The 57,671-nt window shown below is 45.4% G+C and carries 49 protein-coding genes (1 of these 49 running past the window's edge); 31 read left to right on the plus strand and 18 right to left on the minus strand.

Going from position 1 to position 57,671, the window contains the following annotated elements; genetic code table 11:
- Nucleotides 1–228: 228 nt before the first annotated feature.
- The 4 genes from trpB to QZY95_RS14405 all read right to left on the minus strand — a co-directional run bounded on the left by trpB (nt 229) and on the right by QZY95_RS14405 (nt 4,637).
- Complete coding sequence (trpB, locus tag QZY95_RS14390) at nt 229–1,452, minus strand: tryptophan synthase subunit beta (protein ID WP_290924769.1); 1,224 nt, start codon at nt 1,450–1,452, stop codon at nt 229–231.
- 250 nt (nt 1,453–1,702) lie between these two features.
- Entirely contained in the window at nt 1,703–2,983 is a 1,281-nt protein-coding gene (locus QZY95_RS14395) for a glycosyltransferase N-terminal domain-containing protein (RefSeq protein WP_290924771.1), read from the minus strand.
- 138 nt (nt 2,984–3,121) lie between these two features.
- Nucleotides 3,122–4,033 (minus strand): D-alanine--D-alanine ligase, encoded by a 912-nt coding sequence (locus tag QZY95_RS14400; RefSeq protein WP_290924773.1) that lies wholly within the window; start codon nt 4,031–4,033, stop codon nt 3,122–3,124.
- Nucleotides 3,999–4,637 carry an HD domain-containing protein gene (locus tag QZY95_RS14405; protein ID WP_290924775.1) on the minus strand — a complete coding sequence of 213 codons (639 nt, stop codon included), beginning with the start codon at nt 4,635–4,637 and terminating at the stop codon, nt 3,999–4,001. The genes QZY95_RS14400 and QZY95_RS14405 overlap by 35 nt, the downstream gene beginning before the upstream one ends.
- Nucleotides 4,638–4,847: 210 nt before the next feature.
- On the opposite strand from QZY95_RS14405, the gene hypD reads away from it, so the two are divergent.
- A complete protein-coding gene (hypD, locus tag QZY95_RS14410; protein ID WP_290924777.1) occupies nt 4,848–5,939 on the plus strand; it encodes a hydrogenase formation protein HypD in 1,092 nt (363 codons plus the stop codon).
- 2 nt (nt 5,940–5,941) lie between these two features.
- Nucleotides 5,942–6,964, plus strand: coding sequence for a hydrogenase expression/formation protein HypE (hypE, locus tag QZY95_RS14415; protein WP_290924779.1), 1,023 nt, complete (start codon nt 5,942–5,944; stop codon nt 6,962–6,964).
- A gap of 279 nt (nt 6,965–7,243) precedes the next feature.
- Here the strand turns inward: hypE and QZY95_RS14420 are convergent, their stop codons facing one another.
- The 3 genes from QZY95_RS14420 to ftsY all read right to left on the minus strand — a co-directional run bounded on the left by QZY95_RS14420 (nt 7,244) and on the right by ftsY (nt 11,859).
- A complete protein-coding gene (locus QZY95_RS14420; RefSeq protein ID WP_290924781.1) occupies nt 7,244–8,815 on the minus strand; it encodes a phosphoethanolamine transferase in 1,572 nt (523 codons plus the stop codon).
- Between the two features lie 449 nt (nt 8,816–9,264).
- Complete coding sequence (gene ung, locus QZY95_RS14425; protein WP_290924783.1) at nt 9,265–9,921, minus strand: uracil-DNA glycosylase; 657 nt, start codon at nt 9,919–9,921, stop codon at nt 9,265–9,267.
- A 195-nt stretch (nt 9,922–10,116) separates the two neighbouring features.
- The gene (gene ftsY, locus QZY95_RS14430; protein WP_290924785.1) at nt 10,117–11,859 is read right to left on the minus strand and encodes a signal recognition particle-docking protein FtsY; all 1,743 of its coding nucleotides are present in this window, start codon (nt 11,857–11,859) and stop codon (nt 10,117–10,119) included.
- A gap of 279 nt (nt 11,860–12,138) precedes the next feature.
- Here ftsY and QZY95_RS14435 point away from each other — a divergent pair, with 279 nt between their 5' ends.
- Nucleotides 12,139–14,430: a PAS domain-containing sensor histidine kinase gene (locus QZY95_RS14435; RefSeq protein ID WP_290924787.1), complete on the plus strand. Its 2,292-nt coding sequence runs from the start codon at nt 12,139–12,141 to the stop codon at nt 14,428–14,430.
- A gap of 1,278 nt (nt 14,431–15,708) precedes the next feature.
- Here QZY95_RS14435 and hflX read toward each other — a convergent pair.
- The gene (gene hflX / locus QZY95_RS14440; protein WP_290924877.1) at nt 15,709–17,166 is read right to left on the minus strand and encodes a GTPase HflX; all 1,458 of its coding nucleotides are present in this window, start codon (nt 17,164–17,166) and stop codon (nt 15,709–15,711) included.
- Between the two features lie 469 nt (nt 17,167–17,635).
- On the minus strand, nt 17,636–18,235 hold the full coding sequence (locus QZY95_RS14445; RefSeq protein WP_290924789.1) for an IMP cyclohydrolase: 600 nt from the start codon (nt 18,233–18,235) through the stop codon (nt 17,636–17,638).
- 444 nt (nt 18,236–18,679) lie between these two features.
- On the opposite strand from QZY95_RS14445, the gene fliR reads away from it, so the two are divergent.
- The 16 genes from fliR to QZY95_RS14525 all read left to right on the plus strand — a co-directional run bounded on the left by fliR (nt 18,680) and on the right by QZY95_RS14525 (nt 33,077).
- Nucleotides 18,680–19,450 (plus strand): flagellar biosynthetic protein FliR, encoded by a 771-nt coding sequence (gene fliR, locus QZY95_RS14450; protein ID WP_365971455.1) that lies wholly within the window; start codon nt 18,680–18,682, stop codon nt 19,448–19,450.
- A gap of 15 nt (nt 19,451–19,465) precedes the next feature.
- Nucleotides 19,466–20,530: a flagellar biosynthesis protein FlhB gene (gene flhB, locus QZY95_RS14455; protein WP_290924793.1), complete on the plus strand. Its 1,065-nt coding sequence runs from the start codon at nt 19,466–19,468 to the stop codon at nt 20,528–20,530.
- Between the two features lie 63 nt (nt 20,531–20,593).
- Nucleotides 20,594–22,708 (plus strand): flagellar biosynthesis protein FlhA, encoded by a 2,115-nt coding sequence (gene flhA / locus QZY95_RS14460; RefSeq protein ID WP_290924795.1) that lies wholly within the window; start codon nt 20,594–20,596, stop codon nt 22,706–22,708.
- Between the two features lie 2 nt (nt 22,709–22,710).
- Entirely contained in the window at nt 22,711–23,784 is a 1,074-nt protein-coding gene (locus tag QZY95_RS14465; RefSeq protein ID WP_290924797.1) for a flagellar biosynthesis protein FlhF, read from the plus strand.
- A 24-nt stretch (nt 23,785–23,808) separates the two neighbouring features.
- Nucleotides 23,809–24,624, plus strand: coding sequence for a MinD/ParA family protein (locus tag QZY95_RS14470; protein WP_290924799.1), 816 nt, complete (start codon nt 23,809–23,811; stop codon nt 24,622–24,624).
- Nucleotides 24,578–25,375 (plus strand): FliA/WhiG family RNA polymerase sigma factor, encoded by a 798-nt coding sequence (locus QZY95_RS14475; RefSeq protein ID WP_290924801.1) that lies wholly within the window; start codon nt 24,578–24,580, stop codon nt 25,373–25,375. The genes QZY95_RS14470 and QZY95_RS14475 overlap by 47 nt, the downstream gene beginning before the upstream one ends.
- Before the next feature lie 18 nt (nt 25,376–25,393).
- On the plus strand, nt 25,394–25,774 hold the full coding sequence (locus QZY95_RS14480) for a chemotaxis response regulator CheY (RefSeq protein WP_074217813.1): 381 nt from the start codon (nt 25,394–25,396) through the stop codon (nt 25,772–25,774).
- A 136-nt stretch (nt 25,775–25,910) separates the two neighbouring features.
- Nucleotides 25,911–26,633, plus strand: coding sequence for a flagellar basal body-associated FliL family protein (locus tag QZY95_RS14485; RefSeq protein ID WP_290924804.1), 723 nt, complete (start codon nt 25,911–25,913; stop codon nt 26,631–26,633).
- 2 nt (nt 26,634–26,635) lie between these two features.
- A complete protein-coding gene (locus QZY95_RS14490; RefSeq protein WP_290924806.1) occupies nt 26,636–26,965 on the plus strand; it encodes a hypothetical protein in 330 nt (109 codons plus the stop codon).
- A gap of 2 nt (nt 26,966–26,967) precedes the next feature.
- Entirely contained in the window at nt 26,968–27,384 is a 417-nt protein-coding gene (locus QZY95_RS14495) for a hypothetical protein (RefSeq protein WP_290924808.1), read from the plus strand.
- An 80-nt stretch (nt 27,385–27,464) separates the two neighbouring features.
- Nucleotides 27,465–28,337, plus strand: a complete 873-nt coding sequence (locus tag QZY95_RS14500; protein WP_290924810.1) for a hypothetical protein — start codon at nt 27,465–27,467, stop codon at nt 28,335–28,337.
- A gap of 70 nt (nt 28,338–28,407) precedes the next feature.
- Complete coding sequence (locus QZY95_RS14505; protein ID WP_290924811.1) at nt 28,408–29,439, plus strand: tRNA-dihydrouridine synthase family protein; 1,032 nt, start codon at nt 28,408–28,410, stop codon at nt 29,437–29,439.
- A gap of 2 nt (nt 29,440–29,441) precedes the next feature.
- Nucleotides 29,442–30,287, plus strand: coding sequence for a 4-hydroxy-3-methylbut-2-enyl diphosphate reductase (ispH, locus tag QZY95_RS14510; RefSeq protein WP_290924813.1), 846 nt, complete (start codon nt 29,442–29,444; stop codon nt 30,285–30,287).
- Nucleotides 30,288–30,342: 55 nt separating this feature from the next.
- Nucleotides 30,343–31,296, plus strand: a complete 954-nt coding sequence (locus tag QZY95_RS14515; RefSeq protein WP_290924815.1) for a chemotaxis protein — start codon at nt 30,343–30,345, stop codon at nt 31,294–31,296.
- Nucleotides 31,297–31,596: 300 nt separating this feature from the next.
- On the plus strand, nt 31,597–32,424 hold the full coding sequence (locus tag QZY95_RS14520) for a TatD family hydrolase (protein WP_290924817.1): 828 nt from the start codon (nt 31,597–31,599) through the stop codon (nt 32,422–32,424).
- Nucleotides 32,425–32,678: 254 nt separating this feature from the next.
- Nucleotides 32,679–33,077: a hypothetical protein gene (locus QZY95_RS14525; protein ID WP_290924819.1), complete on the plus strand. Its 399-nt coding sequence runs from the start codon at nt 32,679–32,681 to the stop codon at nt 33,075–33,077.
- 345 nt (nt 33,078–33,422) lie between these two features.
- Here QZY95_RS14525 and QZY95_RS14530 read toward each other — a convergent pair whose 3' ends face one another.
- Both QZY95_RS14530 and QZY95_RS14535 read right to left on the minus strand, forming a co-directional pair.
- Nucleotides 33,423–33,860, minus strand: a complete 438-nt coding sequence (locus QZY95_RS14530) for a GNAT family N-acetyltransferase (RefSeq protein WP_290924821.1) — start codon at nt 33,858–33,860, stop codon at nt 33,423–33,425.
- Nucleotides 33,861–34,267: 407 nt separating this feature from the next.
- On the minus strand, nt 34,268–34,600 hold the full coding sequence (locus QZY95_RS14535) for a TraR/DksA family transcriptional regulator (RefSeq protein ID WP_290924823.1): 333 nt from the start codon (nt 34,598–34,600) through the stop codon (nt 34,268–34,270).
- A 194-nt stretch (nt 34,601–34,794) separates the two neighbouring features.
- On the opposite strand from QZY95_RS14535, the gene QZY95_RS14540 reads away from it, so the two are divergent.
- Together QZY95_RS14540 and QZY95_RS14545 are read left to right on the plus strand one after the other, a co-directional pair.
- Entirely contained in the window at nt 34,795–35,811 is a 1,017-nt protein-coding gene (locus QZY95_RS14540) for a phosphotransferase (RefSeq protein ID WP_290924825.1), read from the plus strand.
- The gene (locus tag QZY95_RS14545) at nt 35,796–36,758 is read left to right on the plus strand and encodes an ABC transporter ATP-binding protein (protein ID WP_290924827.1); all 963 of its coding nucleotides are present in this window, start codon (nt 35,796–35,798) and stop codon (nt 36,756–36,758) included. The genes QZY95_RS14540 and QZY95_RS14545 overlap by 16 nt, the downstream gene beginning before the upstream one ends.
- Here QZY95_RS14545 and sfsA read toward each other — a convergent pair.
- Nucleotides 36,755–37,495 (minus strand): DNA/RNA nuclease SfsA, encoded by a 741-nt coding sequence (sfsA, locus tag QZY95_RS14550; RefSeq protein ID WP_290924829.1) that lies wholly within the window; start codon nt 37,493–37,495, stop codon nt 36,755–36,757. The genes QZY95_RS14545 and sfsA overlap by 4 nt on opposite strands.
- Nucleotides 37,496–37,778: 283 nt before the next feature.
- Here sfsA and QZY95_RS14555 point away from each other — a divergent pair, with 283 nt between their 5' ends.
- The 7 genes from QZY95_RS14555 (at nt 37,779) to QZY95_RS14585 (ending at nt 47,173) form a co-directional block, all read left to right on the plus strand.
- Nucleotides 37,779–38,951: a pyridoxal phosphate-dependent aminotransferase gene (locus QZY95_RS14555; RefSeq protein ID WP_290924831.1), complete on the plus strand. Its 1,173-nt coding sequence runs from the start codon at nt 37,779–37,781 to the stop codon at nt 38,949–38,951.
- 105 nt (nt 38,952–39,056) lie between these two features.
- Nucleotides 39,057–40,409 (plus strand): glucose-6-phosphate isomerase, encoded by a 1,353-nt coding sequence (locus QZY95_RS14560; protein WP_290924833.1) that lies wholly within the window; start codon nt 39,057–39,059, stop codon nt 40,407–40,409.
- Nucleotides 40,410–40,413: 4 nt separating this feature from the next.
- Nucleotides 40,414–41,844 carry an ATP-binding protein gene (locus QZY95_RS14565; protein ID WP_290924836.1) on the plus strand — a complete coding sequence of 477 codons (1,431 nt, stop codon included), beginning with the start codon at nt 40,414–40,416 and terminating at the stop codon, nt 41,842–41,844.
- Nucleotides 41,845–41,850: 6 nt separating this feature from the next.
- Entirely contained in the window at nt 41,851–43,230 is a 1,380-nt protein-coding gene (locus QZY95_RS14570) for a sigma-54 dependent transcriptional regulator (RefSeq protein WP_290924838.1), read from the plus strand.
- A 150-nt stretch (nt 43,231–43,380) separates the two neighbouring features.
- Nucleotides 43,381–43,851 (plus strand): ATPase P, encoded by a 471-nt coding sequence (locus tag QZY95_RS14575; RefSeq protein ID WP_290924840.1) that lies wholly within the window; start codon nt 43,381–43,383, stop codon nt 43,849–43,851.
- Between the two features lie 354 nt (nt 43,852–44,205).
- Nucleotides 44,206–45,003 (plus strand): C-GCAxxG-C-C family protein, encoded by a 798-nt coding sequence (locus tag QZY95_RS14580; protein ID WP_290924842.1) that lies wholly within the window; start codon nt 44,206–44,208, stop codon nt 45,001–45,003.
- Nucleotides 45,004–45,199: 196 nt separating this feature from the next.
- Nucleotides 45,200–47,173 (plus strand): mechanosensitive ion channel family protein, encoded by a 1,974-nt coding sequence (locus QZY95_RS14585; protein ID WP_290924843.1) that lies wholly within the window; start codon nt 45,200–45,202, stop codon nt 47,171–47,173.
- A 12-nt stretch (nt 47,174–47,185) separates the two neighbouring features.
- Here the strand turns inward: QZY95_RS14585 and mutM are convergent, their stop codons facing one another.
- The 4 genes from mutM to QZY95_RS14605 all read right to left on the minus strand — a co-directional run bounded on the left by mutM (nt 47,186) and on the right by QZY95_RS14605 (nt 51,713).
- Complete coding sequence (gene mutM / locus QZY95_RS14590) at nt 47,186–48,046, minus strand: bifunctional DNA-formamidopyrimidine glycosylase/DNA-(apurinic or apyrimidinic site) lyase (protein ID WP_290924845.1); 861 nt, start codon at nt 48,044–48,046, stop codon at nt 47,186–47,188.
- Nucleotides 48,046–49,290, minus strand: coding sequence for a ChaN family lipoprotein (locus QZY95_RS14595; protein WP_290924847.1), 1,245 nt, complete (start codon nt 49,288–49,290; stop codon nt 48,046–48,048). Before QZY95_RS14595 ends, mutM begins: the two co-directional genes overlap by 1 nt.
- A complete protein-coding gene (locus tag QZY95_RS14600) occupies nt 49,281–50,546 on the minus strand; it encodes an AMP-binding protein (protein WP_074217836.1) in 1,266 nt (421 codons plus the stop codon). The genes QZY95_RS14595 and QZY95_RS14600 overlap by 10 nt, the downstream gene beginning before the upstream one ends.
- A gap of 300 nt (nt 50,547–50,846) precedes the next feature.
- A complete protein-coding gene (locus QZY95_RS14605) occupies nt 50,847–51,713 on the minus strand; it encodes a tRNA (adenine-N1)-methyltransferase (RefSeq protein ID WP_290924850.1) in 867 nt (288 codons plus the stop codon).
- A 201-nt stretch (nt 51,714–51,914) separates the two neighbouring features.
- On the opposite strand from QZY95_RS14605, the gene QZY95_RS14610 reads away from it, so the two are divergent.
- Genes QZY95_RS14610 through QZY95_RS14620 form a run of 3 tightly spaced genes read left to right on the plus strand, consistent with a single transcriptional unit; the run spans nt 51,915 to nt 55,029 of the window.
- Entirely contained in the window at nt 51,915–52,946 is a 1,032-nt protein-coding gene (locus QZY95_RS14610; protein ID WP_290924852.1) for a radical SAM protein, read from the plus strand.
- Nucleotides 52,947–52,993: 47 nt separating this feature from the next.
- Nucleotides 52,994–54,463 (plus strand): Rne/Rng family ribonuclease, encoded by a 1,470-nt coding sequence (locus QZY95_RS14615; RefSeq protein WP_290924854.1) that lies wholly within the window; start codon nt 52,994–52,996, stop codon nt 54,461–54,463.
- A gap of 2 nt (nt 54,464–54,465) precedes the next feature.
- The gene (locus QZY95_RS14620; protein WP_290924855.1) at nt 54,466–55,029 is read left to right on the plus strand and encodes an epoxyqueuosine reductase QueH; all 564 of its coding nucleotides are present in this window, start codon (nt 54,466–54,468) and stop codon (nt 55,027–55,029) included.
- Nucleotides 55,030–55,327: 298 nt separating this feature from the next.
- Here the strand turns inward: QZY95_RS14620 and QZY95_RS14625 are convergent, their stop codons facing one another.
- Together QZY95_RS14625 and QZY95_RS14630 are read right to left on the minus strand one after the other, a co-directional pair.
- Complete coding sequence (locus QZY95_RS14625) at nt 55,328–56,788, minus strand: carbon starvation protein A (RefSeq protein ID WP_290924858.1); 1,461 nt, start codon at nt 56,786–56,788, stop codon at nt 55,328–55,330.
- 231 nt (nt 56,789–57,019) lie between these two features.
- Nucleotides 57,020–57,671, minus strand: partial view of a LysR family transcriptional regulator gene (locus tag QZY95_RS14630; RefSeq protein ID WP_290924860.1) — the 3' portion only. 260 nt of this gene lie beyond the right edge of the window; 652 of the gene's 912 nt are visible here — the last part of the coding sequence; its start codon lies beyond the right edge, outside the window; its stop codon occupies nt 57,020–57,022.

A 57,671-nucleotide genomic window follows, 5' to 3' on the forward strand; every position in this document is an offset into this window, starting at 1 on the left:
TGGGCTGCTCCGTTGCAGCGAGAGACGTTCTATGCAAACCAGCCCTCTCCGTCAACAAGTTTTTAAAACTTTTTTGATTCTTTCTTCAAAAAAACTGACAGAAGAAGCCTAACACACTGTTTTACAATGATATAATTTGCATTTATTTTTTACGTTTTTCTGCTCTCTTTATTCAAAAAGCGGTGCACCTTAGTCGGCACTCCGCTTTTTGAACAAAATATCTGCAACTTACAGCTCAGGAATAACGATTTCACCCTTGGAAACCATATCTTCAATTTGAGCCACGTCTTTATCACCACGACCGGAGAGGCAGACGATGATGATCTGATCTTTTGTCATCTCTGGTGCAATCTTCATTGCATGAGCCAAAGCGTGGGAAGATTCGATTGCCGGAATGATGCCTTCTGTTCTGGAAAGTGCGAAAAATGCATCCATGGCTTCTTTATCACTGATGTATGCATATTCAGCACGACCGGCATCTTTCAAAAATGCATGTTCCGGCCCTACACTCGGGTAATCAAGACCTGCGGAAATGGAGTACACCTCTGCGGCTTCGCCGTTTTCATCTTTAAGCATGTAGGAATTAAAGCCATGCATGATGCCCGGCTCACCAAGACTCAATGATGCTGCGTGCTGACCATACGCCAATCCGCGACCTGCCGGCTCTACACCGATAAGACGCACGCCTTCTTCTTCAATAAAGTCTGCAAACATGCCGATTGCGTTTGAACCACCGCCTACACATGCAAGACATGCATCTGGAAGACGACCTTCCTTCTCAAGAATCTGACGTTTTGCTTCTTTACTGATTACATGCTGGAATTCGCGAACGATTGTCGGGTATGGATGAGGGCCTACTGCTGAGCCAAGAAGGTAGAATGTATCTTCTGAAGACTGAACAAGCTCTGCGAGTGCTTCGTCTACTGCTTCCTTAAGTGTGCGCTGGCCGCTTGTTGCTGCCACAACCTTAGCACCCATCATCTGCATGCGGAATACGTTGAGTTTCTGGCGCTCAATATCTACTTCGCCCATGTAGATAGTACATTCCATACCCATAAGGGCTGCTGTTGCGGCAGTTGCAACGCCGTGCTGACCTGCACCGGTTTCAGCGATGATACGCTTTTTACCCATACGCTTTGCAAGCAGGATCTGGCCGATTGTATTGTTTACTTTATGCGCACCAAGGTGGTTCAAATCTTCACGCTTGAGGTAAATCTTTGCGCCGCCGAGCTTTTCGGTAAGGTTGGAACAGAGATAGAGAGGGGTCTGACGACCGGAGAACTGTGTTAAGTAGTAGTTGTACTCTTTAACAAACTCAGGATCATTGCGGTACTGTTCGAAGGCTGCTTCGAGTTCTGCAAGAACAGGCTTTAATGGTTCAGGAACGTACTGTCCGCCGTATTCGCCAAAAAAACCCGCCGCTGTAACTTCGCTGTTCACTGCTGTAGACATAATGAGTCTCCTTAATATGTTACGGCAGTGCTTCGACCATTAAAAAACCGCGGTCAGTTTGCACTACCGCGGTTTTAGTAAGTTCTACGTATTTTTTTACGCAGGCAATAACAATCCACGGCGCTTATTACCAGCGCCACCACCAATTACGAAGAGAAAGAATTGAGGAATTGTTTATTTTCTGCATGAAGAAACTCTAAAGCTTTACACTCTGTTGTGTCAACAATTTTTGTTTCTAAAAGGTCTAGTGCTAGATAACACGCTTCAATAACAATAAAAGCGCATTCACAACCTGCTTTGTGCCGCCCTGTCTATCTTTCAGCCATGCTGCAAACCGTTTGTGCACAGCTTCAGGCTTGGCAGGACGTTTTAAAACCCGCATCATCTGCTCAAAAACATCATCCACAGATTCCATTGAATACACCAGCTTCTCGGCTATAAGACCTTCTGCCCATTGGAAGTTATGATAGCTGGTTCCTATCACAGGATTTTTACCGGCAGCCAGTGGCTCCAGAAAATTCTGACCACCCAGCGGCGCAAGGCTTCCGCCTACAAAAACAGCACGGGCAAGCTGGTAAGCATGACCGAGTTCACCGAAGGTATCCCACAGGATAACTGTTCCCGGTGCCGGCGGTTCTGTAATTTTCGAACGCAAAACAATCGGAAGATTTGCTCCGTTCAGCATCATCTCCCACAAGCCTACGCGTTCCATATGTCTAGGGAAAAGGGCAATGCTTGTTTTTGGACGTGCCTCTTTAAGACGCACAATCAAATCAAGAATGCTTTCCTCTTCTTCCTCTCTGACAGAGCCAAGTACAACCAGCGGAGTATTCTTTTTGAAGACTTTACCGAGCAGCGGGTTCTTTCCTTTTGCTCCGGCAGCAGAAACACTGTCGAACTTAATGTTGTTCATTCTATAGATGCCCTGCTCTCCGAACAGTGCCGCGTATCTGCGAGCATCCTGATCAGAAATAGCATGCACCATTGCAGGACGGATGCGACGCCAGAAGTTTACTGTTGCAAGATATCCTGCAAGCGAGCGTGGATTCATCCTTCCATTGAACACTGTGACCGGAACATTCTGAACAGCACAGGCAGTCATAAGCCCCGGCCAAAGCTCTGTCTCCAGAAGAACAACAGCTTTCGGCGCAACCATTTCCACAGCCCGAGCCATCAGGTGCGGCTGGTCATAAGGGAAATAGTTTACAATAACATCAAGGTAGCCTTTTTCTGCGGCAGCCCACTCTCTGGCTTTTTCCAAAACTTCAATGCCCTGCTTTGTGCAGGAGGTGAGCAGAATAGTCATCTGCTGATCATCCGGCATTTCGCGAAGCATCTGCCAAGCAAGATACGCTTCACCGCCGGAAGCAGCCTGAATCCACACATGAGCCCGTTTCGACCATCCGGACGGCACAAGCCGCTGGGACAGCCCGTATTTCAAGCGTTTATTGCGATCAAGAACAGGTCGGGCGATACGCCATGCAGTTCCATAGACTGCAAGCATCATGTTGTGAGAGAATCCAAGGCTCATAACAGCATCCTAAGTTTTGAGAGTGAGTCTGCTAACTAATCCTTCAAGCAAATACAGTAATCAGATGCACAACATGCCCCGAGACCATGTCTCCATTCAGAAAACACGGTCATCGGAGCAATTTGTACATATTGTTTGCTAGTTATCTTCGGCTAAACCGAGTTCAATCAACCTTGCGATAAGGTCATCAAAAGAAAGCCCGATTGCAGCGGCTTCCTGAGGAAGCAGGCTGGTGGAAGTCATACCCGGAAGAGTATTTACTTCCAGCAGATGCAAACTGCCGTCTGGTGAGTAGATAAAGTCGGCACGGCTGTAGCCGCTGAGTCCAAGTACTTTGTGAGCCTTAAGGGCAAAGTGCTTAACCTGCGCTGTAATGGTCTCCGGCAATGGTGCCGGACAAATTTCGCGCGCTCCCCCCGGACGGTACTTTGCCTCGTAATCAAAGAAAATTGAACCATCTGCCGGTTCAATCAAAATAGGAGGCAAGGCTACATCGCCCAGGACACCACAGGTTACTTCTACACCTTCAATTAACGGCTCAACAATCACCTGACTTTCAGTTGAAAACAGTGATTCCAAAGATCCGGAAAGCTCTTCTTCGCTTACGACTCTGGAAAGCCCTAAACTGGAACCGCCTGTGTTTGACTTGATAAAGATAGGGTAGGAGAATTTAGGGCGCCAATCTTTTGAAGGACGCTTGGCCAAAAACTCCCATTCCGGAGTAGGAAGGCCGTTATCAAGAAAAACTTGTTTAGAGACTGATTTGTTCAGCGCAATAAATGAACCTGTTGCACGGCTGCCCTGAAACGGACACCCTACAGATTCCAGCAATGCCTGCACCATGCCGTCCTCACCCGGAGAACCATGCAGGTTGATAAACGCAAAATCATGTCCCCTTGCTGCGGTCAGAAGACCATCCAAAGAGAGATGCGGATCAAAAAAAGTTACGGTATGTCCTAGCCGGAGTAACGCCTGATGGATACCTTTTGCACCATTCAGTGAAACTTCCCGCTCGCTAGACCATCCGCCCGCGATTAAAAGAATGTTCATGTAGTGAAATTCCTAATTGTTCGGAAAAGGCCTGCTCTATTTCTTCTGCAAGCACCTTTGCCTTCATTATATTAGCAATGATCCTGTCCGTTCTTCCATAGCGAACAACAAGATCATCAAAGCGTTCATCAAGTGATACTATGTTGTCGTGCATCACTCGCTTATCAGCGTAGATAATCGCCAAAGGCAAAAAACACAATTCACAATCAACAGGCCATTCCCAATGCACATGATGCAGAACCCCTTGAGCCACGTAAGGGTTTCCCGTTTCTGACAAAACAATTGAACCGCCGATCCATGCATGATCACCACCAAACTCAATGGTGTAAGCCTTGGCAATATCATGCAGCAGGGCGCTGGATGTGATGCTTTCTATTGAAACATCCATACCGCGTTCAGCACCAAGCTTTGCGAGGGTTGTTGCAAGGTAGGCAACCTGCTCGCTATGCGCCCGTATATGATCGGGCATTTTATATTTATCCCAAAGGGCTGTGCATTCTGCCCTGTTTGGAACATGCCACTTCGGATTCACAGGAAATCGATGAAAAGGAAGAGCTGCGCGGTATGCGCATTGCTTATGTTGAGAATCTGACTGTGACCGCATAAAAACCTCTATGTATCCGGCAAGATAATTTCAAATTTAGACCGGCTTTCAACTTTTTGTAGCAAGCGGGTGCAAAAAAAGCAAAGGCAGCGTGTACAGATCACTTTTTTCGCCACGTTGACACCACTACACTGAGAGCGTAGCAGTATTCAGTGTGCGGATACCCTGCCGCGTCTATCCTATGCTCCAACCATGTTAAGGAAGTGCACAATGAATGTATCTGATTCCTTTAAAGATCCAGAATTATGTAAAAAACTTCTGGAACAACTGCATAACGAACTTGATGGTCCTCTTCGTTTTATGGAAGTCTGCGGCACACATACTGTGGCTATTTTCCAAAGCGGATTGCGTCCTCTTTTACCTAAAGAAATTGTCCACCTTTCCGGCCCCGGCTGCCCTGTCTGCGTAACGCACGAAAGTGAAGTTGCTGCTTTTCTCGACCTTGCAGGAAAAGACGGCGTCATTTTAGCCACATTCGGCGACTTGATGCGTGTTCCCGGCCCTAAAGGACGCAACCTGAAGCTTGCAAAAGCAGAAGGTGCCCGCATTGAGATTGTTTACTCCCCGCTTGATGCATTAAAACTTGCTCAAGACAACCCGAACGACACCGTCGTGTTCCTCGGCGTAGGGTTTGAAACAACCGCACCGACCATTGCCGCTTCCATCCAGATGGCAAAGCAGCAAAACCTTACAAATTTCAAAGTGCTTTCATTCCACAAACTGGTTCCGCCTGCACTTAAAGTGCTTCTTGAAGATCCCGAATGTGCAGTGGATGCTTTCCTGCTCCCAGGCCACGTATCCACCATTCTCGGTATGGAGCCATACCATTTTGTAGCTGAAAATTACAATACTCCCGGCGTTATCACAGGCTTTGATCCTGTTGATATCCTTGAGTCTCTGCTTATTATGGTTGAACAACGGAAAACAGGAAAAGCTTCTATTGTTAACCAGTACAAGCGCGCTGTTGCCGACTCCGGCAACGCCAGAGCCCGCGAAATCATGTTCTCAGTCTTTGATATTGCTGAAGCACAGTGGCGCGGCGTAGGCACCATTCCTGAAAGCGGCCTTGTTTTTAAAGATGAATACGAAGAATTTGACGCATTGAAAGCGCTGGATATTACACTGACCGAGGTTCCACAAACCCCGGGCTGTAAATGTGGCGAAGTGCTTAAAGGGAAAATGCAGCCAAGCGACTGTCCTTTATTCGCCAAGGCTTGCACCCCTGCAAAACCGGTAGGCCCGTGCATGGTTTCCACAGAAGGCAGCTGTGCAGCTTACTTCAAATATCAGGTGACAGCATAATCATGAGCGATTCCACTCTTCTTCTTGACCACGGAAGCGGAGGCATGGCCTCCAACCGTCTTATCGGCGATCTTTTTTTCAAGCATTTCGGCAATCCGATTCTTAATGAAATGAACGATGCTGCATTGCTGGATATCAACGGCCCTGTCACTATGAGTACTGACAGCTATACTGTTGATCCTATTTTCTTCCCCGGCGGCAACATCGGTACCCTTGCAGTACACGGAACCGTTAACGATGTTGCTATGCTCGGCGCAAAACCGCGCTACCTCTCCTGCGGCTTCATTATTGAAGAAGGATTGGAAATGAGCACGCTTGAGAAAATTGTTATTGAAATGGCGCAGGCTGCCAAAGAAGCTGATGTTCTTATCGTTACCGGAGATACCAAAGTTGTTCCGCGCGGCTGTGTGGACAAGGTATTCATCAATACCACCGGCATCGGGGAACTCATTCTTCCAACTGCAACTTCCGGTGCACACGCCAAAGCCGGTGACGCTATCCTTGTTTCCGGCACCATGGGTGACCATGGTTTGACCGTGCTTTCCAATCGTGAAGGACTCAACTTTGCGACAGACGTACAAAGTGATTCCGCCCCTCTCAACCACATTGTAGAGGCACTGATTAACGAAATCGGTGACATTCATGTGCTTCGCGACCCGACCCGCGGCGGACTTGCCACCACACTGAACGAAATTGCAGGACAGTCCAACGTCACCATCAATCTTGTTGAAAATCAGGTGCCAGTTCGAGAGTCTGTCCGTAACGGCTGTTCCTTCCTCGGGCTTGATCCATTCTACCTTGCCAATGAAGGTAAACTTATCTGTATTCTTCCTCAGGAAAAGGCTGAAGCTGCACTCGAGCTTATGCGTTCACTGAAATACGGTGAAGAAGCTGCACAGGTAGGCACCGTACTTGATCCAAACGATTCTCCCGGCAAAGCCGGACAGGTTGTTCTTGAAACTCCGCTTGGCGGACACCGTCTCTTGAACATGCTTGAAGGGGAGCAGTTACCGCGCATTTGTTAAATCCAACTATCACGACTCGTTCTCTAACACAAAATAACATAATTATGGCTGTAAGAATTTTTTCTTGCAGCCCTTTTTTATATATAAATTGTGCACAGCGTTTTGAGTACCCATATTTATTCAATACTACTTGTAAATAAAAAATAGCAACAAAAAGTAAAACTCCTTGTTGCTAATTCTATAGAGTCGCTTCAAAGGCTCTATAGCATACATCCAATATACTTTTACTCCCTCCCTCTCTAAAAATAGAGGGAGAGGGAGTAAAAGAACAAGTGCTCATCAATTAATACGAGTCAAATCTAAAGAAGAATTAAAGGCTGGAGAGTCTATTCCTCCTAACCCTAAAATTGTATGATACAGATTATCGTGTGAAATTGTATTTTTTGAAACAGAAAGTAATGCCTTTGTTATATCAGGATGATTAGCTCTATATTCCCCGCTCAACCAAATCATAAACGGCACCTTTTTCTGAATTGCATCAGTTCCGCCATGAAACATCTGTCCATTCTCTCCAAGGCTTTCACCATGATCTGAGGTATACACAAGAACAGCATTTTTGTTTCTAAGTATCTCGATGGCCTGGCTTAACATCCAGTCAGTTTTTACTATAGTGTTGTCATATGCATTGACAAAAGGTGTAATATTTTCTTTATACTCTTCATTTGTATATTGATCCGGCAGAAATACACGAAATTCGTTTGTATAGTTAGATCGATATGAAAAATGTGAACCTTTGGTATGCAAAAGAATGAGACTTCCGTTCATAGATTCATCTTGTCTTACAACCTGTTGAAGAACAGGAAGCAGTACAGGATCTTGTCCTTTCATATACTTCACCGTCTTCGCCGAAGAGATTAAAGCATCTGTAAGATGGCCACTTCGACCTAGACGGTTTTGTAATGAAAAAAAGTAGGTATTGTAATTGTGTTTATTAAAAAAAGTTACAAATGATCCCAATGATGGCTTTCTATTTTCCCGCGTAGCGTTAGTTAACATACCAATAAGAGATCTTCTTGTTGACGTATCAAAAGATTCAGCCACGCCCAAGTTAATCAGATTTCCTTCTTTTTCTAACAATGGGTTAGTTCTACGAGAATAGCCGTTTAGGGAGAAATTACCAGCCCGTGCACTTTCACCAATAACAAAAACAAGAATCGGCTTTTCATCAAACTGTAACGTCGATTGTATAGTTTGAGCCGTCGGTAACGCTAATAATTTTTCTGCCTTCTTCTCTTCTTTGTAATATAGCTGTAATGCCTTAACAATTGAGATAGGAGTAACTTTTGAAAGTGATGCAAGACGAGCCGTATCTGATTGCCCCGTTGATTTAAGTACCCTTGTAGAGACTTCATAACAGCCTATACTCAAAAGAGCAGTCAAAAGAACAACAAACAAACGTGTGAAAAAAGGGAGTTGGCGCAAGTGTCTTGAAAGATATGCTTGAAAAAATCCCAATAACGCACCGCCAACAATCACAATAAAAAGAGTCGGGCTCAGATAACTCGTTATTTCAAATTTATTTGCCTCTAATGCCCAACTAATACTTTTATATCGCAATGGGACATTAAATATAACGTAGAAATATTGGGCAACTGCACAGCATATATTCACAAGCGGAAAGACAAGATACGAAAAACAGGAAAATAACGTTAAAAGTGTAAATATCCCTAAATTCAAAAAAACAATAATCAAACTTGCAAAAAAGACTTCATGAGGCTGACCTTCAAAGAAGTATGTATTATAAATGAATGTCAGAAAAATTGAATAAATCCAAAAAATTACACTTTTTTGAAAATAATAATGAATCGTTTTTTTACTACAATTAATCAAGGAGGAATATTGTAAACTCATCTTTTAACCTTCTAGAATTTTTTAAAAGAAGGTTTTCGTATATTTTATAGCCTAACCATTGTAAACAACAAAACTTTTTTGCACTTTACTCTTTGTTTGTCGTTAACTTCGGCGTTTGCGTCACACTGTCAGTTTTACAATTAGTACATCTGCCACAACTACATTCTTACGTTCTTTCACTATTTGTCATGACTACATGAGTGGACAAAATTACTAGAAAAAACAGTGCAATATGCGATTAATCGCCGCATAAATATTATCATAAAATTAGAATGCACAGCTTACTGCAATCACAACAAAATGAATCTAAAAGCAATGCTATTTCGACCCCTTAACAACACACCTAACAAAAAATTTCATTAACTAATAAAAGATATACAAAATATCACAAATAAGGCTGTCCTAACTCGTTAGGACAGCCTTTCTTATGACCAAAATTCAGAAGCACATTACCAATCAATTTCAGATTGATTATGCTCTCGAAGCCATTTGTTTGTAAGAATAAAATGATTACAGCCAAAAAATCCTCGAGATGCAGAAAGTGGAGAAGGATGCACCGCTTCAAGAATATAATGATCATTCTCTGCAATCAGCGGACGTTTATCCTGTGCATGTTTTCCCCAAAGAAGAAATACAAGATTCTTTCGCTTACGGCTTATGGCTTTAATAATGTCATCTGTCACAGCTCCCCAACCTAATTTAGCGTGTGAAGCTGCCTTGCCTTCCTGAACGGTGAGTGTTGCATTCAACAACAGAACACCCTGCGTTGCCCAGCGGGTAAGATCTGTAGAAACATCACGTTTCTCACCGTTATGAAACTCTGCATCAATCTCTTTAAAAATATTGCGCAGTGAAGGCGGAAACTTGGCTCCCTCAGGAACAGAAAAAGAAAGGCCGTGAGCCTGCCCTGCTCCGTGATATGGGTCCTGCCCCAGAATGACAACGCGAACATCGTTGAATGGTACAGCTGCCAGTGCAGCAAAAACCTGTTCTTCCGGCGGGAAGACTGTATTCTTTTCCCGTAAGGACGCTACCTTTTGCAAAATGCGTTCATGTCTTCCTTCTTTAAAATAAGGAACAGCTTCGCACCAATCCTGCGGAATCATACTTCTATCCTTTGTATAGAAAAAGACGGACAGGAAGTCCCGTCCGTCTTCTATTATTTACTCTTTCACCATGCATACTAAGGGCATAGCATACGCGCCTTGTTCTGTATTCCCTGTTAGAAAAATCTTTTTCACACAAGAAATGGTTTCAGGCGTTTCTGCCTGCGAAGGCTCGTATCCTTGCTGCCAGAGTCGTTATGCTTCCGGTGCGTCTTCGAGTCCAAGCAAAGCGGTTGCGAAATCAGCGCCGTTAAACGGTCTGAGATCTTCCATTTTTTCACCAAGGCCGATGTAGGTAATTGGAATATTGAACTCCATAGCAATAGCTACGACGATACCGCCTTTTGCGGTGCCATCCAGCTTAGTAAGGATAATCTCATCAAGATGCGCAACTTCGTTAAACAGCTTGGTCTGGGATAACGCGTTCTGGCCGGTAGTCGCATCAATCGTCAGAATAGTACGGTGAGGAGCACCTTCGTGCTTTTTCCCAAGTACGTTTCGGATTTTCTGCAATTCATCCATCAAGCCGACTTTAGTCTGAAGGCGTCCCGCAGTATCCACAAACAATAAATCGTAGCCGCCTTCAACAGCTTTTTCCACGGCTTCATATGCAACAGCTGCCGGATCGGAGTTGGCAGATTTTGCATGAAAATCAACACCGATGCGATCTGCCCATACCTGAAGCTGCTCAATAGCTGCCGCGCGGAATGTATCACCAGCGGCAATAAGTACTTTTTTGCCCTGAAGCTGAGCACGGTAAGCAAGCTTAGCAATGGTGGTGGTTTTACCCACGCCGTTAACACCGACCATAAGAACAACTTCCGGCATGTTAACAGCGGTAATGCGAGGACCTGTTTTGAAAATTTCTTCCAGTTCTTCGCGCATAAATTCTTTAAACTTAGCAGGATCTGTAGTTCCAGCCTTACGAACACGCTCACGCAGACGCTCAACAAGCTTCATGGTCGGCTCAAAGCCAACGTCAGACATAATGAGAATCTCTTCAAACTCTTCCCAGAAAGATTCATCAATCTCAGAGTGTGTAGCCAGTAAGCCATCAATCTGCTTTGTAATCTGTTCTTTTGTCTTAGAAAGACCTTCAGAAAGCTTAAGGAACAGACGGGAACGCTCGTCTTCTTCATCTTCAAGGTCGAGAGCAAGAGCGAGACGGAACTGCAATTCAGAACGGAAATCACTGACATAGTCATATTCCATGTCATCAAGCCATTCTGCAAACTTTGCAATAAACTCTTCTGCTTCATCTTTTGGAGCATCAAGTGCATCAAAGAAGAAACGGAGACGTTCCCAAAGAGGATCGCCGACTTCTTCGATACCGTTAAGTACATGCTCAAGCCATACTGAAAGTTTTGGCTCAGCACCGCGAAGCGCTACAGTAAGGTCTTTCTGCCACTGAGGCTGGTCATCAGTAATAAGTGTTGCTGTTTCCGGTGCTGCCGGTTCTACAACTACAGGTTGCGGAGCTGGTTCAACAACAGATTCAGGCTCAGCAGGTACGGCAGGTTCCGGCTCAGGGGTCGGCTCTTCAGCAGGTTCTACAGGAGCAACGGGTTCTTCTACTTCAACGACCGGTTCAGCTTCAGCCACAGGCGCTTCTACCGGTGCAGCTTCTTCAACTGCTTCACGTGAAGGCTCATCTCCCTCTTCCTGAATGAACTCCGGCTGAAGAATAATTTCAGCTTCCGGCTGCTGCTCTACAGGCTCTTCTTCTGCTGAAACCACTTCATCCGCTGGTTGCTCAGCAGGCTCCTGCTGCGCTTCTTCTGCGGGTACATCCTGCGCCGCTACTTCAGCAGGTGCGTCAGCACTCCCGGCATCTTCTTCCGCAACGGCATCAACTACACCTTCTGGTGCTTCCTGCTCTGCCGGCTGCGTAGATTCTTCAGTTGTCCAAAGTCGTTTCAGTTTAGAAAAGAACCCCATAGTCCATCCTTTAAATACCAGAAAAAAATTTCTCTGCTGTTTTTATCATTATATACGAATCGGAATACTTTGCTCATTACTGCGTTGGAGTCAAGTCGCCAAGGGTTTCATTGACCTTTTAAAAAATTTTTCTCCATGCTCAAGCTCTTCTCTGGAAAAAATGCAGATCAGCCCCTCACTTATCCATTCACCTTTATTGACTATCTATATCATTTCTATATTATTGGTTTCGTTTTTAGCAGTATTGGTTCTTTTTAATCTGGGATCACAGGAGCATACATGCAAGGCCCTATTTCACGCACCATAGTAAAAATCTTCTGCGGTAATTCGCTTTCCCGCAGTTTGCTGCTTGGCATTATTGCTACTGTGTGCGCGACGATAACCTTCATTGGCATCTACCATTATTCCCAAAGCTATTGCAGTGCCCTTACTCAAGTTGAAAAAAGGGCTGTTGACCGCACTCAACGTCTTGCTGAAATACTCGCTATCCCTATCTGGAACATTGAATATGATACTGTAACAAGAATTATTGCGGTCTTTTCAGAATCCGATACGGTACTGCGTATCCAAGTAGAAGAGCCTGACGGTAAACTTATTGCAGACAAAATAAGTGATCCCACCCTGCATACCGACAAAGTCATATCCCGAGATATTTTTTACAATAATCAACACATCGGGCGACTTACAACGCATCTTACCTTTGACTCATTCAAAAAAAAACAACGCCAGGAACTGATCAACTATTTATATGTTATCGGCTTCTTACTCATAGCTATTCTCTTTTTCACACATCAACTTCTCAAGCTGTATCTGAAAAAACCTCTTTTACAACTTAGCAAGATGATTGATCAACTGCGCACCGGAACCTATCCGGAACATTACCCTACGCTTCAAACAAAAGAATTACAAAAAATTGCTCTTAACTTTAAAGAGATGGCCAAACAAGTTGCGCTGCGTGAAACCCAGCTGACACACATCAATAACCAGCTGTACCAAAACATTGAAGAGCGTAAACATATTGAAACGCAACTGCGTACCAGTCAGGAACAATTCAGTCTCGTGGCTGCAAGCACTATGGATGGTATCATTGATCGTCATTTAGGGCAGGATTTTCTACTGTATACACCTAGATGGAAAGAACTTCTGGGTTATTCTGATGCTGAGCTGACGAATTCTTTGTCAGTCTGGCTAGAACGCATTCATCCTGATGACCGAGCTAAAATCGAAAAAATTTCCCGCGCTGAACAATATGATGAGGATGGTCGTACAGAAAGCGAATACCGGATGAAGCACAAGGACGGAAAATACCGTTGGTTCCTCGGTCGTTCACAACTGCTATATGATCAGGAAGGTGAAGCCTACCGCTTTATCAGCACACATTCGGAAATTACACCTAAAAAAATAGCCGAACAGCGACTGATATCGACCAAAGAGATGCTTCAAAATATCATCAACTGCATGCCTTCTCTTATTGTGGGCGTTACAGAAGATATGACTGTATCACTCTGGAACGATACTATTGAAGAAAGCACCGACATTGTACCGGAAGCTGCCGAAGGTAAACGGTTCAGGGAGCTACTGCCTGAGCTGGCGTTCGTTGAACGACATATTCGAACATCTTTTGATGACAACACGCCTGTCACAGTTCCTAAAGTAACCTCCATGCGCAAAGAGGCTCAGGTTACATATGACATTGTAATCTTCCCTGTTACCATCGGTACCAAGCGTGTTGCAGTACTCCGTATTGACGACATTTCTGATCGCCTACGGATGGAAGAACGCATCATTCAAACAGAGAAAATGGCTTCTATCAGCGGGCTTGCTGCAGGTATGGCGCATGAAATCAACAACCCGCTTGGAGGAATTCTCCAAGGTGTACAAAATATCCAACGCAGATTCAGCCCTGAACTTCCACCGAATGTTCGTGCGGCTGATCAATTGAATCTTTCGCTTGAAAAAATGAACACCTACATGGAGCAACGAGAAATCTTCAGCTTACTTGACGGTGTAACAGAATGCGGACGACGGGCTGCATCCATTATTGCGAACATGCTTGAATTCAGCAGAAGCTCTAACATCAAGCGTATCCCGTGCGACATTCATTCTATCATTAATAAATCTATTGAACTTGCAGCGAATGATTACGAGCTAAAAACTCAACATTATTTCAACCGCATCACGATCGTTCGGGAATTCGACTCAACAGTTTCTGAAATATCATGTGCTCCGCAGGAAATTGAACAGGTCATATTGAACTTATTGAAAAATGCTGCACAGGCATTTTCCGCAGCAGAACCACCGGTGGCGAACCCTATCCTTATCATTACGACACAGCCTTCGGCTGCCGGAGTTATGATTACTATTGCAGACAACGGCCCCGGGATGAGTGAAGAAGTACGAAAACGAATTTTTGAACCGTTCTACACAACCAAACCGGTTGGAGATGGTACAGGTTTGGGGCTCTCTGTCTCGTACTTTATTATTACCAACAACCACAGTGGTACAATTTCTGTTACGGCAGCAGAGAATAAAGGTTCTGCGTTTAATGTTTACCTTCCAAAGGCGATGTAAAAACACTTCCCTTTATGCTCATTCTTCGTGCGACTAAATTTCAGACAAAAAAAAGTGCACGTTTTCCGGTGACCGGCATGTTCATGAGTAGCTCAAGAACCTGATGTGTGCACGAACACGGGGTGACGAACCAACCCCACATTGTGGGCAACTCTATTTGCCATTATGGTACCACCGATTTTCCGTAAGTCAGAACCTCCTGTCGAGGTTATTCAAACTATCCGCCTCTGCCACGTTTCTGCGCAGACTGCGAATCAGCCTTTACGCCTGTGTCTTAAAACCCACCACAGTGCGTTGCGCAGTCAGCGGGAATACAATTAACACTTCGCTTGAGATTGCCGCGATAACCCCTATCCGCTCTCACCTAGGGACGATCCGCAGGTCTCTTCACTCACTTAAAGAGTAACACAGGATTCCGAACTGTCCAGTTATAGCAGAATCAAGCGTCGTATATATAACCCTCGGCACATTCATCTCATCATTTCCATTAAGTACAGTGGTTGCAGCCAGCTAACATGTCAGAAACGAATTACTGCACAAGAGACTAACATGCTGAATACACATAGCTTTTTCACATACAATATAACACATCGATGAAAGTAAAAAATTTTTGACCTCTCGGCTTTTATCTCAATAATGCGACTCAAACCGCTCATATCCCCCATAAACACTGGGGAAAATCAAATTGTATAACTTTTTGCACCACAATTTTCCTCGTGAACCATAAGAACACGTTTTCAACTCCGACTTTCACGGTATTATATTGGTATTAGAATCAACAAGCTGCAACTTTTAGTCATACTACGAGTTTCAACGTAGGAACGTAAAAGCGTCAAAAAACACATTTCTAATTATTTTATACTTACTTTTAGGGGTGTTATAACGCCATCTTTTCATCTCTAAATCTAAGACCACCCTGTTTGTGCAAAATTTTATACTGTTTTTTCTAGACCTACCCCACCCCAGTACAATTTTTTCTACCGTTAGATTGAATGAAGTTTTTAGGGACTTTTCATAATATACTGATTTAATTGAATCTAGCATTATACTGGATATAAAACAGGTTTTGGCACACATCGTGCTATATAAAAAGTACTTCTTAAATTCACTAAAGACATATTTCGGCTTGAGGTGGCTCCTCAAGCCTTTGTCTTTTCTGAGGGCATAGATTTTTGGTTACAAACCACATTATCATCTTTCAGAAAGCATCCTTTTCGGAAAAAAGAAAACGCCCTTGCAGAAACATCTGCAAGGGCGTTTTTGTGTTCGATACTAACGCTAGTGTACCATACCCCGTTCCCAATCGATCCGGTTAATGATCATCTGGGAAAGATCATCCAGACCCATACGAGTTCTGGCTGCAATATGAATTGCACGCGGATACATATGCGTTAATGCTTCCTGCTGTTCTGCATCAAGCGTATCCCATTTGTTTAAAATAAGAATTGTGGAAATTTCGTGTAAATCCATATCTTCAAGAATACGCTCTACAGCAGCAATCTGCTTTTCAAGTTCCGGATGCCCCGCATCTGCTACGTGCAGCAATAAGTCTGCGGCCTCAAGCTCTTCCAGTGTCGCGCGAAACGCTTCACGAAGTTCTTTCGGAAGGTTACGGATAAATCCTACGGTATCCGTCAAAATCAGCTCACGCTCTTCAGGAAAACGCAGTCTACGCGTTGTCGGATCAAGTGTTGCGAACAGCTTGTTTTCTGCAAGAACAGTTGAGTTTGTCAGCGCATTGAGGGTGGTGGATTTACCGGCATTTGTATAGCCGACAAGTGCTGCTACAGGAACACGGGCTTTGTTTCTTCGATCTCGTGCATAAGCGCGCTGCTTGCGTAATGATCCGAGCTCTTTTTTAAACCGCGCAATGCGGTCACGAACCTTACGTCGATCAGTCTCAAGTTTGGTTTCACCCGGTCCACGACCACCGATACCCCCCATAAGTCTATCCATTGCACGGTTTTTGCCGACAAGGCGAGGAAGTGCATACTGCAACTGTGCCATCTCAACCTGCAGTTTCCCTGCACGGGTTGTGGCATGCTGCGCAAAGATATCCAAAATAAGCTGCGTCCGGTCGATAACTTTTCTTTCAGTTACCTCAGTCAGATTTCGCAGCTGTGCAGGAGAAAGCTCACCATCAAAAATAATCATGGAAGCATTTCCCTGAAGGCAAAGGATTTCCAGCTCCGCCAGTTTACCCTTACCCATAATAAATTTGTGATTAACCTGATGCACACGCTGCACGAGTCTTCCCGCAACAGAAACTCCGGCAGTGTCTGCTAGGTCTGCCAGTTCGTTCAGGTACGACTCCTGAACATCTTTTGGCTGCGTGCTCACGCTGACAAGAACTGCGTGTTCAGTACCGCCCTGTTTTCGGGCGCTGTCTGCTGTTCTAGCCAGCTCTTCTTCCAACGCTTCAGTCTGGGCTTCAAAATCGATATCGACCTTTTCCCATGAGGTTGGTGCGTGAACATTATATGATGTGCCGTCTGCTGATGGAACAGGTAAAATATGCGCAGACTGGAATGTTACTGGAGCCCCCATTCCGTCAACAGTCAGTACGGAAATAGAGTCCAGACGCAAGAAAAGCATATCCATTAAGTCTTCCTGCGAAAGAAGCGCATCATTTAAGTGGGTGTGAACAAGACGCAGACCGCGAAGGCGGTCGCTGCTGGAACGGGCACGTGGAAGTTCCGGAATATAGATAGCACCGGTGTCGCCCACCAGAACCATTTGCGGTTTACCTTGGCGGTCAATAAGCAATGCTACCTGTCTGCCGACGCTGCGGGAGAGAGCCGCAAGCTCGTGTGCCTGATCGGATGTGTATCCCTCTTTTACTGGATAACGGCGGGCAAAAAGCCGCTGGAGAGATTTTAACTGACTCGGTTTGAGTCCCTGTGTGTTGCCGAGAACCTTTGAGGCTATGACGATACTCCTAGTTGTTTCTATTACCTCCGGCGACGGATATCAGCAGAAAGCCTCCGGCGGCCAGAGAACCTTTTTAAAAAAGGCTTCTCCTGGCTCTCCAAAAACTTTTATTAGCAAAACGAACACGTAGGTTATCTGGCTCATCTGCTAAATCTGCTGTTCCGGCTCCCCGAATCCTGATTCACAGCTAACGTTTCAGGAAAGGGAGTCTGAGGAAAGTCTCATTGTTACGTCAAAACGAGACTGCTCAGCCGCCGGAGGCATTATCTATTATTTAAATATCTTTGCTTGCAAGATACTCCGTGATCATTGCATCGTACTTTGATGTACGCGCGAATGTTTTTACCGCCATATCGCGACGAAGCGCAAGCCCTACACGCATATCGTTTTCAGCAAGCTCTTTCTGCACTGCATCGTATTCAGAAGGATCTGGCAGAACGAGGATAGAATGGAAGTTCTTTGCAGAAGCACGGAGCATACAAGGGCCTCCGATATCAATCTCTTCTACTGCACCACGTAAATCAAGGCCGCGTGCAACAGCATCTTCAAAATTGTAGAGGTTTACTACAATAAGATCGAACGCTGCGATCTCATGCTCTTTAAGAGTTGCAAGGTGCTCAGGATTATCCTTATCGGCAAGGATACCGCCATGAATGTACGGGTTCAAAGTCTTTACCCTGCCACCAAGAATCTCAGGGAATCCGGTAACGTCGCTTACAGGTGTAACCTTCAGCCCGGCTTCTTTAAGCATGCGTGCAGTACCGCCGGTAGAAACCAACTCTACACCATTTTCGCTTAAGAACGTCGCAAATTCGACCAGTCCAGTCTTATCTGTGGCACTCAACAGTGCTCGCTTAATAGGCAAAAGGTCCATTACTTCTCCAAAGTTAATGATTCCAATATGGTAACAAAAACACTTTTCGCACAATAAGACAATTGTGTGCAATTACTATGTCATAGAATTTTATGAAAAACACACAACTGCTCAAAAACAACGCTGTACCTCATAGAGCATCCGGCATTCTGATCCGTAAAAAACAAGAAGAGGAAATAGGCTCAATCTATTTCTCTATGACCAGCTCATACATAACAGTACTGAGCACCATGGAAGATGTTGCCCGTCCGGTCTGGATGCACCACAAAATACAAAGTCATTCGCAATCTGCGTGAAGTGCCAGAATCATATTCACTTTGCAAGGACGTCATCTATCTGACAGGTTGAGACAAGTTGAGATGTCCCAACAGCAGAAAAGTCTTATTATTCAAGGACTGGCGCAACTCTTGCTACTCTTTATATATGGATATCTTTAACTTCGACATGGCTGAATTTTTCAGCTTTCTGCTCACACTCATGCGACTCAGTCTCGTAGTCTTTCTACTGCCGTTTTTCGAAGGAAAAACTATTCCGCGCGTAGTAAAGGCTGCGGTCTGCCTGATGCTGACACTTGCAGTGTTCCCGTCTCTTTCCCTGAAGGCTTCTGCATTTCCGTCTCATCCATTCGAAATAGCGGTTTTGATGCTCAGCGAAATACTGCTCGGGGTGCTACTCGGTCTGGCTGTTAAATTTATTTTTGCAGGCATCCGTACAGGCGGGCAGGTTATCGGCTTCCAGATGGGTTTTTCCATGCTCACGCTTGCCAACCCGTCTTCCGGAGAACAGGAAGGCATTACATCTATTCTCCTGTATCAATTAAGCTTCACCGTTTTCATTGTTGCTAACGGTCACCTATATTTAATCAAGGCGCTGACAGACTCATTCGAACTCATCCCGCCGGGAGGGCTTGTTCTTTCTGCAACGCTTGGCCAACAAATTCTCACCCTTTCGCTCACCATGTTTGTTCTGGCGATCAAAGTTGCTGCTCCGGTAATGATTTCATTGCTTCTGGTAGAACTGACGCTGGGTCTCATGGGGCGTGCTGCACCGCAGATGAACCTGCTGATGCTCGGTTTTCCGGTTAAAATTGCTGTAGGTCTCGTTTTCATCGGCATGCTGTTTACCCTTATGGGACAACGCATTGAGGAACTTATTCTGAGCCTTGGCCCTATGTTCTCTCACCTTATTAAAGCCGGCTCTCCGCTGCTGCAATAAACAGGACACAGACACATGCCACAAAGTGATCCGAGTAAAACTGAAAAGGCGACGCCCAAGAAGCGGGAAAAGACCCGCGAAGACGGTGATGTCGCCAAATCGCAAGAGGTTCCTAAAGCCGCGACCACACTCGCAGGCATTATCATCGTATATTGGTGGATCGGAACCATTAATGACATGACGCAGGAGATCATGCGCAGATGTTATACATTTGACGCTACTCTCGACATGACTGCAAAGTCTGCCCTCAAGTTTATTTATGAAATGGCATATGACCTTGCGATCATGCTGCTTCCGGTATTCCTCTTCCTGTTTTTCTTCGCAGGACTGTCCATGCGTGTGCAGGTCGGTCACTTGTGGACTATGAAAGTGTTCAAGCCTAAATGGAGCAAGTTCAACCCTATTAAAGGGATGAAGAACATGTTTCTGTCCATGCATACTCTTGTACGTCTTATCAAAAGTATTGCCTTCGCAGCTGTTATCGGCATTGCACCGTATCTTGTTATTACGGATGAAATGGACAACTTCATCCTATTATATAACGCAACGCCTGAAGGTATTGCAGAATACATGCTCAGCCTTGTCTTCAAGGTTTCTTTATACGCAACCATAGCCATGCTGCTCATCGGCCTTGCTGACTACTTCTACTCCCGCTGGGATTACGAAGAGAACATCAAGATGTCTAAAGACGAAATTAAAGATGAACATAAGCAGGCTGAAGGTGACCCGAAAGTCCGTTCACAGCAGCGTCAAAAAATGGCTGAAATGTCTCAAAAACGCATGATGCAGGACGTTCCGACCGCAGACGTTATTGTCACAAACCCGACTCACCTCTCCATTGCACTCCGATATAACGCCATGGAAGCTCCAGCGCCGATTGTTGTCGCTATGGGTGCTGACAATATAGCTATGAAAATCAGAGAGATAGCAAAAGAGCACGACATTCCTCTTCGAGAAAACGTTCCTCTGGCACGAGCTTTGTATAAATCAGTGAAGGTGGGTGATCAAATTCCGGAAGATCTCTACAAAGCAGTAGCTTCCCTTTTGGCATCACTCAACAAGTTCAAACAAAAACAGTAAGTTATACGCAAAGACTGGTTTTACTCAGGCGTTAATCAACTCTTTGAAAAAGGTGTCGGAAATATGGCTGCCAGCGCAAATGCTTCTTCAATAAATTACGAACGCTTCTCACAGCACGGAGATTTACTCCTTGCAGGCGGTGTGGTGCTCATTCTCTTTGTAATGCTCATCCCTATTCCTACCCTGCTTATGGACGTCATGCTCAGCATGTCTATCTCATTGGCGTTGCTGGTGCTCGTAACTGCAATGTTCATTAAGTCACCGCTGGAATTTTCTATTTTCCCGACTCTTCTTCTGGTTACAACCTTGTTCAGACTCGCTCTGAACGTTGCTACCACCCGTCTTATCCTGCTTCACGGCAGTGAAGGACCGGATGCCGCCGGTGATGTAATTCAATCATTCGGTCAATTCGTTGTTGGGGGTAACTACGTCATCGGTATCGTTATCTTTGCCATCCTGTTTATCCTGAACAAAATGGTAATCACCTCCGGTACAACACGTATCGCAGAAGTTGCCGCCCGATTCACCCTTGATGCTATGCCCGGTAAACAGATGGCCATTGAGGCTGACCTGAACGCCGGTCTTCTTGATGAAAAGACTGCTACACAGCGTCGTGAAAATATCCGTCGTGAAGCTGACTTCTACGGCGCGATGGACGGTGCCGGCAAGTTTGTTCAGGGTGACGTAATGGCGGGTCTGCTCATTACTATTGTTAACATTACTGCGGGCATTATGATTGCTGTTTTCCAGAACGGCATGTCATGGGGCGACGCACTTTCAACATACACACTGCTTACTGTTGGTGACGGTCTTGTATCTACCATTCCTTCTCTCATTATCTCCACTGCTGCCGGTATCATTGTTTCCCGTGCTGCTGCTGAAGCAAAAATGGGTGAGGAATTCATCGGTCAGCTTACTTTCAACTCCAAAGCACTTAACCTTGTCGGTTGTGTTCTTCTTGTATTCGCACTCGTTCCGGGTATGCCGTTTGTCGCATTCTCCTTCTTTGCAATCTGCATGTTCGTCATTGCACGCTTAACATCTAAAGCAAGTGCAGACGTTGCAGAACGCACCGGTGCAACCGGTGCAGCAGGCGAACAGGGCGGCGGCGAGACTCCTCAGGAAGCCTTGGATACCCCAGAAGCTGTACAGTCTCTTCTTCCTCTGGATGCATTGGAACTGGAAGTTGGTTACGGCCTTATCCCGCTTGTTGATGAAGCACAGGACGGCAACCTGCTCTCCCGTATCAGAACAATCCGCAGACAGTTTGCTCTGGACATGGGTGTCATTATTCCGTCCCTGCACCTGCGTGACAACTTACAGCTGAAACCGGGACAGTACACAGTACTTATCAAAGGCAACGAAATGGCTGGAGCCGAGATCCTCATCGATCACTTCCTTGCCATGGACCCGGGTGACGCCCGACACGCTATTAAAGGTATTGAAACCCGCGAACCGGCATTTAACCTGCCAGCGCTTTGGGTACCTGAAGCACAGAAGGAAGAAGCTGTTCTTGCCGGCTACACCGTTGTTGATCCTTCCACGGTTATTGCTACGCACCTCACAGAAGTCTTTAAACGCAGCCTTGCAGATTTCCTTGGTCGTCAGGAAGTACAGTCTCTGCTGGACAACCTTGCCAAGCATGCTCCTAAAGCTGTTGAAGAGCTGGTTCCAAACGTCCTTACACTTGGTGTTGTGCAGAAAGTGCTGCAAAACCTTGTTAGAGAAAATATTTCAATCCGCGACTTACTCACTATTGTTGAGACTCTCGCGGACTACGGAACAAGCGTTAAAAATCCAGACGTACTCACCGAATATGTCCGCGAACGCTTATCCCGAACAATTGTCAGACCGTACATGGATCAGGAAAACACACTCCCGATCATCATGCTGGACCCTACCGTGGAAAAAACTGTTTCAGAGTCTATCCGTCAAACAGAAGGCGGAGCATATCTGGCTCTTGATCCAGCCACTGCGCAGCATGTGATTCAGGCCGTAAACTCCGCTGTAGAAAACGCAGTTGTTACGGACGGGCAGCCGGTTATCCTGACTTCCCCGATGGTTCGCCCGCATCTTTCACAGTTAATTATGCGGTTTATTCCAAACATTCCGGTTATATCTCAAGCAGAAATACCTGCAGACATTCGTTTGAACACTGTTGGTAATGTAGGAATTTAATTATGCAGGTAAAAACTTTTTCAGGACAAACTACACGTTCCGTTCTCGCACAGATCAAACAGGAAATGGGCGAAGAGGCTGTTATCCTTTCCAAACAGGAAGGCAAAGACGCCGACACCAGATGGTGCAAAATTACAGCCGGTGTTGAACGTGCGGTTGATGAAATTCAGGAAGCAGAAACTCAGGAATATGCAGCGCCTTCCGGCTGGAGCCGCTGGCACGAAGAATGGTCAGAGCTTAAAGGCTACATTACAGAGCTGGTTAAGCCCCGCCTTCAGCTGCATAAACTTTCTCCACGTCAGCGCCTTGCTCTTGAGCACCTTCAGCGCCACGATGTAGAAGATTCTGTCATCCTGCGCCTTCTGCGTCCGCTCAAAAGCGACGCCGGAATGTCTATTCTTAAACCCCTCGGTGATCAAATTACGTTCAAACCATGGGGCAACGAATGGAAAGGCCGTGTACACACCTTTATCGGTCCGTTCGGTGTAGGCAAAACCAGTGCAGCTGTCCGCATGGCGCTTCAGTTACGCAAGCAAAATCAAGCTATGCGTATCTGCTTCATTAATGCAGATTGCGCACGCGGCAACGGTAGACTGTTACTGCGTCACTATGCGCAGCTTTGTGACATGGGGTACTACGAGATTCGTGACAGTATCACTTTCGCAAATACAATACGCGACGCTGCAAAAAGTTATGACCGCATCATTATTGATATGCCGGGTCTCGGTCTGCGTGACTCTTTTAAAGAGCAAGTAGAACACTTCGGCTTACATGCTATCCGTGAAAACACCTACCACAGAGTACTTTCACCAACAGCAAGTAACAAACAATTGACTGCGACGCTTGAAAAATATCGTGCCGTAAAGGGTGGTAGCATTGTCTGGACTAAGATCGATGAAGCTTGTACATTCGGTACGATAATCAATACAGCTGTTTCCACAGAACTCCCGATTTCAGCGTTCTCCTACGGTTCCGGACTTAAAGGCACCCTTGCTCCGGCTCAGGACGTTATGCTGTGGAGACTCATTTTCAAAAACCAGCTTCCCGGCGAATATACAATTCACCAGAATGCCTAACGGCATATTGGAGATAATAGAACCATGAGTGGCAACCTTCCTCTTGTCCTGTCTGTAACCTCCGGTAAAGGAGGAGTAGGCAAAACAAACCTTTCCGTAAACCTTGCGTATTCTTTAGCGCAAAAGGGAAAACGGGTTGTTTTGCTGGATGCAGATCTGGGGCTTGCAAACGTAGACGTTCTGCTTGGTCTTACACCTGAGCAGAATCTCTTTCACCTGTTCAGCGAAGGGGTTGCCCTTTCCGATATTCTGTACTCCACCCCGTACGGATTTGACATTCTTCCGGCGTCTTCCGGAATCGGTGAAATGCTCACCCTGTCCACAGGACAAAAACTTGACCTGCTCGAGTCTATGGACAGCCTTGAAGACAAGGTAGATTTTCTTATTGTAGATACCGGCGCGGGGATTAATGACAACGTTCTGTACTTCAACCTTGCAGTACAGGAACGCATTGTTGTGCTGACAGCAGAACCGACCTCTCTCACCGATGCTTACTCTCTCATTAAAGTAATGAAATTGAATCATGGTGTTGAGCACTTTAAAGTTGTTGTAAACATGGCTGCTTCTGAAAAAGCAGCAAAAGAAATGTTTGTACGACTCTATTCTGCATGTGATCACTTCCTGTCCGGAGTCTCTTTGGATTACGCAGGCTGTTTGCCTCGCGATCCTGCTGTACGTAAAGCTATTGTGGCTCAACGTCCTGTCTGTCAACAGAATCCTGTCGCCCCTGTTTGCCAGTCTATCGGCAAGCTTGCAGACAAGATTCAAAATTGGGAAATATCTGCGAATCTTGATGGAAATATCAAGTTTTTCTGGAAAAAACTCCTCTTCCAGCACTAATGCCTGGGAGTTATTGGAGTCCGGCGAGAAGGCCTGGGGCGTCATGTCCGACCACGAACAAGAAAACGTGGTCCGTCACTACGCGCCTAAGGTTCGGTACCTTGCATCACGACTGAAAGTGAAGCTTCCTAAAAATGTGGAGCTTGGAGAACTTATCAGTGCGGGAACGCTTGGGCTTATGGAATCGCTGGGCAAGTTTAAGCCGGAAATGGGCATCAAGTTCGATACCTACGCAGAGAACCGCATCCGCGGCGCAATGCTTGACGAATTACGACGCCTTGACTGGTTCCCTAGAAGCTTACGCCAACGCGTAAGACAAATCGAAGAAGCCATGCAGCAGGTGGAAAACGACAAAGGGCGTTCCGCTACTGAAGAAGAGCTGCAACATGCTACCGGCCTTGATAAAGCCGGAGTCCGTGAAGGGCTTGTTGCCCTCCAAAGTCAATTATGTCTGAATTTAGACCTAATACAAGATACTGTTTCTGCCGATGAGTTAAGTGACGCTGACAGCCAGCCCTTTAAAAAGACTGCTTCTAAAGAGACATTATACCAGATTTCACAGCTAGTTGAGCAATTGACACCTAGAGAAAAGTTGGTATTGTCCCTCTACTATAGCGATGATTTGAATATGCGTGAAGCAGCAGAGGTTATGGGGGTTACTGAGGGTCGCATTTCACAGTTGCACTCTCAAGCGTTACTGAAGCTGCGTAATAATTTTTATGCAGTGCATGGAAAAGACAGCGGACTATAAAGACTGAAGGAGTCTATGATGGGCTTTGATCCTAATATGCGTGTTCTTGTTGTGGACGATTTTTCTACTATGAGACGAATTGTTAAAAACATTCTTCGTCAACTTGGCTTCACTAACATTGTTGAAGCAGATGATGGAACGACTGCATGGGAAGTTCTCAATAAAGACCGGATCGAATTTATCATTTCTGACTGGAATATGCCGCAAATGACCGGCATTGAACTGCTTAGAAAAGTTCGCGGCAGCGAAGAATTTGCTGATCTGCCGTTTTTGATGGTTACTGCTGAAGCACAGCAGGAAAACATCATTGAAGCTGTACAGGCTAAAGTATCCAACTACGTGGTAAAGCCGTTTACAGCAGAAATTATGAAGCAGAAAATCGATAAGATTTTCCCATAAGTGCTTACTGTTCATAGAAATAATGCATTCCGGTTCAGGAAACCACTACAAGCCCCATAGAGAGCCTGTTGTCTTCCTCTGCCGGATTGCCTTGTTTTTGGTGGTATGAAACCACAAAACGCAGGCTAGGTGAACGATGGCGAATGATCCAACCGACAGACCCGGCACCACCGGTACTACAAAGGCTCAACTAGACGTGGATACTCTTTCTACCCCAGGCTCCATGACACCGTCCAAGGATGACAAAGTAGAGCTCGATCTCGATGATGCGCCATTTTTAATGGATGATGAAGAAGAGGAAGAAGAAGCAGTCTTTGATGACGCTACATCTTCTACCGCTGATTCATTTTCTGCTCCTGCTGAGCTTGAAGCTGACCCTGATGCTGCGCGTAAGCGTAAACGCAAACTCATGTTCGGCGGCCTCGGGTTACTCATCATCGCCCTTGTCGCTGTAGGGTGGAATGTTCTTGCGCCTAAAGACGTACCTAGACCTGTAAAGCGCGTTGTAAAAAAAGAAAAAGGCAAGTATGACACACCGCCTATCGTCCAAAAGGACAAATTTGATGTGACATGGGAGCCTTTCTGGGTTGAACAACGCGATGCCAAAAAGGAAATCCGATTCCTTGTCTGCAAGTTTGCTGTCTACACTGACAATGAGAAGCTGGCATGGGAAGCGAAAAACAAAAAAGTGACGCTTCGCGATGCTATTTTCTACTACCTGCGCAACAAAGATTTAAAATTCCTTTCTGACAAAAATAACGTTCAACTGCTCAAGTCTGACTTACTGACAGTTGTTAACCAATACATGGGGCATGGACAGTTCAAAGATGTGTTTATTGAAAACTATCTGGTGAAATAACCATGTCCATTGAAACCGATATCCCCTTAGTGCTCCAGCAAATGGGGCGTGTGCAGAAAATCGCCGAACAGGAGAAATCACGTCCGGAGCGACAGCAAGCCGCTGCCCGTGAAGCTGCACGCCAAGGCGGAGAACTTGCTCGAGACCATGTTGCAGAAACTCAGTCAGCAGAACAGACACATCTTGATGTTGATGAAGACGGTCACGGGCAGCAACAAAACCAGCACCTTTCCTCCGGTTCCAGACAGGAAACAACATCTGAAGACGATGTTGAAACAAAGCCTACATCTGAAAGCGCTTGGCAAGGCAAAATTATAGATACAAAAGTATAGTAATGACATTTTCTCAGCTTATTTTGCTTTTCATCAGTGGTTCTGAACTGCTTCTTCTTGTCCTCCTTATTGTGTTTTACATGCGATTACGTAAAAGCGAGGCACTCCTTACCTCTATGCAGGCAGGGCAGGAAGCTCTGGTTTCTAAAATGCATTTCAATGCTGAGTTGGAACAAGAAATTGTTGAATCCTTTGCCCGCCGTCAAAAAGAGCTTCAGGAACTTGAAATCCAGCTTGAAGCACGCGCAGACGAATTGCGCGGTCTGCTGGAACAGGCAGAAGCCGTAAGTAGGTCTCCGCAATTCCTTCGGGAACTTATTTTGACAGGACGCAAAAAAGGGCAGACCATTCCACAGCTGGCAAAAGCAACCAACCTCTCCATTGACGAGGTTGAGCTTATCCTTATGAAAGCAGAATAGTGCTGGAAACAGCATAGGTTTCATTCGACTGTTCGCAGTCTTCCCACTGCAACATCAGTCTTTTTCAGGTCAGGTACTTCATGCGTATTTCCCGCAACAGCAACCCGTACGGTGGCGGACAGTCTTCAACACAGACCAGCCGCGGCGCCCAGTTCAAACGTAAAGTTAAAGTCGGACAGTTGCTTAAAGGCAGAATGCTTCGAGTTGAGCAGGAAGGCTTTGCATGGGTTCTCATTGGGGATATGGAGTTACTGGCACAGGTTGAAACCATGCCTGAACCGGGACAGTGGCTTGAATTTCTGGTTCTTTCTTTGGAGCCGTCTATTCTTCTGCGCCAACTTCAACACGGGGCTGATCCACGCGGTTCAATCTTTCTCAGAGACTATATCCGTTCCTATCTAACAGAAAGGGATAAACTTGACGCTCTGCTTGCCTCTTCCCTATGGAAACAGCTTTCTCTTCCTGCAACAGAACCATACACAGTTTACCGTACAGAGCTCATCAAATTTCTGACACAAGCTCCTCTCGTACTCGATCAATACACTCGCGTAATGCGCCTGCATTCCAGTGTACAGCATATGATTACAGCTTCCGGACATGGCTCATTCCACTACATGCCTTGGCTGATGCCTGATGCGCGAGGCGTTGAGCTGCTTGTTTCCAAGCCGGAAAAGAATATTTGCACCGTGACTGCCGGTGTAATATTAGAAGGGGCACAGCACGTGCTTACTATGGGGCAAATCAACCTTTCCAGCGATCCTGTTTCTTTCGCCTACCGACTCCTGCTTGATAAAAACTGTAAAGCAGGTAACAACACCTCTCGAGCTACATCCGCTTCTACCAATTGTACTTGCCTCGGCACCGCTGAATTGCCGACAGGAGCGCATGACATTCTCTCCTTAATTTTTAAGGAAGCCCCTGCACAGCGCAGAGGCTTAGATCTACGCGCATGATCTGAAGCAAAAAACCTCTGTGCCCTTGCACATTGCTCATAAAATTTACGTAAAAAACGGTACTACATATATGCAGTATACTGATAACTCCGGCTTAAACATCAGCCCTGATCGTCCTTGGCTTGCCCCGCTCGCAGGCTACTCTGACCTGTGCTTTAGACTTCTCTGCAAAGAGTTCGGCGCAGCTGTCGTTTGTTCTGAAATGGTCAGCGCCAAGGGTCTGTATTACAAAAGTAACAACACCCATAAATTGCTTGAAACAACTGAAAAAGAAGCGCCTGCTGTTTTCCAACTGTTTGGAAATGACGCGGAGATTATGTCTCAAGCAATGGAGCCGTTAGTCAAAGCAGGCTATACATGGTTTGACTTAAATATGGGCTGCTCTGTCCGCAAAGTGTTCAAACAGGGTTGCGGCTCTTCCATGATGCGTGACATTGATAATGCGGTAAAAGTAGCAAAAGCTATGATCAGCATTGCAGATAAAGGAAAAGTCGGTTTTAAGTTCCGCCTTGGTGTCGATTCTGAACAGGAAGTTTACAAAGAACTCGCATTACGACTGGAAGATGCCGGTGCGGGCTGGCTGACACTCCATCCACGAACCGCTGCACAAGGATTTTCCGGTACAGCACGGTGGGAAGCCATTAAAGAAGTGGTTGATGCTGTTTCTATTCCTGTTGTCGCCAGCGGAGATTTGCTGGAACCTGAAGACGGTGTGAGATGCGTCAAAGAAACAGGCGCTGCTTCTGTTATGTTTGCACGCGGTGCCATTGGCAATCCGGCAATTTTCGATGAGTACATCACCCTGTACAACGGTGAAACACTCAAACGCCCTGACCCGCTCAAAACCATGCACCTTATTCAGCGTCATAAAGAGCTTGCCCGTGAGTATACAAACGAACGCAGTGCACTCTTTAAAATGCGCACCTTTGTTCCGCGCTATGTACGATTATTTAAAGGAGCAAAGGCGCTACGCCAACAGCTTTCCACATGCACAGACTGGGAACAGCTCGACGCGGTGATTGAAGAATTTTTTGCCCGCTGCGAAGCGGTTGATCTGGACAGCATTTCAGAAACCATCAGCATGCAGGATACATCGGAGTAACCATGGAAGTACGTAGAGCAAAAACATCCGGCTTTTGTTTCGGAGTATCACTTGCCCTTGAAAAATTGGATGCCGAAGTCAAAAAAAACGATGCCCGCATCGCAACCCTCGGCCCGATCATTCATAATCCGCAGGTGCTTGAACGATACGAAAAACAAAACGTACGTTGTCTCGATAATGCTGAAGAAGCTCAGCCAACAGAGCGTGTAGTTATCCGCGCTCACGGTGTGCCGCGCGAAACTGAAGCAACCTTGTCGGAAGCATGTAAAGAAGTGGTTGATGCAACCTGCCCGAAAGTAAAACGCGCTCAGCTTGGTATTTTCAACATGATCAAAAAGGACTGCTTCCTTCTTCTCTATGGTGAAAAAGATCATCCTGAAGTACGTGGGCTAATGAGTTACGCCGGTAAAAAAGCATTTTTGTTTAATTCACTTGAAGAGCTCAAGAATTTTCCACTTTCTGCCGATATAGACTATTGCCTCGCTGCGCAGACAACACAGGACAGAGAGGAATTTGCCCGAATAGACGAATACCTGCAGGAACAGCTGTCTGAAAGGCTTCAGGTACTCAACACTATTTGTAACGCAACAAGAGAACGGCAACAGGAAGCCATTGCGCTTGCTAAAGAAGTAGATGCAATGGTTGTTGTGGGGGGCTACAGCAGCGGAAACACTCGCAGGCTTGCGGATGTATCCCGTGCACAAGGGTGCCTCACCTTTCATGTTGAACAGCCGGAAGAACTTTCTCCTTCTGATTTTAAAGGCATGAAAGTAGTAGGGCTCACCGCCGGTGCTTCAACCCCGCGTTCTATTATTGATGCTACGGAAGAATTCCTTATTAAGTTGTAGGAGTACAAACTTTTTATTAGTCTGCGCAAACTAGAACTACGCACCGGAGAACGCCATGCAGACGAACATACTTTTAGAATCCGGCACTAACGAGCTGGAAATTGTTGAATTTTTTCTTGATGAAGTCGAAATCGACGGAACAAGCTACCGCGGATACTACGGAGTTAACGTAGCAAAAGTTCTGGAAATTATCAGAATGCCTACTGTTACGGAACTCCCTGAAAGCGGTCATTCCTGCATTTTGGGCGCTTTTAACCTGCGCTCTCAGGTTATTCCACTTGTGGACTTATCCATGTGGCTTGGTAAACATCGCGAAGAAACAGAGCCGCCTAAGGTTATTGTCACAGAGTTCAACAACGTATGTACCGCCTTTCAGGTATCCGGCGTCAACCGCATTCACCGCATCAGCTGGGAAGAGGTTGAACCGCCAAGCGGCTACGTAGCGAATTTAAGCAATCAATCCATTACAGGTGTTGTTAAAATTAATGACCGCATCATTTTCCTGCTCGACCTCGAACGGATTGTTGCAAACTTAAACCCTGACCTTGCTCTCAAGCTTGATGATGCCATCGACTGGGAAAGCGGTGAAAGTCGCCGTGCTCTCATTACCGACGACTCCGGCCTGATCCGCGAAATGCTCACCGACCTTTTGGAAAAAGCAAACTTCCAGGTTGAAGCGCATAACAACGGGAAAGAAGCATGGGATAGGCTACGTCAGCTGAAATCTATTGCTGAAGACAGTGGCAGACCGCTGACAGACTATGTTCAGGTTGTTGTTTCCGATATTGAAATGCCTGCGATGGACGGCCACTCTTTATGCAAAGAAATTAAAGATGACCCTGTACTTGGCAAACTGCCAGTTATTCTTTTCTCTTCACTCATTACAGATAAACTCCGTCACAAGGGTGATTCTGTTGGAGCAGACATGCAGGTATCAAAACCTGAAGTTACCCTGCTTGCTCAGCGTGCGATTGAATTAATCGAAGAACGTCGCCAGCAGTCTGCATAAGTAATTTGATCAAAAAGCCTCTGATGATCCAGTGCATCATCAGAGGCTTTGTAATGCCCTCAAGTCGTCAGGTAAGAAATACATTTCCCCTTTCAACACGTCGTAATAACTTAGGGACATCGTTCTTACTCCTGCTTCCGTATACAAAATCAAACTAGTCACTCTTTCTAAAATCCTTGGTGAAGCCTCGTTGTTTCACCTTTTTTATTTTTATGGACAGGCGGCGACAAGGCTATCATAATCAGCGGCTCGAAGAACATTAAGGCTGGCAATTGCCAGTTTCCAGCAGGATATATTTCAATGGCTAAAAAGAAAAATTCCAAACCGGCACCATTGCCGCAAAGTCTTTCACTTCCGCTCACTGGTGTAGAATCTCACGCCCACCTTGACCTTCCACCTTTCTCTTCCGATATTGAAGAAGTGTTAGAACGAGCCAAAGAGTCCGGTGTTCGTTACATCTGTAACGTATTTCTCGGACACGATGCATGGAAAAACAATCGTCATCTTTTTGAAAATCATGATGAAGTATTCTTCATTATGGGTACCCACCCGAGCCATGTTGACCAATGCACCGAAACTGAGCTCGACGCTATGCGTGCTGCTTTTGCAGAAGATCCACGTTTACGAGGCGTTGGTGAAATCGGGCTTGATTATTACTGGGATCATTTTCCACGTGAACAACAAAAAGAAATTTTTATTAAGCAACTGCATCTAGCAAAAGAGCTTAACACTCGTGTCATCATCCACTCTCGCGATGCAGCTGAAGATACTATTGAAGTTCTTGAAGCTGAAGGGTTTGTCGACTATCCGGTTCTATGGCATTGCTTTGGTGGAAACACAGAGCTTGCCCAACGCATTGTAGATAACGGCTGGTACCTCTCCATTCCGGGTACTGTAACCTATCCTAAAAACGAAGAAGCTCGCGAAGCGTTAAAAGTCATCCCATTAAATCGCATGCTGATAGAAACAGACTGCCCGTATCTTACTCCCGTGCCGTACCGAGGTAAGCGAAACGAGCCTGCATACACAGTTTTTACTGCCGATTTTATCGCCAAAAAACTGAATATGGAGACTGAAGAATTATGGACAACATGTGGCAACAATGCCATCCGCTTCTTTGGACTGTAAGACCTACTTCCAGCAATATGCCTCGAATGCACTCAGCATTCGGGGCTTTTTTTGTATTGATTATCTACAGTATACTCTTCTCTCTATTCTCAAAAACATCGTATAGTTACTTTCTACAATAGAATAATAAGGCTTATCGCTGATCTTTCACACCACAATACGGCTACCCTATTCTCATTCTTCAATACAACTCTTTCACCCCCTCACTCTAGATAAAAACAAGGTATCTGCTATAGCCTTTGAGGGATTCACCTATGACAAAAAATGTTCTGGTCATCGCAAATTCACTTGAAGAACAGGTTCACCTGCTTCTACTTTTAACCGCAGGCGAATTTACTCCCACCTGCTGCGCCTGCCTACCTTCTGCACTTTCTGCGTTAGAATCAGAAACATTTGATGCAATCCTTACTGAACCGATAATTCAAGACGCACCGCCGCAAAAAATTACCGCAGTAGAATTTATTTCACTTGTTCGAAAAGATGCACGAAATACTACAACACCTATTGTGGTGATGGGTGATGTTTTTTCATTTGAGTATATTATGAACACACTTCGCAGTGGAATTGCCCGTTTTATTCCCAAACCATTCACTTCTACAGAATTACTTGAAACAATTTCGGCCGAAATTTCTCTCTCAAAAAACAACGATTAAATTCGTATAGTTCTCCATGCGTTATCATGCCAAAAATACCCCTAAAATCGTTAGCGGACATTATTTTGATTATAACTTTTACTAGAACTGTCTAAAATCGTGGTTTGTGCTTGGGTGAACTATCTGAACATGGTATGTAGAACGCGGTCTCACAAACCAACACACAATTAAATCGCCTAACGGAACTTCATTGATCTTATCCACAACTTGGATCTATGAAGGGACAACACAAGCATGGTTAGCCCTCCAGTTAACCATGCTTGTTCCTTTTCTATCAAACAAAACCCCCTTTCCTTTTATTCAGGAAAGGGGGTTTAATGATTTATTGTACACTATCCAGTCTAGTTATAACTCACGCTCCATATCCAGAGCAGGCAAATCCAACAGATCCAGCACCTTTTCTTCACCTACAACCACAAAACCAAATCGCTCAAAAAAGCCTGCTGCTTCAGGAATAACTTCAAGATAGATCTTCTTTGCCCCCAAATCCTTAGAGGTTTGAAGAAAGTGTTCCATCAACGAAGACCCGACACCTGTATGCCTATGCTCTTCTCCAACTACCATGTGTGATAACTCTACGGTGTCACCCTGCATGGTCAGTCTGCCACAGCCCAATAATTTTCTGTTTTTCAGGGCAACCAGCAATGTGCTTTGATCTTCCTGATCATCCAGAATATAGGATCGGGTGACCCGCCCTACTGGATACAACTCCACACGCCGCATTGCCACGCTCGGCTCATACAATTCATGCTCTTTGTCTATCTTTTCAACAGAATAAAGCATTGTGCATCTTCCCCCAAATGTACTCTATGTATTAGATTCTAGCCATAAAAGTACCATAAAGACTTGTCTCAGGCACAATGCAATCTCGAAGTTATAACGATGATATCGTATCAATCCAGCATTACATGAAAAAGACGCAACAACGTTTTCAGCACAGGAAAAGACGCATCTACAAGAGACTGTAGACGGCACAAGAAAGGATATGCAGCAACAAGCAAACCGTTCACGGCGTATTCTATTCCATTCACAGAAAAGGAGTACGCAACAATTGTAGACCCATGCAATGTGAAACACGGTTCAATGTGGTTACGGTTATGCCACTGGCTAAGGCATCTGTTGTCCCCGCAACAGATAAATAGCCGCGCATCAGAGGGGTCTGGTGCGCGGCTATAGTTAGTTATGATATACTATTCTGCGCACTTAACGCACAATGTCGCTCCCGGCATTGCCATCAGGCGGGCATGGGGGATCGGAGCCCCGCACTCCATGCAGTAACCGAACTCCGGATCATCTATGTTCCTGAGCACATACTCCAGTCCAGCAAGGCGGGACTCTGCTTTAGACAATGCTGCTATGTTCACGCTGTTGTTTACAATGTTATCCATACGTGAAAGCCTGCCTATGGCATCATCCGGAGCAACCGGTTTGGTAATTTCTTTCAACCGGTCAACTTCCAATTTTAAACGACCAACTTCCTCGTGCATTTTCTGCACGAGTACTTCTTTTTGAATTTCTTGCATATCATTGCTCTACTATTGGAAATAAATTGCAGAAAGGATGGTATATATAATCCTACGGTCGCAGGGGGATCTTTCACTTTCAGTACACAATGTAACCAACTACTTTTCCATGATAAATGTATTTTCCACGTATAGCTGTTTTTTCTGCTATACTTTCGCGCACCAATAAACGGCTACAATACTACATAATACATATGGATAAAACGCAGATCATCTCGAACTATATATCAGCTTCAGGTTGGCTGGAACAGCTACGTTGCCCGCAAATATGTTCAATCTCATTTTTAGCTGCAGGCGAGTACAACGAAAATTGGCTTATTACAGCAAAAGACATCGCATCTCCTCAAAAAACGAGAACATTTGTTTTCCGTATCAACCACGGAAGTCAGCTTGCGTTACAAAAGAAGCAAATATCGTACGAATTTTCCGTTCTTACAGCTCTTAAAAATTCAACGGTAACGCCAATCCCTTACTTTGTTGATCCTGAAGCCGGACAATTTTCTTCTGAGTTTGATAACGGCGTATTGCTCATGGAATTTATCAAAGGCTCACCTCTGGACTACACAAAAGACCTTGAGCAGGCAGCAGCCATTTTTGCTGCAATCCATTCACAGCCGGTTCCTCCTGAGCATAATTTCATTTGTCAAAAAAACCCGGTCACAGATATTGTGACAGAGTCTCATTCACTTCTCTCACGCTTTAGTTCGCATCCTAAGACAGATATTCGAAACCGCCTTGAACAGTATGCATGTACCATCAGTGCACTAAGTAAAGAGTATGCGTCTGCATTTAATGCCGAAAAACAGCTCATTGTAAATACGGAAGTAAACTCCGGAAATTTCATTATTAATCATTCGGAAAACAAAGCACATCTTGTTGACTGGGAAAAAGCCGTTATCTCCTGCCGATACCAAGATTTGGGGCACTTCATTGTTCCAACCACAACGCTCTGGAAAACAAATTATGTTGCCACAGATGAGCACAGAGAGTTTTTCCTTTCCCGCTATAAAGAGTACGCAAATTTATCCCAACCGCTTGAAGAGCTTGCAATTCTCACAGGAATACTGGAAAAGACCATTATCCTTAGAGGGCTCTCATGGTGCTATATGGCATGGTTTGAATACACCAAACAAGACAGATTACTTAAGAATAACGATACGTTTGAAACGATTCAACGCTATTTGGATAATATTGAATGGTTTTTACAATAAACTCACTCTGCAAGAAATACAGCGGTAAGCCAGTCCTTTCCGATGTCTCTTTCACCGTTGATACAGGTGACATAGTTTCCCTGATTGGCCCTTCAGGTGTCGGGAAAACCACTCTCCTGCGTATTCTTGCCGGATTGGAAGAGCAAGACAGCGGAACAATTACATTTGAACACCGCCCATCAAAAGATAATCCGGTTATTATGGTTTTCCAGGATTATCTTTTATTCCCAAGTCTGACAGTTTTCGAAAATACTGCGTTTGCATTAAAGGCACGTAAGTTACCGACTGCTGAAATTTCCGAACGGGTGAACACCATTCTTGAGTTCTTCCACCTTTCTGACAAACGAAACCAATATCCGGTTGAGCTATCTGCCGGACAAAAGCAGCGTGTTGCCATTGCAAGAGCCATGGTTGTTAACCCCGCGGTACTCCTGCTTGATGAACCCTTTGCGAATCTCGACCGCAATCTCAAGCTGGAAACGGCTGAATTTATCCGCAACACACAAAAACAATTCGGCATAACTACGGTCAGCGTAACCCACGACCTTGAAGAGGCGTTTGCCATGTCCGATAAAATCGGCATCATGCTGGATGGAAGGCTGGAGCAATTCGCTTCCCCTTCAGAACTGTATAACTCTCCTCAGTCTGTAGAGGTAGCGCGTTTCCTGGGCCCCGTTAATATTTTGACTCCTGAGCTCTGTACCTATTTAAAACTGCCTCTTTCAATCATTCCTGAAAACCGTGACTATGCCATTGTCCGACCAGAACAACTTACGTTAACGCAAGGCTCCACTGCAAAAATCATTAATGTTCAGTTCGGCGGTCATTACATAAAATATACGCTTGAAACACACGGAAATACGCTCACTGCATACGGCCTTACCGCTCAATTTTCAAAGGGACAGTCCGTAGGGGTTTTGCTAAGCCAGCCTTCTAGCCCTGTTTAGAAGGCTTTGCCATTAACCGGAAGTAATTCTCCCAAGGCAATACCTGCTTCTGTAACAGTAGCTCTGTATGGATACACTTCAACCCCCAACTCAAGAGCCTCATAAAACAAGTCTGCGTAAGCTGGATCAATCACATCAGCCGGAGCAAAACAATGGCCGTCCGGACGCTGTATAAGATAAAAAAATGCAGCACGATGCCCCTGTTTCACAAGCGAAATCATATTATTCAGATGCTTGCGACCACGTTCTGTTACGGCATCCGGAAAACAGGCAACCTCATCTTCAACCATTGTTACGTTTTTACATTCAATCCATAACGGGGGACGTGACTCGTCTTTTGTACGCAACACACCGTCCGCACGGCTGTCACCTACTTTTGCTTCACTCTTAAAGACATCATACCCTTCTGCCCAATGTAACCGCCCTGCCTCAAATGCTGCTTTCAGCATTTTATTGGGAGTCTGGGTATTAACACCCACCCACTTTACTGTGTTTTTCATAGGCAACCCTACTGCCTCCTGAGTCCATTTCAGCTTTCTATTTGGGTTGGCAGCCGGAGATGCAAGAATAGGTGAACCTTCACGAAGAAGCCCCATCATCGAACCTGTGTTATTCGAATGAATCCAGACTGATTCATCATTAACAAGAATCTCTACACTAAAGCGCTTTACGCGACGGACAAAATAACCGGAAATACAGCCTTCCGGATAAGCGATAAGTGGCTCGTGAGTGGACATAACATTCCTATCTAATTATGTTTGATTACCAAAAAACTGGTGGAAGAAACCGGTTCTAAAAGTTTACATGTTTGTTGTTAACTGGTACTTCGCAGGAAGCTAGAAAGCATCATAATTATTGTTTAAAGACACTGCATTCTAATGCATTAAGTTAACAAGAATTATTGCGAAGAGGCTGCACAGCAGTAACTGTTACTGCGCGTTAACCTGCTTCGGGTATACTTTTGGCTTATTGATACGCCGACCATATACGCATAAATTTTATTTTAGAGAGAGGCAACGCATGAAGACTTCAAGCCGTATCGCACAACTGAAACCGTCTGCTACTTTGGCAGTAAACGCCAAAGCTCTTGAGCTTAAAGCGCAGGGTAAAGAAATTATCAGCCTTGCTGTCGGCGAGCCTGATTTTCCAACGCCAGACTATGTTCGTGACGCTTGTAAACGAGCACTGGACGACGGTTTTACGAGATATGGAGCTGTTCCCGGTCTTCCAGAACTGCGAAGTGCTGTAGCAAACTACTTCAATGTTATGTACGGCACCTCTGCCCGCGCAGAACATACAATGGTAACCAACGGCGGCAAACAGGCTCTCTTCAATCTCTTCCAGAGCCTTCTCAACCCTGGTGACGAAGTTATTATCCCTGCACCATACTGGGTAAGCTACCCGCCAATGGTACAACTTGCTGAAGGTACACCAGTTGCCGTTGCAGCATCAGCCGAAGCCGGTTTTAAAGTCACCGTTGAGCAGCTTGAAGCTGCCCGGACAGACAAAACGGCTGTGCTTCTTCTGAACTCTCCATCCAACCCTACCGGTGCTGCGTACTCCCGCACTGAAATCGATGCGATTGCAGAATGGGCTATCAGCCACGATATTTTTATTATTTCAGACGAAATTTACGACCAACTCGTGTACTCTCCTGCTGAGCATGCTTCTCTTGCTCCGTGGTGGGAAAAACATCCTGAACAGGTCTGTATCGTAAACGGTCTTGCAAAAAGTTTTGCTATGACCGGCTGGCGCATCGGCTATGTTCTTGCTCATGTAGATCTCATAAAAGCTATGAGCAAAATTCAAGGTCAATCCACATCAAACGTATGTTCTTTTGCTCAAAAAGGTGCAGTTGCTGCTCTTTCCGGCGGCTTTGAAGTGGTTGACTCCATGCGTGCTTCTTTCCGCAAACGTCGCGACCTTGCTATGAACATTATCGGTAAATGGCCTAATGTTGTTTGCCCTGTTCCACAAGGCGCTTTCTACCTTTTCCCTGATGTACACCGCCTGTACAATGAAACATACCCAGACTCTGCTGCTCTTTGCACCCATCTTTTAGAAGAAGCCGGAGTGGCATTAGTTCCCGGTGCTGCATTTGGAAACGACAACTGCATCCGTATTTCATACGCCGTTGACGAAAAGACCCTTGAAGAATCTTTAAACAAAATCGCTCGCATTCTTTTTGGGTAAGATAAATATCATATTGAGCTTTACACTTTTTTCCTACGCTTCATCATAATAGAAGCTGCCCTTTTCGGTAGCCTTATTGCTAAGCATGAAGCGGGGTAATATTATATGACCACGAATACAATCGATTGGACAGGGGCATGGGCCGGACGCCTTTCAGAAAAAGATGAACAGCGCCATGCGGATAAATGCAAAGCTCTTGCCGAGCACCTTTATAAAGAAATTGACGAAAACCGGCTTCCTTTTATCAACCTCCCATACCGTGAAGAGCTTGAAAAAGAACTTCTAGGACATTCTCCTTGGCTGCAGTCTTTTGATCATATGCTTCTTTTGGGAATTGGCGGTAGTTCATTAGGCGGACGTGCACTGCAACGTGCATTTTACCCTGAACAGGATATGCCGAACCATACGGGAAAACACCTGTGGATTTCTGATAACGTTGATGCCGGAATTTCTGAAGAATGGCTCAAACGCTTACCAGCTGAAAAAACAGTTGTGGTTGTTATTTCAAAATCCGGCGGCACAATTGAAACAATTGCTCAATACTTCATTGTACGTGAATGGCTCAAAGAGCATCTTGGAGAAGCTTGGACAGACCACGTTATGCTTATCACAGATGCTCATAACGGATATTTACGTGATGAGGTCAATAAGCTAGGCGTTCGTTCTATGCCGGTTCCTGACAACCTTGGCGGTCGCTACTCTGTACTCAGTGCCGTTGGCCTTGTACCGGCTGCGTTCCTTGGTATTGACTGGAAAGCTTTGCTTGATGGTGCTATGTCAGTTGGCGAAAGCCTTTGTAAACGCGGATGCGGTGAACGCACCATGCTTGAACATCCTGCATGGAAAATCGCTTCGTGGGCAAAAACCCTTATGGAAGAAAACTACAATATTCTGTTGTTTTTTACCTATGTTCCAACATGGGCTTCCTTCGGAGACTGGTTTGCTCAGCTTTGGGCTGAAAGTCTTGGTAAAGACGGAAAAGGCTCTACGCCGCTTCCTGCCAAAGGTGTTACAGACCAGCACTCAACACAGCAGCTCTACCTTGGCGGACCACGCGACAAAGGCTGTCTGTACCTGACCTGTCCTAATCAACCGCAAGGGATGACCTTTGCAGATGACCTTCCTGAAAAATGGAGCTATCTGCGCGGTGAAAAATTCGGAACCTTATTGCAGGCAGAAGCACTGGGTTCAAGAATGGCTCTGGGACAAACCGATACACCATTAGTTGAAATACGAGTTGGTGAAACTACAGAAACTGAAGCCGGACGTCTGATTGCACTGTTGGAAATTGCCACAGTTCTTACAGGCTGGCTGCTTGAAATAAATCCGCTTAACCAGCCGCATGTTGAACTTGGCAAGCGACTGGCTAATGCACGGCTCGGTGCCTCCGGTTACGATGAAGAAAGCAAACAGCTTGAACACTTCTTAGGCAGGGAGCCCGACATTCAGGAGTTTTAGTTTAATGTTAAGGTTCTTCAAGGACGAAAAGCCGTTTGGTTTTGTACGAGTCCTCTCATGGGCAATGCTCATCGTTATCATTATGTCAAGCTTGCTCATGTCCACATTTATTGCGAATCAAGCACGAAAAACCTTAATTGAAAAACAAAAAAACTTTGCTCTATTACTGGCGGAAAATCTGAACCACCAGATTTTCCGCCGTTTTACACTTCCCACCATTATCGGCTACGGACGAATTGCGCTCCGTAACCCGACCCAATATGAGCGCCTTGAACAGGTCGTTCAAAATACTATTCATGGGCTGCATGTTAAAGGCCTTCGAATCTACGATAACAAGCAAATTACCTCATACTCTACAAACAGAGAAGATGTAGGTAAAACCAGCATTGCCGGTATCGCTGCCCAAAAAGCAGTTGAACAAAATACATACAGTTTTGAAATTGAGTCAAAAGTCTCTCCGATTAAAGCACTCTTTATGCTTAAAATCCCTGATGACTCATTTACCCTGCGTACAACATTCCCGCTGCGCCTTGAAGGCAAGCTAGGTGAAGAACCAGAAGAGTTACCGATTATGGGTGTTCTGGAGATTACGCAGGATATTACTCAAGACTACATGAGTGTTATCAGCTTCCAGCGGCTTATTTTTATTTCTATCTTCTTCTCTTCCATGTTCATGTTTATGATCCTTGTATCAATCATTAAACGTGCAGAAAGAGTATTGACCAAACGTCTTGAAGAAAAAGAAAAACTGGAACATGACCTGCACCAGAATGAAAAGCTGGCCGGCATGGGACGAATGGTCTCATCCATCGCCCATGAAATACGAAATCCACTCGGGATCATTTCATCCAGTGCCGAAATGATGATTAAGCGGGACAGCACCGACGATTTCACAAAAAAAATGCTTACCGTTATTTTTGATGAATCAAAGCGTCTTGCCCAAACAGTTACTGACTTCCTTGACTATGCCAAGCCTAAGCCGACTCGTCATGACAAAGTAGATCTTGCCATGGTTATCAATCAGGCTCTTGGTTTCCTTGAAAACGAACTTGAATCCAAAGGCATAACTGTCTCAAGGGATTATAATTTAAAATTCTTTATAGAGGGCGATAGCGACTTGCTCTATCGTGCTGTATACAATGTTCTTTCTAACAGCATTCAAGCGTTGGATGGTGAAGGTGAAATTCGAATCTGCGGTGCACGTGGTAAAACTGCCGTACTTCAGTTCCATGACTCCGGTAGCGGATTCGATCAAGCGCATTTAAATCAAATGCTTGATCCATTTTTCACCACTCGCGATAACGGAACCGGTCTCGGATTACCTATCGTCAACAGCATTGTAAAAAGTCATAACGGCACGCTGACGTTAGGAAAATCCACCCTCGGCGGCGCACTCGTAACTATGGAATTTCCACTGAAAACACCGGGCAGGTAATCAGATATGAAAAAGAAAAAGCACTTACTCGTTCTGGATGATGAAAAAAACTATCTGCTTGTTCTCGAGGCACTTCTCACTGATGCAGGCTACAAAGTTACTGCGTTGAATGATCCGGAGACAGCACTGACATTTTTAGAAGAATCTGATGTTGATGTTGTCATTACTGACATGAAAATGCCGAAAATTACCGGTGCAGAAGTTCTGGATCATGTTCGCAAAAACTATCCGGGCCTTCCGGTTCTTATTATGACAGCTTTCGGCACAATTCAGAGTGCAGTTGAAGTTATGCGTACAGGTGCATTCGACTACATTGCAAAGCCGTTCTCCAACGATGAGCTCCTGTTATCTGTCCAAAACGCTGTGGAGCTTTCACAAGCTCGTCAGAATTACCAGCTTCTTACTGAAAACTTTCAGACCCAGTACGGTCGAAACAATATTATCGGTAAAAGTGGCGCTATCCGTTCTGTCCTTTCACTCATCGACCGAGCTGCACCAAGTAAATCAACTGTTTTGATCACGGGTGAATCCGGTACAGGTAAGGAACTTATTGCCCGCGCAATTCACTTTTCATCCCCACGTAAGGGTGCTCCGTTTGTCAGCGTAAACTGCATGGCACTCAACGCAAACTTACTTGAAAGCGAACTGTTCGGGCACGAAAAAGGCTCCTTTACCGGCGCTGTTGCCATGAAACGCGGCCGATTTGAACTTGCGGACTCTGGAACACTCTTCCTTGATGAAATTGGCGAACTTTCTCATGACATGCAGGTAAAGCTGCTTCGTGTTCTTCAGGAACGACGTATTGAGCGCGTAGGCGGTACGGAAGAAATTGAAGTGGATATCCGTATTGTTGCTGCGACAAACAAAGACCTTCTGGAAGAAGTCAAAAAAGGCAACTTCCGCGAAGACCTCTATTACCGCCTTAATGTTGTTCACATGCAAATTCCACCGCTTCGTGAACGTCGTGAAGATATCCCGCTTCTTGTGACACACTTTATTGAAAAAATTTCCGATCAACAGGATGTTACAGAACGTACCTTTACTGTTGAAGCTCTGGACTACCTTTCAGGTTACGAGTGGCCGGGGAACATCAGGCAGCTTGAGAACGTCATTGAACGCTGTCTGGTTCTCGGAACAGGTTCGGATATTACAGTAGACGACCTTCCACCGGAAGTACGAGACGAAGAAAGCCAGTTGAAAAGTGCGGTGGATCTTCTCCCTGTTCAACTTGATTTAAGTGATACACTCGAAAAAATTGAAGCCGCTCTTATCAGAAGAGCTTTAGCCAGAGGCAATTTCGTTCAGGTAAAGGCTGCTGAATCACTGGGCATTTCGAAAAGCCTCCTGCAATACAAGCTGAAAAAATACAATATCACAGGTCATTAATCCGTTCTATCGTACACTGCGAATAACAAGACACCAAATACCTCACAGTGTTTAGTATACTGCTAAATTAACTGATATCGATGCAAATACAACATTCACAACGTCGAATGCTCTATTTGTCTGCCCTCAAAAAAACTACGTGGAGTCCACATGCTGAAAGTTGCTATTCCGGGTTTTGAGCCAATGGAGTTTGACCACCTCGTTCTCGACTTCAACGGCACCATCGCTTTTGACGGAAAAATTATTGATGGTGTTGAACCCGCTATCTCAATGCTTGCTCAGCTTCTTACAGTACATATTGTATCAGCGGACACAAACCATAACGTGGTTCAAGAGGTTGCACATCTTCCAGTTACAACCCGTGTTGTAAACAGTGCCTATCAGCAGCAAGAAAAGCTCGAATACATTGAAGCTCTCGGGGCAGAAAAAGTATGTGCTGTTGGAAACGGCAACGTCGATGCAGATATGATGAAACGAGCCGAATTAGGGATTGCTATTTTGGGCCCTGAAGGACTCAGCCCTAAGGCTTTAGCCGCTGCAGATGTCCTCATGCCCAATATCATCAATGCACTTGAATCACTTGTAAATTCAGCAAGACTCAAGGCAACGCTGCGCACATAACACCCAAAACATAAAAAAATCACAAACTCCCGTGTTCCAGAAATGGAACACGGGAGTTTTTTTGTATTTACCCGCTGCCAAAGAATCATAGCAGTAAAGAAAAGTTCCCGTTATCTCAATTTACTATAGAAAAATGATTGCTCTTTTCTAGTGCATTTTTGGCACAATATGCAACCTTCAGTTACTTATGCGCTGCTAACTGTTAACAACAGTTAGCACCCTTATGGAAACACAACCGCACAGAATCATAAGAATTCAACACCTTGTGAAAAGTGTCTCAATCGGCATGCATTTTGTATTATTGAAAGTGCGCTAAAAAATAGGTTCTGAGTTATCTTGAGGAGGATACAAAGTATGTCTACAATTTCACGTCGCCAAATGATAGCAGGCGTTGGGGGAGTAATCGTGGGTGGCGCAGTTGCCACCGCTCTTCCTGCTATGGCAGCACCATCAAACTTTGCTAAAACAGCAGAGTGGATTCCACATAAAGTTGATCCGACCGCCGGCGAACGTTTCGGATACGATGGATACTACCACAAGGGGTACGGCTGTTGTTACGGTGCGTTTTACGCTATCGTAGGACAAATGGCTGAACAGCACGGTGCTCCATACAAAGATTTCCCGTTCCACATGATGGAAGTTGGTAAATCAGGTATTTCGAACTGGGCAACCATCTGTGGCGCACTGCTCGGCGCTGCTTCTGCATTCTCACTGTTCTACGGTCGTAAAGAACGCAAAGCAATGGTTGATGAATTATTCCGCTGGTACGAACAGACCGCGTTCCCTATCTATAAACCTACCACTGATATCGTTATAGATAAGGAAATCCCTACAAGCGTAAGTAACTCTGTTCTGTGTCACGTTTCCGTTTCCCGCTGGTCTTACTCTTCCGGCATTCCGGCAAAATCCAAAGTTCGCTCTGAACGTTGCGGACGTTTGACTGCTGACGTTGCCAAAAAAGCAATTGAAATTCTCAATGCAAAAATCGACGGTAAGTTCGAAGGTCTTTACGGAAAACAAGAATCCGTGAAGTACTGTGATACCTGTCACGGCAACGGCAAAGAGTCACCTATTGCTAAAGGCAAACAAGACTGTACTCCTTGTCACTCAGGTTCCGAAGCGACTGAGAACAAGTTTAAAGATCACCCATAGCGCTCTCTTCCAGTGGCAGCTGGAACTCGCATATACGCACCTCATTTGTAAGGGCAGCAACGTAGACCACCTCTGCACTGCTGCCCTTTTCCTATGGCATATTTTTTTTGCAGATACTCAGTTAATACTGTGGGATCTCACAATATGTACTGTATTGTAACAAATGCATTGAACTATTGCCGGAAAGGAAAAACATATGAGACGTACTGCATTATTCATTACCATAGTTACCGTCCTTGTTTGCCTCCAATACACAAGGGTTGTTTTTGCTGAACCATCAGCAAAACAAACTGTTGCCGCAAAAACAGCAGGCCCACTTGCACCTCCGGATACAACCAGTCCTCAAGCCACACTGCGCAGCTTTATGATTAATACAACCCGCGCGTATCAGCTCATGAAACAGGCGCATGCGTTGGATATGGAATCCGACAATATATTTACGCACACTCCACAAGTTCAGGCTCTTTCAGACAAGGCTATGCTTTATTTTGAAAAAGCTATCCGTTGTGTTGACTTCAGTGCAATTCCGGCAAGCTATCGTGTTGAATTTTCATATGAGGCCGTCATTCAACTCAAAGAAGTTATCGACAGAATCAAATTGCCTCGAATGGGTGCGGTACCTGACAGCGACGATATGATGGAGCTGGATTACTGGCGTGTTCCTGGCACCTCTTTTGAAATTCAGTATGTCAAAGACGGAGAACGTTCCGGCGAATACCTCTTTAATACCGAGAGCGTTAACAACATAAAAACGATTTATAATCGGGCACGATATCTGCCTTACAGAATCAAAACAACTGAAGGATTCTATCGATTCTATAGTTCCACTCCCGGCAGGCTTGTTCCGCCAAAGTGGTTCTCATACATTCCGAAGTCTCTTTCCAGCACACTCTACTTTGAACAGACAGTTTTCCAATGGGTTGTTTTCTTCATGAGCATTCTGTTCTTCTTTTTGCTGAGCATTGTCACATTCAAACTTACCCGTACAAAAAACTTTAAAGATCACCCCATCAGATCAGAAGTATTACACCTTATTCTTCCGCTCCAACTTGTAGCATCCTGTCTGCTGCTTGCGTATATTTTTGAAGACATCATCAATCTTACAGGAAGATTTCTCGTGCTTTCAGTAGGCACATTGCAAGTAATACAGTGGCTTTCCGCAGCTTGGAGCATACTTGTTCTAGGGCGTGTTTTTGTACAATTAATTTTAGCAACACCGCGCATCGACCCCAAAGGAATCGATGCAAGCCTTGTGAACACGGTAACCAACCTTACATGTATTTTCCTTGCTATCTGTGTTCTGTTTTATGGCGGGACAAAGCTTGGCATACCACTTATTCCTGTAGTTACCGGCTTCGGGGTTATCGGGCTCGCTATTTCTCTTGCAGCACGCCCGACTATCGAAAACGTAATTGGCGGCTTAACGTTATTTGCAGATAAACCGGTACGAATCGGGGATTTTTGCATGTTCGGGAAAACACGCGGCAAAGTACTCCACATCGGGCTTCGCTCCACAAGAATACGTGCAAGCGACCGGACAATCATGTCCATTCCAAACGCAGAGTTTTCTCATCTCCAGCTCATCAACCTTTCTCATCGTGACAAGTTTAAACTCGATCTGACTATTGGGCTGAGATATGAAACCACGGCAACACAACTCCGATGGATCATTACCAAGCTGTACGAAATGCTCTATGCACATCCTGAAATTAGCAGGAAACCACTGTTATGGGTGCGCTTTGTTAATTTCAATGCTTATTCAAAAGACATCAACATTCGGGCATACATCAACACGACTAGATTAAGCCATTACTACCGAATTCAGGAAGACGTACTTTTCCGCCTTGGTGAAATAGTTGAAGAAGGCGGCTCTTCCTTTGCGTTCCCGACAAACTCAACATACTTACGTAACGATGAAGAGGTATTTGCAGAACCATCTAACCTTGCCCCTGAACTTCAGAAGTTTACCGACGAAAACCAGTTCCCGTTCCCTGATTTTCCATCTGAGCGTATAGATCAGATAAACAATAAGCTGAAATACCCTCCGGAAAAAGAAAAGGACTATTCCGGACTTCCATTACGCACGGAAGACAAGGATAGCCCTGAAGACAAAACTCCTGAGGAAGACAAGCGCGGCAAGCCGTATACGGATGCATTAAGCTCTGACTAACATGGGAGAATGTTATTTTTGGCAAGTCTCACAATAGACAGTCGTACGCCCCGCAACTTTTTCAGTTTTCAGTGGTTCACCGCACACTCTACAATCCTGTCCAGTGCGCCCGTAAACAAGAAAGTTATTTTGGAAGGCACCGGCATCGCCATGTGCATCACGATAATCTCGAATTGAAGAGCCACATTCACGTATTGCCTGTTTGAGTACTTCTTTTAATTTAATATGAAGCAAGCCGAGGCTCTTTTTTGAAATTTCATTTGAAGGTTTATCCGGACGAATCCCTGCACGGAATAATGATTCATCCGCGTAGATATTTCCTATTCCCGCAATCACTTTTTGATCGAGCAATGCCGCTTTAATACGGGTTCTGCGTGACTGAAACAACGCCACAAAATCTTCTGTCTTGATGGTAAGAGGCTCCGGCCCCAGTTGCTGCCAAAACTGCCAGTTCAAATAGTCACACGGCGCTAGCGCGCGGCAAAATCCAAACTTTCGCATGTCATCAAAAAACAAACGATTACCATTGCTCAAATCGAAAATAATCCGAGTATGTCTTGCCGGTGGCGTGTCCGCAGAATAAACAAAAAGCCTGCCGGACATTTTCAAATGAAACGCCAGCTGTAACGGATATTCAGAGCGAGGAGCAGGAAGTTCATGTTCATATTCTGAAGGGATTGAAAGATCCATCAGCAACAGTTTTCCGCGCCTGTGAACATAAGTAATTTCACGTCCAGCTACATAGTTTTCCAAAGCCTCGCGTCTTCCTTCCACACTGCTGTCATTGAGGATTGTGACGCTTTCTATTGTTTGCTCTGCCAACATCGGCCATAGGCCGGAGGCTATCGTTTCCACTTCTGGTAATTCTGGCATTATGATGTGTGTCTACCCTTCGGCACCGGCATAGAAACTGACTGTTCCTTGCCGTTCCGGATTATGGTGAAAATCATGTCTGTTCCTTCTTTGGCGGCCTTTACCCCTGCCCTGTGAAGAACCATCATAGAATCTACGTTCATTCCGCCGACTTTAATAATCTTATCTCCAGCGAGAAAGCCTGCTTTATACGCAGAGGAATTTGCTTTTACTTTAAGAATGGTGGCACCGTCACTTTCCATCCGCAACGTAAAGCCAAGCCTGCTTTGTTTTGTTAACGGACAGTAGAACTGAATATGCCCCTTCTCGGCAACCATCGCTTCATTACTTCGCCAAGGAACAATCAACAGCACTGTTGCGTCTGGATCAAGTTTGGACAAGCGGTATGCAATTCCCCACCCATGCTCTACGTGCCCTGTACCGGAAAGAATCACGATTGGGAGCTTGGATTGCTGACGAATCGCTATTGCCTGCTCAGCCATCCCAGTATCCCACAATGATTGGATGAGGAAAAAGCGCTTTCTGTAATGTGCCAACGATTTTTTTGCGACTTCAGCCGCTTTTTCATCCTTGGCATCTTTTGTCATCAGCTCTACGTGTTTGTTATGAATCTCTTCCAATTCCTCTTCCTGCTCTTTCATTGAAGGAATAGGATTCTTAGGAAGATATTTACGTTCTTCAGGAGTCAGGCTCTCCAATCCTTCGTCACCAATTTTTCTCGCAACATCAAACGGAAAGTTCAGTGCATACAGTTTGATATCATGGGCGTAGAGAGCATCGATGACAGGCTCATACAATGGATACGGGAACCCCCACGCATCTTTCCACTCTACTTTTTCAGGAAATTCTTCAAGAGTAACGGTACGATCATTTACAGCATCAAGTTGTGGCTGTCTTTCCTGTGAAAACATTTCCATGCCCACAGTAAAACGCATGCCTGATTCTGCAAGTGCGGTAATAATTTTGGCTTGAACAATATGATCGCAAGTGACGTTGTGTGTTTCGCCGATGAGAATGTAGTCGCTTGATTTTGCGAGGGCGAGAACGTCTGAAAGGGAAGCCTTGGTGCCGTTTGCATTAAAAAACGTGCCTTCGGCGGGACGGGAAATTTTTGGAGCAGAAGACGCTCCATCCAACGTTTCAGCTGTTGGCGGTGGCGCGGCGCGGGAAAGGGGCGGTTGCGCCAAAACGCAACCACCCATTATCATCATTACAGAAAAAAGAATTCTGAGGGCTAATCCCATATCCTTTTGTCCTCGATAGGACGAATCTGCGGAGGCAGTGAGCCAGGAGTAAGCACCTTAAGCTCCGGACGAAGTTTAATTTTTTCACGGAACTGGTGCAGCAGTTCATCCCCACGTTTGAAGTTACTTGCTTCAACGTACAAGGTCATTTCGTCAATGCCACCCGGGTTGGTAACTTCGATCTGCCAACGCTTGATTTCTTCAAAGCGTGCCATAACCTGTTCAACCTGATGTGGGTAAACGAACATACCTTTAATACGAGCAGTGGTATCTACGCGACCAACAATGGAGCCGAGACGCGGAGAGGTACGACCACATGGGCAAGGAGATCTGTCAATGTAACCGAGGTCGCCTGTTGCAAGGCGGATAAGCGGGTAGGTTTTGTTGAATGCAGTAACAACAATCTCACCAACTTCACCGTCTTTAAGAGGAATACCGGTATCTGGATGACAGATTTCAACAAAAGTTCTGTTCGCAATGTGCAGACCGGTTTTGTGGTAACATTCGTAACCGATACAACCAACGTCCGCAGTGCCGTAGCCCTGACGCATGATAAGGTCGAACTTCTTCTCGAGAGAAGAACGCATTTTTTCAGAAATACGCTCACCAGTTACAAAAGCAACTTCGAGGTAAAGATCTTTACGAAGGTTCAAACCTTTTTCTTCTGCTTTCTGAGCAAGGTGCATCAGGTAGCTTGGAGTTCCAACATACCCGCTTACACGTAATTTTTGCATGATTTCCAGCTGAGTGGCAGCGTTGCCAGGACCAGCAGGAACAGTTGCACAGCCGAGGTTACGAAGCGGTTCTTCAAACATGAGACCGGCCGGTGCAAGGTGGTAGTTGAAGGTAATCTGCGCAACGTCACCTGGGCGGAAGCCTGCGGAGTAGAAACCTTCTGTGTAACCCCAGTAATCATCTGTACGATCTTCAGGGTCAAAAATAGGACCAGGAGAAAGGAAGACACGCTTCAATTCGCCAAGGTCTTTAGTAAGAAGACCACCAAGACGAGGACCCATAGACTGCAAGAAGATGAGTTCTTTCTTCTTGAGAATAGGAATGTGTTTGAGGTCGGAAAGAGACTTAAATTTTTCTACCTGAAACTGTGCGCGGTCAAAGCGCTTTTTAACATCTTCAGAGTAGCGGTATGCATAGGTAAGAAGGTCTTTAAGCTGGATAAGGTAAAACTGACGACGTTCGCTTTCGTCAAGCACTTCACGTCGGCTATATATGCCTTCTGTACGGTCTTTACGGGTCATGTGGGTACTCCATACAAGAAATTTTTATGCGGAACTAAACCCCGACCTTACAGGACATTTAATAGAAAATCAAGTTTTTTATATTTTTTACAAATAATTCAACTACATATCACATATTATAACAAGCGCAAGATCTTTTCATTCTTTACGGTAATAAAAAAATCCCGACTCATTACAAGTCGGGATTTACTATCTATTTCTTAAAAAACTACGAGTTCTGAGTGCTATGTAACAAAACAATTTTTACATCCTTAGGGAAAATAAAAATGCCTTGCTCTCAAAACTCAGTTGTCTTTAAGCTTATTCAGCGGACTCTTCTTTGCTGGCAGCAAGACGCTCTTTACGTGCAGCTTCCTGCTTGCGCTCACGAGTGCCCACATATTTGTGGCCTTCAAGAGCTTCGAGACCTTCCTGATGACGAGCAAAAATAAGGAAGCCTGTATGTGCAACCATGCGGTCATTAGGACGAAGACGATCCGGTACTGGTTTCCAGTTACGAACGAGAAGCTCAGAAACTTCTACTTCGTCAAATGGACCTTTTTCCAATTCAGTAAGCAGGCTTGAAACCTGATCTACAGTAGGAACAAGGAAGCCGACCATTGCGCCAGCTTTAATGGCACCCGGAATAAATTTTACGTATTCCCAAGGATCACGAACATCGAGGAAAAGAGCATCCGCATCATCAACGAGGAAGCCGTTTTCGATGTTGTGGTTGTAGAGGGTTACGTTTTTGCCAACGCCTGCCCAGTCAAGGTTACGGCGAGCAAGTTTCATGAATTCTTCACGAGCTTCGTGAGTATGAATTTCACCTTTTTCGCCTGCGAACCAGCTCATTGCGAGAGTAAGACTACCGGAGCCGGAACCGGCTTCAATAACCTTGGAACCATTACCCACACCAAGCTTCATGCAGATGTAGCCAATATCTTTTGGATAGATAACCTGTGTCTGACGCTTGACGCCTTTCACAAGATCGTGCAACGAAGGGCGTTGCACGCGGTATGGCTTTTCTTTATGGGTTAAAACTACGCTGCCGTAACCGGCAGCCATGATGTCTTCCATTTTAAGAATGCCATCATTACCATGTATATCGTTACCCGGTTCTACTCGGCGCATAACGCGTTTTCCGCGCGGGCCAACAAGCAGAACCAATTCGCCTTGCTTAATCATAATTTTTTTTCCTCCGTGGTTGGAGCAACGCCCTACTTATATATATGGTACCTGTCAAGGGACAGCCTCATCTTGAAAATTCAAGATTTTTATACCATTCATGCCGACCTTCGGCTCTTTTTTGATTGAAATAATAGCTGTCTTTTTGTGCTGCCTGTACGTATAGTAACTAATCCTACCAGAGTGCGGAACATAATTGCCATGAAGTTTACATATATTTTCGGTCCGGTGTATTCAGGAAGACTCGGTCATTCTCTCGGTCTCGATCTTTTAGGAGATCGTACCTGCTCTATGGACTGTCTCTACTGTGAAGTAGGCAGAACAGAAGAATTGACCATGAGCCGGAAGCCTTATGTTTCAGCAAAAGACCTGCTGGACGAATTGCGCCGCTGGCGCGACGAGCATAGCAATAATTTACCCGATTACGTTACTCTGGGAGGCTCTGGTGAGCCGTGTCTTAACAGTGAATTAGACACTATTATTAAAGGCTGCAAACAGATTCTTCCTTCTGTGCCTGTAGCTGTTCTCACAAATAGTACGCTCTTATGTGATCCCGAAGTGCAAGAGGCGCTTAAAGAAGTAGATGCCGTACTTCCTTCGTTGGATTCACTTGTAAATAAAGAATTTGCGAAATTGAATCGCCCCTGCGGGGGGGTTAACGCCGCACAAATTGCTGAATGCCTCGTTCAGTTCAGCAAAGTTTACAGCGGCAAAATTTTTCTTGAAATATTACTGTCGCAGGGCATCAACGATTCACAAGAGAATCTTACCCTGCTCAAGGAGTATGTAACCAGGTTACAGCCTCATCGTGTTGACGTAACAACATTATCCAGACCCGGCGCCTTTTCTTTAGCAAAAGCTGTTGATCCTGACGTACGTAAAGTATGGCAAAACGCACTCTCTGAATGCATTACTAGATTTGATGCCAATGGCTCAGCTAGCCAGCAACATGCTACTGAAGAAAACGCACCCCCAGCGGCTGCCTCGCAGCCTGCCACTGGAAACTTTGCGGACTTGCCGGAACAAGACCGGTCAGCCGCAAAACAACGTGTTCTGGAGACGCTTACACGCCGACCTCAGACACCTTCGCAGCTTGCGATTGCTCTCACCCTTCCTCTATCCATCGTCCAAGGAGCACTGGACATACTGGAGCATGAAGGTGCTATTTACAAGTCAGAGCCGGATCGCACTGCAACACTCAACACAGATGAGCCTTTCTACTCCTGCCAGTAGTCCGGATGCCCCGACAGCATTCGGAAAGGATTTTTAAAGGACTCACAATGGTCAGACCACGCAAAGGCAAGCGTAAGATGTTTATCAGCACCTTGCCGGGCGAACAGGTTGAAGTTTTGCTCGCCGAGGAAGGCGTAGTACAAGAGTACTATGTCGAGATGGTGCATCAGCAGAAAACAAAAGGTAACATCTACAAAGGTGTTATCAACAACATTGATACAAACCTTCAAGCAGCCTTCATCTCGTACGGTGCAGAAAAAAACGGTTTCCTTCAAATTGACGAAGTACATCCGGAATATTTTCTTGCGCCGCATGACCCGAACAAAGGGAAAAAATACCCGCCTATTCAAAAAGTTCTCAAAGCAGGACAAGAAATTCTGGTTCAGGTTGTTAAAGAGCCTACCGGAACAAAAGGCGCATTCCTTACCTCATACCTTTCCATTCCTGGGCGTTTCCTCGTTCTCACACCGGGACGCGAACAAATCGGCGTTTCCCGCAAGGTAGACGACGAAAAAGAACGTGCACGCCTTAAAGCAATTTTTGATGAACAGAAACCGGGTGATGATCTCGGCGTAATCGTTCGCACCGTCAGCATGGCACAACCGAAAACTTCATTGCTGCGGGACTTACGATTCCTCAAACGTATGTGGAAAGACGTACGTAAAAAAGCCACAACAGAAGAATCTCCTTCCCTTCTCTACCGTGAACGCGACCTTGCGACCCGTGCGGTACGCGATTACCTCACAGACGAAGTAGGCGAAGTATGGATTGATGATGAGGGCACCGCAGAAGCAGTGGAAGAATTTGCAGGACTCGTATTCCCACGCCGCGGCCTTCAGGTAAAAATCCACAATCAGCCGGAACTTTCCATGTGGGAACGATTCAATCTGCAAAAACAGCTTGAACAAATTTACTCCCGCGAAGTTGTATTGCCGTCCGGTGGACGTCTTGTCTTCGACCAGACTGAAGCACTTATGGCTATCGACATCAACTCCGGTAAGATTGCAGGAAAAACAAATTTCGAATCCATGGCGCTTAAAACCAACATGGAAGCAGCACAGACCATCGCACAGCAGCTAAAACTTCGCGACATCGGCGGTCAGGTTGTTATCGACTTTATTGAAATGCGCGACAGAAACCATTGGCGTGAAGTTGAAAAAACACTTCGCAACGCTATGAAACTTGATCGTGCACGCCATGATGTAGGTAAAATGAGCCGCTTCGGTCTGCTCCAGATTGTACGTCAGCGTCTCGGTTCCTCTGCGCTGTCTATCAGCACAGAAGTCTGTCCATGCTGTAACGGCTCCGGTTCCCGCAGGAACATGGAATGGCAGTCGTTACAGACTCTCAAAGACCTGCTGCGCCGCCTGCGTCACAACAAAGATGCATCTGCTAAATTTGAGCTTGAAGCTGAGCGCGAACTTGCGATGTACATGCTTAACCAAAAACGCGAACGTCTTCTCGAACTGGAAAAAACCTACAAGGTATCCATCGAGATTAAAATCGCCAAGGCATAGCAATGGCACGTGTTCTTTTGCATATGTGCTGCGGCCCCTGCTCCATTACAACGATCAAGGAGCTGCAAAGCGAAGGGCTGGAAGTTACCGGATTCTTCCACAACCCCAACGTTCACCCGACGAAAGAATATTTACGTCGACGTGAAGGGGCGATCGAAGTAGCCAGGCGGTTCAACATCAAAGTCATTATGCGGGATCAGGAATATGATCCGCAAAAATGGTTCAGAACCATGTGCTACAGAGAAGATAACCGCTGTTTCCACTGCTACGCTATGCGCATGGAACGCGCGTTCTCCATAGGACGCAAAGGCAATTTCGACTATGTGACCACTACCCTGCTGTATTCCAAGATGCAAAAGCACGAGGATATCAAAAAACTCGGGGAAGATATGGCACAAGGCGGTAGCGCCAAGTTCCTCTATCGCGATTTCCGCATCGGTTGGAAAGAAGGCATCGAAACCTCAAAAGACTGGGGCGTATATCGTCAGCAGTACTGCGGCTGCCTCTACTCCGAAGGTGAGCGTTACGCGAAAGAATTTAAAGAAACTTGTGGGCTGAAGAAGTAAGGCTGGGATGCCTTCGGCGAACCTACGGTGCTTTTGAGCCTCCGGCGGGTCTCCGACGGCTGGGCTGAAAACTTTGGAAAGTTTTCTCCCAGACCCCCTTTCAAACTTTTTACTTGCGAGGACGTTCGTCAGTTAAGTTCGCCTCGCGGCTTTTGCGCCACGACTTTAGTTATAAAATGGGGGCTGTTCTTACTAGAACAGCCCCTATTGTTTTTAAGGAAGGGAGAGTCCAGAGAGGGAAAACTCGTTTTTTCAAAAAACGTGGTTTCCCTCTTTGGTCGCCGAAGGCTCTACAACCCTACTCAATATGCCCCGGACCATCAAAGACGTCTGGAGAATTGGCAAGAGAACCTTTTTTCACCATGAACCATACGAAACAACCAATACTTGCTGCAATGCCTGCCCAGCATGAAACATCATACGGAAGGTTGAAACCAATTTTAGCATTAGCAAGATAGGTGCTGACTACGCCTGTCATAAAGACAGCAGGTACAACAGCGATCCAGTAGTTTTTGCCATGACGAACAAGGTAAACACCTGCTGTCCAAAGAACGACGGTTGCCAGTGTTGAGTTCGCGAAGCCGAAGTAACGCCAGATCACGGAGAACTCTGTTCTGGTGATGAGGAAGCCGATCACAAACAACGGCACAGCAATAAGAAGACGTTTAATGCCTTCTTTTTGCGGCATATTAAAGAAGTCAGCAATGATGAGACGAGCTGAACGGAACGCGGTATCACCAGAAGTAATCGGGAGTGCGATTACACCGATAATTGCGAGGAAACCGCCGATAGGTCCCATCAAGGTTACGGAAATCTGGTCAACAACTGCTGCCGGCCCGCCGTTTGAGATTACTGCCTGAAGTGCTTCTGGAGTTTTGTAGAATGTCATACCAAGGGTTGCCCAAACAAGAGCAATAAGGCCTTCACCGATCATTGCACCATAAAATACAGGACGTCCGCATTTTTCATCAGGAATACAACGGGACATCAATGGAGACTGTGTGGCGTGGAAGCCGGAAATAGCACCACATGCAATGGTAATGAAGATAAGTGGCCAGAGAGGCAGACCTTGCGGGTTAGTGTTCGCAAGAGAAAGACCGTTCGGATAAAACTCGTAGCCATCCCAAATCAGCATAAAGCTGAGGCCAACTGCCATGATGATAAGAGTCACAGCAAAAAGCGGATAGAGCCGACCGATAATTTTATCTACCGGAAGAATAGTTGCAACGAAGTAGTATCCGAAAATCAGAGCAGTCCATGCATATTTTGCATTAACTACGTCGTCGAAACCAAAACTGATTTTTTTGGCGAGCAGTTCAGCCGGCCCAAGAACGAATACAACACCTACGAGCAGGAGCAAAATGATGGAAAATACATTCATGAACTGCTTGGCAAATGAACCAAGGTTGTATCCGACGGCATCCGGAATAGATTTACCGTCGTAACGAACTGACATCATACCGGAAAAATAGTCATGCACGCCACCGGCAAAAATACTGCCGATTACAATCCATACAAGAGCAGTTGGACCGTAAAGCGCGCCGAGAATTGGACCAAAAATCGGTCCCAACCCTGCGATGTTCAGAAGCTGGATCAAGTATGCCTGCTTCTTGTTCATCTTAACAAAGTCTACGCCATCTTCCAGCCGACAAGCCGGAGTAGCCTTACACGTATCCGCACCAAAGTTAGCTTCTACCACTTTACTGTAGACTAGGTACCCTACAATAAGCGCAGCCACCGCTAAAAAGAAATAGACCATATCCTTCTCCTATAATTACTTTTTCACCAAAAGTGGGTACTGACGTACGGTGAATAAAAATAACCTATAGATCCAGTATAAGATAACAGAGAAGGAAAAGTCACACGTTTTTCTAGAACCATTGACGTAGAAAATAAAAAACAAAGGGAAAGCCCGATTAATCAGGCTTTCCCTTTATTTACTAACAGTGTTCACACACTCCGTCTTGTCGAAGCTTGTGAATGTATAACTTTACTCTTCAGAAGTTATCTGCGGGAGCATCTTCATAAGGTGCTCTCTCACATCAAATACAAACTGATTGAGAAGGTTTGAGCGATATTTTTGTCTGTTCATTACTGCGAACAGGCTTCGTTTAAAACGGATTCCTTCAAGCTGCACAGGGAACAACTCCCCTTTTGCGAGCTCTCTCTGGAAAGAGAACGGCGACATACAACTCAGCGTACCCGGATTTTTCAATACAGATTTAATGGCTTCCATATGCTCCAGCTCCATAAAGATATTTAAATCTTTTTTGGCCTGTCCCAAATGTTTCCACATTGTCTGACGAGTGCCGGACCCTTTTTCACGCAGAATCCAATCCAGATCAAGTAACTCAGAAAGTTGGTATTCCTGCAACCCCGCCATGTAGCGGTCTGCGGTTACAACAACCAGCTCTTCTTTATAAATTTCTTCAAATTCTGCGGAACGAGATTCATAATCACCCTCGATAAAACCAAGGTTGATCTCGCCACTTTCGACCTGCTCAACAACTTGTTCAGAGTTAAAGTTTATAACTTCAACCTGACTCTGAGGATATTTGGTTTTAAACGCATACAGCACCTGAGGCAGAATGTAGTCCGCAAAGGTAGAGCTGGCACCAACTCGAAGCACACCCGCCATTCTA

This window comes from Halodesulfovibrio sp., from assembly GCF_015482765.1.
Lineage (GTDB): Bacteria > Desulfobacterota > Desulfovibrionia > Desulfovibrionales > Desulfovibrionaceae > Halodesulfovibrio.

Excerpts from the sequence above, each read along its gene's own strand:
- trpB (WP_290924769.1), bottom strand. The coding sequence starts at position 1,452 with ATGTCTACAGCAGTGAACAGCGAAGTTACAGCGGCGGGTTTTTTTGGC.
- QZY95_RS14395 (WP_290924771.1), bottom strand. The coding sequence starts at position 2,983 with ATGAGCCTTGGATTCTCTCACAACATGATGCTTGCAGTCTATGGAACT.
- QZY95_RS14400 (WP_290924773.1), bottom strand. The coding sequence starts at position 4,033 with ATGAACATTCTTTTAATCGCGGGCGGATGGTCTAGCGAGCGGGAAGTT.
- QZY95_RS14405 (WP_290924775.1), bottom strand. The coding sequence starts at position 4,637 with ATGCGGTCACAGTCAGATTCTCAACATAAGCAATGCGCATACCGCGCA.
- hypD (WP_290924777.1), top strand. The coding sequence starts at position 4,848 with ATGAATGTATCTGATTCCTTTAAAGATCCAGAATTATGTAAAAAACTT.
- hypE (WP_290924779.1), top strand. The coding sequence starts at position 5,942 with ATGAGCGATTCCACTCTTCTTCTTGACCACGGAAGCGGAGGCATGGCC.
- QZY95_RS14420 (WP_290924781.1), bottom strand. The coding sequence starts at position 8,815 with ATGAGTTTACAATATTCCTCCTTGATTAATTGTAGTAAAAAAACGATT.
- ung (WP_290924783.1), bottom strand. The coding sequence starts at position 9,921 with ATGATTCCGCAGGATTGGTGCGAAGCTGTTCCTTATTTTAAAGAAGGA.
- ftsY (WP_290924785.1), bottom strand. The coding sequence starts at position 11,859 with ATGGGGTTCTTTTCTAAACTGAAACGACTTTGGACAACTGAAGAATCT.
- QZY95_RS14435 (WP_290924787.1), top strand. The coding sequence starts at position 12,139 with ATGCAAGGCCCTATTTCACGCACCATAGTAAAAATCTTCTGCGGTAAT.
- hflX (WP_290924877.1), bottom strand. The coding sequence starts at position 17,166 with ATGGTTCTGGTGGGCGACACCGGTGCTATCTATATTCCGGAACTTCCA.
- QZY95_RS14445 (WP_290924789.1), bottom strand. The coding sequence starts at position 18,235 with ATGGACCTTTTGCCTATTAAGCGAGCACTGTTGAGTGCCACAGATAAG.
- fliR (WP_365971455.1), top strand. The coding sequence starts at position 18,680 with ATGGCTGAATTTTTCAGCTTTCTGCTCACACTCATGCGACTCAGTCTC.
- flhB (WP_290924793.1), top strand. The coding sequence starts at position 19,466 with ATGCCACAAAGTGATCCGAGTAAAACTGAAAAGGCGACGCCCAAGAAG.
- flhA (WP_290924795.1), top strand. The coding sequence starts at position 20,594 with ATGGCTGCCAGCGCAAATGCTTCTTCAATAAATTACGAACGCTTCTCA.
- QZY95_RS14465 (WP_290924797.1), top strand. The coding sequence starts at position 22,711 with ATGCAGGTAAAAACTTTTTCAGGACAAACTACACGTTCCGTTCTCGCA.
- QZY95_RS14470 (WP_290924799.1), top strand. The coding sequence starts at position 23,809 with ATGAGTGGCAACCTTCCTCTTGTCCTGTCTGTAACCTCCGGTAAAGGA.
- QZY95_RS14475 (WP_290924801.1), top strand. The coding sequence starts at position 24,578 with ATGGAAATATCAAGTTTTTCTGGAAAAAACTCCTCTTCCAGCACTAAT.
- QZY95_RS14480 (WP_074217813.1), top strand. The coding sequence starts at position 25,394 with ATGGGCTTTGATCCTAATATGCGTGTTCTTGTTGTGGACGATTTTTCT.
- QZY95_RS14485 (WP_290924804.1), top strand. The coding sequence starts at position 25,911 with ATGGCGAATGATCCAACCGACAGACCCGGCACCACCGGTACTACAAAG.
- QZY95_RS14490 (WP_290924806.1), top strand. The coding sequence starts at position 26,636 with ATGTCCATTGAAACCGATATCCCCTTAGTGCTCCAGCAAATGGGGCGT.
- QZY95_RS14495 (WP_290924808.1), top strand. The coding sequence starts at position 26,968 with ATGACATTTTCTCAGCTTATTTTGCTTTTCATCAGTGGTTCTGAACTG.
- QZY95_RS14500 (WP_290924810.1), top strand. The coding sequence starts at position 27,465 with ATGCGTATTTCCCGCAACAGCAACCCGTACGGTGGCGGACAGTCTTCA.
- QZY95_RS14505 (WP_290924811.1), top strand. The coding sequence starts at position 28,408 with ATGCAGTATACTGATAACTCCGGCTTAAACATCAGCCCTGATCGTCCT.
- ispH (WP_290924813.1), top strand. The coding sequence starts at position 29,442 with ATGGAAGTACGTAGAGCAAAAACATCCGGCTTTTGTTTCGGAGTATCA.
- QZY95_RS14515 (WP_290924815.1), top strand. The coding sequence starts at position 30,343 with ATGCAGACGAACATACTTTTAGAATCCGGCACTAACGAGCTGGAAATT.
- QZY95_RS14520 (WP_290924817.1), top strand. The coding sequence starts at position 31,597 with ATGGCTAAAAAGAAAAATTCCAAACCGGCACCATTGCCGCAAAGTCTT.
- QZY95_RS14525 (WP_290924819.1), top strand. The coding sequence starts at position 32,679 with ATGACAAAAAATGTTCTGGTCATCGCAAATTCACTTGAAGAACAGGTT.
- QZY95_RS14530 (WP_290924821.1), bottom strand. The coding sequence starts at position 33,860 with ATGCTTTATTCTGTTGAAAAGATAGACAAAGAGCATGAATTGTATGAG.
- QZY95_RS14535 (WP_290924823.1), bottom strand. The coding sequence starts at position 34,600 with ATGCAAGAAATTCAAAAAGAAGTACTCGTGCAGAAAATGCACGAGGAA.
- QZY95_RS14540 (WP_290924825.1), top strand. The coding sequence starts at position 34,795 with ATGGATAAAACGCAGATCATCTCGAACTATATATCAGCTTCAGGTTGG.
- QZY95_RS14545 (WP_290924827.1), top strand. The coding sequence starts at position 35,796 with ATGGTTTTTACAATAAACTCACTCTGCAAGAAATACAGCGGTAAGCCA.
- sfsA (WP_290924829.1), bottom strand. The coding sequence starts at position 37,495 with ATGTCCACTCACGAGCCACTTATCGCTTATCCGGAAGGCTGTATTTCC.
- QZY95_RS14555 (WP_290924831.1), top strand. The coding sequence starts at position 37,779 with ATGAAGACTTCAAGCCGTATCGCACAACTGAAACCGTCTGCTACTTTG.
- QZY95_RS14560 (WP_290924833.1), top strand. The coding sequence starts at position 39,057 with ATGACCACGAATACAATCGATTGGACAGGGGCATGGGCCGGACGCCTT.
- QZY95_RS14565 (WP_290924836.1), top strand. The coding sequence starts at position 40,414 with ATGTTAAGGTTCTTCAAGGACGAAAAGCCGTTTGGTTTTGTACGAGTC.
- QZY95_RS14570 (WP_290924838.1), top strand. The coding sequence starts at position 41,851 with ATGAAAAAGAAAAAGCACTTACTCGTTCTGGATGATGAAAAAAACTAT.
- QZY95_RS14575 (WP_290924840.1), top strand. The coding sequence starts at position 43,381 with ATGCTGAAAGTTGCTATTCCGGGTTTTGAGCCAATGGAGTTTGACCAC.
- QZY95_RS14580 (WP_290924842.1), top strand. The coding sequence starts at position 44,206 with ATGTCTACAATTTCACGTCGCCAAATGATAGCAGGCGTTGGGGGAGTA.
- QZY95_RS14585 (WP_290924843.1), top strand. The coding sequence starts at position 45,200 with ATGAGACGTACTGCATTATTCATTACCATAGTTACCGTCCTTGTTTGC.
- mutM (WP_290924845.1), bottom strand. The coding sequence starts at position 48,046 with ATGCCAGAATTACCAGAAGTGGAAACGATAGCCTCCGGCCTATGGCCG.
- QZY95_RS14595 (WP_290924847.1), bottom strand. The coding sequence starts at position 49,290 with ATGGGATTAGCCCTCAGAATTCTTTTTTCTGTAATGATGATAATGGGT.
- QZY95_RS14600 (WP_074217836.1), bottom strand. The coding sequence starts at position 50,546 with ATGACCCGTAAAGACCGTACAGAAGGCATATATAGCCGACGTGAAGTG.
- QZY95_RS14605 (WP_290924850.1), bottom strand. The coding sequence starts at position 51,713 with ATGATTAAGCAAGGCGAATTGGTTCTGCTTGTTGGCCCGCGCGGAAAA.
- QZY95_RS14610 (WP_290924852.1), top strand. The coding sequence starts at position 51,915 with ATGAAGTTTACATATATTTTCGGTCCGGTGTATTCAGGAAGACTCGGT.
- QZY95_RS14615 (WP_290924854.1), top strand. The coding sequence starts at position 52,994 with ATGGTCAGACCACGCAAAGGCAAGCGTAAGATGTTTATCAGCACCTTG.
- QZY95_RS14620 (WP_290924855.1), top strand. The coding sequence starts at position 54,466 with ATGGCACGTGTTCTTTTGCATATGTGCTGCGGCCCCTGCTCCATTACA.
- QZY95_RS14625 (WP_290924858.1), bottom strand. The coding sequence starts at position 56,788 with ATGGTCTATTTCTTTTTAGCGGTGGCTGCGCTTATTGTAGGGTACCTA.